We start from the raw sequence: 55589 nt of genomic DNA, 5'->3' as shown, positions 1-55589 counted from the left end.
AGAGACGCGTCGGCTTCGTGCACGCCCTGGTCAACAACACCTCGCTCCTCCTGTTCACCCTCAGCTGGGTGGCACGCCGCCGCGGCAACCAGGCGGCGGGGGTCGGCGCCGCGGTCCTCGGCGCGGGCTTCCTCGGTCTGGGCGCCTGGCTCGGCGGCCACCTGTCCTACGCGCGGGGCGTCGGGGTCGACACGACCGCGTTCGAGGTCCTGCCCGAGGAGTGGACGGACGTCGCCGCCGTCGACGAGGTGACCACCGCTCCCCTGGTCGCGGACGCGGGAGGCGTCGCGGTGATGCTCCTCCGCGAGGGGGACCGGATCCGCGCGCTGCAGGATCGATGCACCCACCGGGGCGGGCCGCTGCACGAGGGCGAGATCGCGGACGGCTGTGTCACCTGCCCCTGGCACGGCAGCCGGTTCCGGCTGTCCGACGGCGCCGTGGTGCGCGGTCCGGCAACGAGGCCGGAGCCGGCACCGCAGGTGCGCACGGTGTCGGGCCGCGTCCAGGTGCGCCGCTTCCCGGACGAGCCCGGGTCGCTGCGCCAGAACCCGGTGATGCCGCCGGAGCGCTGACCGGCCCGCGTCAGGAGGCGGAGGGGCGCCGCTTCGGAACGTGGCGGCGGTACGGCGAGACGGTGGGCTCGTGCGGGAGGAAGAAGCGCCACGGGAAGGTCTCGGTGCCGCCCTCGCCCGACACGCCCGTGCGCGGGCTCACCGCGTAGCCCTCCGCAGGTGCGGACGGCAGCTCGAGCCGGTACGGGGCCGCGAACAGGTCCGAGCCGCCGTCCGAGAGCGGGATGCCCATCGCCACCGCGAGCCGGGCGGGGCCGCGAGCCAGGTCGCGGGAGGGAACGCCCTCCCCGCGGCGCGCACGGGCGAGCTCCTCGCCCTCGACGATCTCCCCCGCCCGCAGCAGCAGTCCCCCGGCGCGGCCCTCGGGCAGGCACACCACGTTCGCGCACACGTGCATGCCGTAGGTGAAGTAGGTGTAGAGGTGGCCGGACGGGCCGAACATCACCTCGTTGCGGCGGCTGCGGCCGCGGTGCGCGTGCGAGCCGGGGTCGCTGCCCTCCCCCGAGTACGCCTCCACCTCGGTGATCCGCAGCGACACCGGTCCGTCCTCCCCGATTCGGGTGAGGACGGCGCCGAGCAGCAGCGGGGCGACGGTCTCCGCGGGCGCGTCGAGCAGACCCCGGCGGTCAGCGCTCAGAGGAACGTCCCGGTGCCGACGGAGACCGCGATGACGGCGACGAGCGCCAGCACCGCGACGAGGACGACGACGCGGAGCACCCACGGCCGACCGCCGGGGCGACTGCCGCCCGCACGGCCCCCGTCCCGCCCGGCGCTCACCGGATGCCGCCCGCGAGCACGCGGACGCGCTCGGTGAGGGTGCTCAGCTGCTCCCGGACCCGCTCGGGGGCGGTGCCGCCGGCGCCGTCCCGGCTCGCGACCGAGCTCTGGACCGTGAGCACCGAGCGCACGTCGGGCGTGAGGAGCGGAGAGACGGCCCGCAGCGCGTCGTCGTCGAGGTCCTCGAGGCCGACGCCCCGCTCCTCCGCCGCGCGGACCATCGAGCCGGTGACCTCGTGCGCCTCCCGGAACGGGATGCCCTGCTTGACGAGCCACTCCGCGACGTCCGTCGCGAGCGAGAAGCCCTGCGGCGCGAGGGACGCCATCCGCTCGGTGTCGAAGTGCAGCGTCGCCACCATGCCGGTGAAGGCGGGCAGCAGCACCTCGAGGGTGGCGATCGAGTCGAAGACCGGCTCCTTGTCCTCCTGCAGGTCGCGGTTGTACGCGAGCGGCAGGCCCTTGAGCGTGGCGAGCAGGCCGGTGGCGTTGCCGATCAGCCGGCCCGCCTTGCCGCGCGCGAGCTCGGCGATGTCCGGGTTCTTCTTCTGCGGCATGATGCTCGAGCCCGTGGAGTAGGCGTCGGACAGCGTCACGAAGCCGAACTCGCGGGTGTTCCAGAGGATGATCTCCTCGGCCAGGCGGGAGACGTCGACGCCGATCTGCGCCGTGATCCAGGCGAACTCGGCGACCACGTCGCGGGACGCGGTGCCGTCGATCGAGTTCTCGACCACGCGGGAGAACCCGAGGTCCGTGGCGACGGCGGTGGCGTCGAGGCCGAGGGTGCTGCCGGCGAGGGCGCCCGACCCGTACGGCGAGGCGTCGGCGCGGCGGCTCCAGTCGCTGATCCGCTCCAGGTCGCGGACGAGCGGCCAGGCGTGCGCGAGCAGGTGATGCGCGAGCAGCACCGGCTGCGCGTGCTGCAGATGCGTCCGGCCGGGCAGGATCGCGCCGAAGTGCCGGTCCGCCTGCGCGGCCAGGGCGTCGACGAGGTCGACCAGCAGGCGCGACAGGGTGCCCGCGCGGTCGCGCAGCAGCATCCGAATGAACGTCGCGATCTGGTCGTTGCGGCTCCGGCCTGCGCGCAGCTTGCCGCCGAGCTCGGGGCCCGCCCGCTCGATCAGGCCGCGCTCGAGCGCCGAGTGCACATCCTCGTCGCCGGGCTCGGGGCCGAACCGGCCCTCCTCCACGTCGCGCTCGAGCTCGTCGAGGCCCTCGAGCATCGCCGTCAGCTCGCTGCCGGTCAGATAGCCGGCCTTCGCGAGGGCGCGGGCGTGCGCCCGCGACCCCGCGATGTCGTAGCCCGCGAGCTGCCAGTCGAAGTGGGTCGAGCGGCTGAGCGCCTCCAGCTCCGGCGAGGGGCCCGAGGTGAATCGCGCACCCCAGAGCGCGCCCTCTCGGGCAGCGCCCTCGTCCGTCCCGTCGATCCCGCTCGCCGCCATGACGTCCTAGCCCTGCAGGTCGCGCTTGGCCGAGATCTTGCTCGGCAGGGACCAGATCTCGATGAAGCCCTTCGACAGCGACTGGTCGAACGTGTCGCCGGTGTCGTAGGTCGCGAGGTTGAAGTCGTAGAGGCTCTGCTCGCTGCGCCGGCCGGTGACGACCGCGCGGCCGCCCTGCAGGGTGAGGCGGATGTCGCCGGACACGACGCGCTGCGTGTCGTCGATGAAGACGTCGAGGCTGCGCTTGAGGGCCGAGAACCAGAGGCCGTCGTAGACGAGCTCCGACCACTTCGACTCGATGCTCCGCTTGAAGCGGGCGAGGTCGCGCTCGATCGTGAGGTTCTCGAGGTGCTCGTGCGCCTCGATCAGCGCGATCGCGCCCGGCGCCTCGTAGACCTCGCGGCTCTTTATGCCGACGAGGCGGTCCTCGACCATGTCGATGCGGCCGACGCCGTGCTTCCCGGCGATCGCGTTGAGCTGCTCGACGGCCTGCAGCGCGGTGACCGGCTTGCCGTCGATCGCGGTGGGCACGCCGGCGGTGAAGGTGATGGTCACCTCGTCGGCGGGCTTCGGCTCGGCCGGGTCCTGCGTGTACTCGTAGAGATCCTCGATGGGCGCGTTCCACGGGTCCTCGAGGAAGCCGGTCTCGACGGCGCGGCCCCACACGTTCTTGTCGATCGAGTAGGGGTTCTTCTTCGACTGCTTGATGGGCAGGCCGTGCTCCTCCGCGTAGACGATCGCCTTGTCGCGGGTGAGGGCGAGGTCGCGGACGGGCGCGATGCTCGTGAGGTCGGGGGCGAGCGCGGCGACGGCCGCCTCGAAGCGGACCTGGTCGTTGCCCTTGCCGGTGCAGCCGTGGGCGACGCTGTCGGCGCCGAGCTCCTTGGCCACGCGCGCCAGGTGGCGGGCGATGAGCGGGCGGCTGAGCGCGGACACCAGCGGGTACTCCTTCTGGTACATCGCGTTCGCCTTGAGCGCGGGCATCAGGAAGTCGTCCGCGAACTCGTCCTTCGCGTCCACCACGACGGACTCGACGGCGCCGCAGTCGAGGGCGCGCTGACGGATGTCCTCCATGTCCTCGCCGCCCTGTCCGACGTCGACCGCGAGGGCCACGACCTCCTTGCCGGTCGCATCCTTCAGCCAGCCGATCCCGACGGACGTGTCGAGCCCACCGGAATACGCGAGCACTACGCGTTCTGCCACTTCTCTCCTTCGTGTTGTCCGATCAACCCTAGATCGCCCGGCTACTGCTGCCGCAGGAGCCAGACGAGCAGGGCCTTCTGGGCGTGCAGCCGGTTCTCGGCCTCGTCCCAGATCACGCTCTGCGGCCCGTCGATGACGGCCGCGTCGACCTCGTAGCCCCGGTCTGCGGGCAGGCAGTGCAGGAAGAGCGCGTCCTCCGCTGCCGCCGCCATCAGCTCGGGGGTGACCTTGTAGCCGCCGAGTGCGGTGATGCGCTCGGCCTTCTCGTCCTCGCGCCCCATCGACACCCACGTGTCGGTGACCACGATGTCCGCCCCGCCCACTGCGGCCAGCGGATCCGCGAGCACGGCGACGGATCCGCCGGTCGTCTCCGCGATCGCGGCGGCGTCGGCGACCACCTGCTCGGCCGGCTCGTAGTCGATCGGTGCGCCGATGCGCACGTTCATGCCGGCGGTCGCCCCGGCGAGCAGGTAGGACTGCGCCATGTTGCTGGCGCCGTCGCCGAGGAAGGCGACGGTGAGGCCGGCCAGCGCTCCGCGGTGCTCCCGGATGGTGAGCAGGTCGGCGAGAAGCTGGCAGGGGTGGAAGTCGTCGGAGAGCGCGTTGACGACCGGCACCGTGGTGCCCTCCGCCATCTCGGCGAGTCCGGACTGGGCGTAGGTGCGCCACACGATCGCCGCGACCTGCCGCTCGAGGACCCGCGCGGTGTCGCTCGGGGACTCCTTGCCGCCGAGCTGGCTGTTCGCGGTCGAGATGATGAGCGGGCTGCCGCCGAGGTCCGCGATGCCTACGGCGAAGGACACCCGCGTGCGCGTCGACGACTTGTCGAAGATGACCGCGACCGTCTGCGGGCCCTCGAGCGGCTTCGCGGCGAACCGGTCGCGCTTCAGCTCGAGCGCGAGATCGAGGATCTCGGCCTGCTCGGCCGGGCTGAGGTCGTCATCGCGGAGGAGGTGGCGGGTCATGGAGCTCCAGGTGGAAGGGCGCTGAGGTCGTGTCGCGGTCGCGACTCAGAGGTCGCCGAGGGCGAGGGTGAAGCGGTCGCGGAACTCCTCGAGCTCCTCGTCGCCGAGGATCAGAGGCGGCACGATGCGCAGGCTGTCGGGGTTCGGCGCGTTGAGGATGAGCCCGTGCGCGAGGGAGCGCTCGGCGACCTCGGCGGCGCGGCCGTCGGCGATCCCGACGCCCACCATGAGGCCGCGGCCGCGGACGGCGGTGACGTGCGGGGACCCGATGCCGAGGATGAGTTCCTGCAGCTGGGCGCCGCGGACCGCGGCGTTCTGCACGAGGCCGGCGCGCTCGATCTCGTCGAGGACCGCACCCGCCACGGTGGTGGAGAACGGCTGCCCGCCGAAGGTGCTGCCGTGGTCGCCGCGCAGGAGCAGGTCGCTGGCGCGGCCGAAGGTGACGAGCGCGCCGATGGGGATGCCGCTCGCGATGCCCTTCGCGATGGTGACGGCGTCGGGCAGGATGCCGTCGTGCTGGTAGGCGAACCATTCGCCGGTGCGGCCGACGCCCGTCTGGATCTCGTCGACGATGAGCAGCGCGCCGTGCCGCTCGGTCAGCTCGCGGGCACGACGGAGGTAGCCGTCCGGCAGCGGCAGCACTCCCGCCTCGCCCTTGATGGGCTCGACGAAGAGGGCGGCGACGCTGTCGTCCATCGCCTCCTCGAGCGCGGCGATCGTCGAGTCGATGTGGTCGACGCCCGGCACCATGGGCCGGAACGCCTCCTGCATCGTCGGCTTGCCGGTCAGCGCGAGGGCGCCCATCGTGCGGCCGTGGAAGGAGTTCTTGAGACTGAGGATGCGCGAGCGTCCGTCGGTCGAGTTGCGCCGGGCGAGCTTGAACGCGGCCTCGATGGCCTCCGCGCCGGAGTTGCCGAAGTAGGCGCGGCCGCCCTCCCCCGCCCCGGTCAGCCGGCGCAGCCGCTCGGCGAGCGCGATCTGGGAGGGCGTCGCGAAGTAGTTGGAGACGTGGATGAGCGTGGCCGCCTGGCGGGCCGCCGCCTCCACGACCACGGGGTGCGCGTGGCCGAGCGAGTCGACCGCGATCCCCGCCAGGAAGTCCAGGTAGCGCCGGCCGTCGACATCCCACACCCAGCAGCCCTCGCCGCGCTCGAGCACGAGCTGCGGGGCGCCGAGCGTGCGCATCAGCGCGGCTCGGTGCCGCTCGGTGTAGGCCTGCGCGGCCTCCGCGAGATGCGTCACCGCACGACCTCCGTTCCGATTCCGCTGCCCGTGAAGATCTCCAGGAGGATCGAGTGCGGCACCCGGCCGTCGATGACCGCCGCCTTCTCCACGCCGTTCTCGACCGCCTCCAGGCACGCGGCCATCTTGGGGATCATCCCGGCGTCGAGGCTCGGCAGCAGGCTGCCGAGCTCCGCGGCGGTGATGTGCGAGACGAGCGAGCTGCGGTCCGGCCAGTCGCTGTAGAGGCCCGGCACGTTGGTGAGGATCACGAGCTTCGCGGCGCGCAGCGCGACGGCGAGGGCCGCGGCCGCGGAGTCCGCGTTGACGTTGAGCGACTGCCCCGGCTCCGCGCCGTCGGGCGCGATCGACGAGACGACGGGGATGTGCCCGGCCTCGAGCAGCGACAGCACCGGCTCCGGGTCGACCGAGTCGACGTCGCCGACGAGCCCGAGGTCCACCTCGACGCCGTCGACCATCGCGCCGCGGCGCTTGCCGGTGAAGAGTCCCGCGTCCTCGCCCGACACACCGGAGGCGAGCGGGCCGTGCTCGTTGATGAGGCTGACGATGTCGCGGTTCACCTGCCCGGTGAGGACCATGCGCACGACCTCCATCACCTCGGGGGTCGTCACGCGGTAGCCGCCGCGGAACTCGGTGGGGATGTCGAGCCGCTCGAGCATCGCGGTGATCTGCGGTCCGCCGCCGTGCACGACGACGGGCCGGATGCCGACGTAGTGCAGGTAGACCATGTCCTCGGCGAAGGCCCGCATCAGCGCGGGGTCCTCCATCGCGTTGCCGCCGAACTTCACGACGATGATCTGCCCCGCGAAGCGCTGCAGCCAGGGCAGCGACTCGATGAGCGTCTCCGCCTTGACGGCGGCGCTGATCGGATCCGTGGTCTGGACGGGGAGCGGGGGGCGAGGGGTGTCGGTCATCAGCTCGAGTACGCGCTGTTCTCGTGGACGTAGTCGTGGGTGAGGTCGTTGGTCAGCACGGTGGCGGTCGCGTCGCCGGCGTGCAGGTCGATGAGCACGTGCACGGCGCGCGCGCTGAGGTCGACCTCGCTGCGCGGCCGGTCCGGCGCACCCGCCGAGCAGACGCGGACGCCGTTCATCGACACGTCGACCGAGTACGGGTCGAACTGCGCCGCGGTGGTGCCGATCGCTGCGAGCACCCGGCCCCAGTTGGGGTCGTTCCCGAAGACGGCGGCCTTGAAGAGGTTGTTGCGCGCGACGGAGCGGGCGACCTCGACCGCCTCGTCCTCGGTCGCCGCGGACACGACCTCGATCGCGATGTCGTGGGAGGCGCCCTCCGCGTCCCGCTGCAGCTGGTGCGCGAGGTCGGCGCACACGGCGGTGAGGGCGGCACGGAAGACGTCGAGGTCGGGGACGACGCCCGAGGCGCCGGAGGCGAGGAGCGTCACCTGGTCGTTCGTCGACATGCAGCCGTCGGAGTCGAGCCGGTCGAAGGTGACCCGGGTCGCGGCGCGGAGCGCCTCGTCGAGCTCGGGCGGCGTCAGCTCGGCGTCCGTCGTGATCACGACGAGCATGGTCGCGAGCCCGGGCGCGAGCATCCCGGCGCCCTTCGCCATCCCGCCGATGCTCCAGCCGTCCTCGCGCACCTCGGCGAGCTTCGGCACGGTGTCGGTCGTCATGATGGCGCGAGCGGCGTCCGCTCCCCCGTCGGCCGAGAGCGCGTCGACGGCGGCGGCGACTCCGGCGAGCACCTTGCCGCGGTCGAGCTGCTCGCCGATGAGGCCCGTCGAGCACACGATGACGTCGCCGGCGGAGAGGCCGAGCGCGTCCGCGGCGGCCTCGGCGGTGGCGTGCGTGGTCTGGAATCCCTCGGTGCCGGTGAAGCAGTTGGCGCCGCCCGAGTTGAGCACGACGGCCGACGCCAGCCCGTCCGCGATCGCCTGCTGCGACCAGAGGATCGGGTTGGCCTTGGCGCGGTTGCTGGTGAACACCGCGGCCGCCGCCTGGCGGGGCCCGCGGTTGACGACGAGCGCGAGGTCGGCTCCGCCGGACGCCTTGAGGCCGGCGACGACTCCCGCCGCCTCGAAGCCGGAAGCCGTGGTGACGCTCACGGGGCCACCCCGTCCGTCGGCAGGCCGAGCGCCTCGGGGAAGCCGAGCGCGACGTTGAGGGACTGCACGGCGGCGCCCGCGGTCCCCTTCATGAGGTTGTCGACGGCCGCGACGACGACGACGCGACCCGCTGCTGCATCGACCGCGAGGCCGAGGAGCGCGGTGTTCGCCCCCAGGACATCCGCGGTGCGCGGGAAGACGCCCTCGGGCAGCAGCTCGACGAACGGCTCGTCGGCGTAGGCGAGCTCCCACGCGGAGCGCACCTCGTCCGCGGTGACGCCGGGCGCGAGCACCGCGGTGGAGGTCGCGAGGATCCCCCGCGACATCGGGACGAGGACGGGCGTGAACGAGATGGTCGAGCTCTCGGCGCCCGCCCAGCGGAGCGCCTGCTGTATCTCGGGGATGTGCCGGTGCCCGCCGCCCACGGCGTACGGGGCGGCGCTGCCGAGCAGCTCGCTCGCCAGCAGGTGCGGCTTGAGCGTCCTGCCGGCTCCGGACGGCCCGACCGCGAGGACGGAGACGATGTCGGCCGGCTGGATGACGCCGGCGGCGATGCCGGGCGCGAGCGACAGGGCGACGGTGCTCGCGTTGCAGCCGGGCGCCGCGATCCGGGTCGCGCCGCGGAGACGGTCGCGCTGCTTGACGCTGCCGGCCTTGGTGCGGACGGGCAGCTCGGGGACGCCGTACGCCCACGGCTCGGCGTGCTCGCCGCCGTAGAACGCGGCCCAGTCGGCGGCCGACTCGAGGCGGTGGTCGGCGCCGCAGTCCACCACGACGCTGTCCGCCGGCAGCTCGGCGGTGATCGCGGCGGATGCGCCGTGCGGCAGCGCCAGGACGACGACGTCATGCCCCGCCAGGGTCTCCGGGGTGGTGTCGACGAGCGGCAGGTGCGCGAGCGAGCGCAGGTGCGGCTGGACCTCGCCGAGCGGCCGTCCGGCGGAGGTGTGCGCGGCGACCGTGCGCACCTCGAACTCCGGGTGGGGCGCGAGCAGCCGCAGGACTTCCCCGCCCGCGTACCCGGAAGCCCCGGCTACGGCGACGGAAAGAGGCATGGATTCCACCTTACCGACGTCGCGGCGCGCCGCCTGCCCCCGGGAGGGTGGGCGGGGGGCTGGGGCGAGCACCATGCTGCCGGGTGCTTCAAGAGGCACGGAGATCGTTCAGCAGGCACGGAGGTCCTTCAGCAGGCACTCGGGGGCAGGTTCTGCCTGCCGGACCGCCTCCGCTCCTGCTGGGACCGACTCTGCTTCCTGCTGAGGCCCTCGGGTACTGCTGCCCCTCTCGGCCGCTGCCAGGCCTGCCGAGCCCACCCTGCTGAACCGATCCCTCCCCTTCTCCTCCTCAGCAGGCACGGAGGCCCTTCAGCAGGCACTGGAGGGCCGGTTTCGCCTGCTGAACCGCCTCCGCTCCTGCTGAGCACCTCGCCCTCGGCTCCCGCGTAGTCCTGGCGGCGTTCCGCAACCGCAACGACAAACCGCAACCGTCTCCGGTTGCGGTTTGTCGTTTCCGTTGCGGTTTGCTGCGCGGCTGCTCGCGCCGCGACTACTCGCGGAGGGCGGCGCCGAACCGGGCTGCGGCCTCGGCGACGCCGGCCAGCTTCGCGTCGCTCGCCTCCGCGGCCGTGAGCGTGCGGTCCTCGGCACGGAATCGGAGCGCGAAGGTCAGCGACTTCGCCCCCTCGGGCACGCCGGCGCCGCGGTAGTCGTCCACGAGCCGGATGTCCTCGAGCAGGTCGCCCGCGCCGCCGGCGACCGCGGCGAGCACCTCCGCGGCGGGCACCTCGACCGGCACCACGAGGGAGAGGTCCTGAGTGGCGGCGGGCAGCGCGCGGATCGGCACGGCGTGCGCATCCGGGTCGGCGAGCACGAGGAGCCGCTCGAGGTCGAGCTCGGCGGCCGCGACCACGCTCGGCAGGTCGGCGGCCTCGGCGACGGCGGGCAGGAGCTCGCCGGCCCAGCCGACGGTCTCCTCACCCGAGGGGCCGTCCACGACGAGACGCGCGGTGCGGCCCGGATGGAACGCCTGGTGCGTGCCCTGGACGGGACGGATCGCGACGCGGAGGGCGGCCCCGACGCGCTGGACGTCGGTGAGGGCGTCGCGCCAGTCCGCGGCCAGCGGCTCTTGGCCGACCTGCTTCGGAACGGAAGCGCCGGTCCGCAGCGTGGCGACGTGACGGGGCTGGGGCGGGATGCCGGCCTCGATCGCCGCGAGGGCCTCGCGCGCGGGCAGGGCCGCGATCGGCGGGATGAAGCCGGTGCCGTACTCGACGCCCGGCTCGGGGCGGAACACGGCGCCCACCTCGTAGAGGTCGAGGTCGACGAAGCCGCGTGAGCGGTTGCGGTGCGCGATCTCGAGCAGCCCCGGCAGCAGCGACGTGCGCAGGAACGGCGCCTCGCCGTCGAGCGGATTCGCGAGCCGCATGGCCGGGACCTCGCCGGCCTCCGGGGAGCCGAAGAGGTCGTTCTGCTCCTTGCGGACGAACGGGAACGCGAGCACCTCGACGCCGCCGTTCGCCGCGAGCAGCTGGGCGACCGAGCGGCGCAGCTTCTGGGATCGGGTCAGACCGCGCCCGGGCGGGGCGACAGGGAGCACCGACGGGATGCGGTCGTAGCCGGCGAGCCGGGCGACCTCCTCGGCGAGCGACGGGGCGTCGACGATGTCGGGCCGCCAGGTGGGCGGCGTCACGGTGAGTCCGCCGTCGGCGTCCTCCACCCGCGCACCGATCTCGGCGAGCGCCGCCCGGATCTCGGCGTCGAGATAGTCGACGCCGATGAGGCGGGCGATGAATCCGTCGGGCAGCGGGATCGGGGCCGGCGCGGCCGACTCGTCCAGGTCGGAGCCGAGGGTGTCGAGGGTGCCGCCCGCCAGGTCGACGAGCAGCTGGGCGACGCGGGCGGCGGCGGCCGCCGCGACGGCCGGGTCGACGCCGCGCTCGAAGCGCTTCGACGCCTCGCTCGGCAGCTTGTGCCGGCGCGCGGTGCGCGCGATCGACACCGGGTCGAAGTTGGCGGCCTCGATGAGCACGTCCCGGGTGGTGTCCGACACCTCCGTGGTGGCGCCGCCCATCACGCCGGCGAGGCCGATCGGGCCGGACTCGTCGGTGATGAGGAGGTCCTCGGGCGACAGCTTCCGCGTCTGCCCGTCGAGGGTCTCGAGCGTCTCCCCCGCCGTCGCCCGGCGGACGGTGATCCCGCCGGACAGCTTCTCGAGGTCGTAGGCGTGGATCGGCTGGCCGAGCTCGAACATCACGTAGTTCGTGATGTCGACCGGCAGCGAGATGGTGCGGACGCCGGCGAGGCGGAGGCGGGACGCGAGCCACGGCGGCGTGGGCCGGGTGGCGTCGATGCCACGGACGACCCGGGTGACGAACACGCTCGCCCCGGTCCGGCCGCGGATGGGCTCGGCGTCGTCGACCGTGACGGGGAAGCCGCCTGCCTCGATCGGCGCCGGGAGGCCGGCCGGGTCGCGGAAGGCGGCGCCCGTCGAGTGCGAGTACTCGCGGGCGATCCCGCGTACCGAGAACGCGTAGCCGCGGTCCGGCGTGACGTTGACCTCGACCGCGGCGTCGTCGAGCCCGAGCAGCGCGAGCGCGTCGGTGCCGACCTCGGGATCGAGGCCGAGGGTCACGAGGCGCAGGATGCCGTCGTGCTCCTCGCCGAGGCCGAGCTCGCGCGCCGAGGCGATCATGCCGTCGGACACGTGCCCGTACGTCTTGCGGGCTGCGATCGGGAACGGGCCGGGCAGCACGGCGCCCGGCAGCGTCACCACCACCTTGTCGCCGACCTCGAAGTTCGCCGCGCCGCAGACGATGCCGCGCACGTCGGCGCCGCCGTCGGCCGCGGGCAGCCCCTCGGGGGCGACCCGGACCGAGCACCAGCGGATCGTCTTGCCGTTCGACTGGGGCTCGGGCGTGAACTCGAGCACCTCGCCCACGACGACGGGGCCGGTCACGCCGAAGCCGTGCTCCGCCTCCTCCTCGAGGCCCACCTTGACGAGGGCGGCGTGGAGATCGGCGACGGTGATGTCCTCCGGCAGGTCGACGTACTCGGCCAGCCAGCTGAGAGGAACGCGCATGTCAGCCCACCATCCCGAACTGGGCGCTGAAGCGGATGTCGCCCTCGGCCATGTCACGCATGTCGTTGAGTCCGTTCCGGAACTGGAGGGTGCGCTCGATCCCCATGCCGAACGCGAAGCCCTGGTACTCGTCGGGGTCGATGCCGGCGGCGCGGAGCACGTTCGGGTTGACCATGCCGCAGCCTCCCCACTCGATCCAGCGCGGACCGCCCTTGGCGCGGGGCTGCCACACGTCCATCTCGGCGGAGGGCTCGGTGAAGGGGAAGTAGTTGGGGCGCAGGCGGATCTTCGCCTCATCGCCGAACATGATGCGCGCGAAGTGCTCGAGCGTGCCCCGCAGGTGCGCCATCGTCAGGCCCTTGTCGATCGCCAGACCCTCGAACTGCGAGAAGACGGGCAGGTGCGTCGCATCGAACTCGTCGGTGCGGTACACGCGGCCCGGGCAGAGCACGTACACGGGAAGGTCCCGCTCGAGAAGCGAGCGGACCTGCACGGGCGAGGTGTGGGTGCGCAGGACAAGGTGCCGATCGGGCGGGTCCACGAAGAACGTGTCCTGCATGGCGCGGGCCGGGTGGTCCTCATCGAAGTTGAGGGCGTCGAAGTTGAACCACTCGTGCTCGAGCTCGGGCCCCTCCGCGATCTCCCAGCCCATGCCGACGAAGATGTCCGCCACCTCCTCCTGGAGCAGGGCGAGCGGATGCCGGGCACCCGGCTGCCACCGGGAGGACGCCGCGGTGACGTCGACGCGCTCGGCGGCGAGCCGAGCCGCGGTCTCCGCCTCGGCGAGCTCGGCCTCGCGCGCCGCGATCGCCGAGTTGACCCGGCCGCGCGCGCCTCCGACGAGCTTCCCGGTCGCGGCCTTCTCGGGGCCGGGCACCTGGCGGAGCAGGGAGTTGAGCTTCGCGAGCGGCGAGCCCTCTCCGGCGTGGGCGCTGCGGGCCGCCTTCAGCTCGGCGGTGCTGGTCGCCGCGGCGATGGCGGTGAGGGCGGCGTCGACGGCGGACTCCACCGCCTCCGGGGAGATCGGGTTGCCGCCGGGGGCGGCAGGAGCGTCAGACACGGTCCCCGAGTCTACCGAGTCGCCTCCGGCAGGATCGCCTGCACCGGGCAGGACCAGGAGGCACGGATGTCCTGCCGAGCGTCGCCGAGAGTCCTGCCGGCGGTGGCGGGCGCCGGGGGCGATGTCGGTGGTCGGCGCGACACTGGATGCGATGACGATCCTCACCAACCCGTCCGAGCGTGGCACCCGGCCGCTGCTCGACATCAGCCGGATCTACTACGAGCGGGCGGCCGCCGAGCTGCCGCGCGGCCAGGAGATCCTCGCGCGCTGGCCGGACGCCGACCTCGTCGAGGTGGAGAGCCACTGGCGCATCCCCGAGCTGCACGGCGACGAGGCCAACGTGCGCCGCTGGGTGCGGATCAAGACCGAGGCGCTCGTGCTCGGCGTCAAGAAGGGCGTCTCCGTGCGGCCGAACGGCCGCAGCGCCGACTTCATCGCCCCGTCCACCGCCAACGGCTGCGCCATGGCGTGCGCCTACTGCTACGTGCCGCGCCGCAAGGGCTTCAGCAACCCGATCACCGTCTTCGCGAACATCGACCAGATCGCCGGCAGCATCCACCGGCACATCGGCCGGCAGGGGGTCAAGGCCGAGCCGAATCAGTGCGATCCGGCGGCGTGGGTCTACGACATCGGGGAGAACAGCGACTGCTCCGCCGACGCGCTCGTCAGCGACAACGTGCGCGACCTCGTCGACCTGTTCCGGCACGAGCCCACCGCGAAGCTCTCGTTCGCCACGAAGTACGTGAACCGCGACCTGCTCGAGTGGGACCCGCAGGGCCGCAGCCGCATCCGCTTCTCGCTCATGCCGCACGGCATGGCGAAGCTGGTCGACATCCGCACCACGCCGATCGCCGAGCGCATCGCCGCGATCAACGACTTCGTCGAGGCCGGCTGGGAGACGCACGTCAACTTCTCCCCCGTGATCGTCGCCGACGGCTGGCTCGAGGAATGGGGCGAGCTGTTCGACCAGCTCGACGCCGCGCTGTCGCCACGCGCGAAGGCGCAGCTGTCGAGCGAGGTCATCTTCCTCACCCACAACGAGCAGCTGCACGAGGTCAACCTGGGCTGGCACCCGAAGGCGGAGGAGGTGCTCTGGCGGCCCGACCTGCAGGAGAACAAGGTCTCCCAGAACGGCGCGCTCAACGTGCGCTACCGGTCGGGCGCCAAGCGGGGCTACCTCGCCCGGTTCCGGGCGCTGGCCGCGGAGAGGCTGCCGTACTGCGACATCCGCTACGCGTTCTGAGTCGGGGCGCCGGCTGAGGCGCCGCGCCTGCCGAGCGCAGCCTCTGCTTCCGCCGCTAGGTCGACGGGCGGTCGCCGCCCGGCCCCGCGGAGGCGGCAGCTGACTCGGCGGGCGCCTGCGCGGAGGCGACCGCCTGCAGCGGGTCGACCCGCTGGCCGCGGCGCCGGGCCAGGAAGCGCGCGAGCGCGGACACCGACAGGTTCACGGCGAGGTACATCGCGACCATCACGACGAACACCGAGAAGCCGTACTGGCTCGCGCCGAAGAACTCGGCCGTCAGACGGCCGCGCCGGATCAGCTCCTGCATGCTGACGATGTAGCCGAGGGACGTGTCCTTCAGCAGCACGACCAGCTGCGCGACGATGATCGGCAGCATGTTGCGGAAGGCCTGAGGGAACTCGATGAGGAGCCGCGACTGCATCCCGGTGAGCCCGATGGCGAGGCCCGACTCGCGCTGGCCGCGGGGCAGCGCGACGAGGCCGGATCGCAGCGCCTCGCCGATGATCGCCCCGTTGTAGAGGGTGAGCGCCAGCACGACGGCGACGAACGGGTCGAGACCGAGCACGCCCCAGAAGAAGACCATCATCAGCAGCACGGGCAGCCCGCGCAGGAACTCGAGCACGACGGTGACGGGCACCCGGATGACCGGGTTCGTCGACATGCGGAGCAGGGAGATGACCATGCCGAGCAGGATCGCGAGCACCGAGGCGTAGAGCGCGGCCTGGAGGGTGACGCCGAGCGCGCGGAGCAGGTCGAGCCAGACCAGCGGGTCGTTGAAGATGTCCCACCGGTCGGCGTCGAAGAGGCCCTGCCCGCTCAGCCGGAACAGCGCGTAGCCGACCGCGGCGACGAGCACGACGCCGATGACCGCCGAGACGATGCGCGAGGTGCGCCGGGTCTTCGGGCCCGGTGCGTCGTAGAGCACGCTGGTCATCGGAGCACCGCCACTCGTCGCTCGAGCCGGTCGGCGATGCGGCCGAGCGGGATCGTGATGAGCAGGTAGCAGGCGGCGATGCCGAGGAACAGCGCCACGAGATCCCCGGGATTGCTGCGGATGAGTCGCGTGAGGACGCTGACGAGGGTGAACACGAAGAACCCGGTCGCGACCGAGGTGTTCTTCGTCAGGGCGATGATCACGTTGATGAGCGGGGGGATCACCGACCGGATCGCCTGCGGCAGCACGACCAGCGCGAGCGTCTGCCCGAAGCCGAGGCCGATGCTGCGGGCCGCCTCCGCCTGCCCGACCGGCACCGAGTTGATGCCGGACCGGATCGCCTCCGCGAAGAACGGCGACGTGTAGAGCGTGAGGGCGACGATCGCCGAGGGGATGAACGGGATGTCGATGCCGAGGCGCGGCGCGACGAACGCCATGAAGAAGAACACGAGCGTGAGCGGCGTGTTCCGCAGCAGCTCCGTGTAGACGGCGGAGGTGACCCGGAGGCTGCCGAACGGGCTGATCCGCATCGCCGCGACGAGTATCCCGAGCGGCAGCGCGAACAGCACTGTCCCGCCGAGCATCAGCAGGGTGTTGCCGAAGCCCAGCAGGAACAGGTCGAGGTTGGCGGCGATCGCGCCCATCCGGGTCCCTCCCGTCGGCAGTGGCGGCGCGCCCGTGGAGGACGCGCCGCGACTGTGCCGGCTGCTAGTAGCGGTCGACCGTCGGCGGGTCCGGGACGGGCAGGACCTGGCCGGCCGTCTGCTCGAACAGGCGCGCCCAGGTGCCGTCGTCGAAGGACTCCTCGAGGACGTCGTTGATGAAGTCGCGGAACGCCTGGTCGTCCTTCTTGAGGCCGATGCCGTACGGCTCCTCGGTGAACGTCTCGCCGTCGCCGGCCAGCTTGAACTCGGGCTCGTTCTGGGCGACGAAGCCGGAGAGGATCACATTGTCCGTCGTCACCGCGACGACGTCGCCGTTGCGCAGCGGGTCGAGGCAGTTGCTGTAGACGTCGGTCGCGAACAGCTCCGCGCCGTACTCGTCGACGATCGTCGCTGCGGGCGTCGAGCCCTCGACGGAGCAGACGGGCTGACCCTCGAGGTCCTCCGGACCGGTGATGTCCTCGTTGTCGGCGAGGACCATGATCGCCTGGCCGGCCACGAAGTACGGGCCGGCGAAGTCGATCAGCTCCTTGCGCTTGTCGTTGATCGTGTAGGTCGCCACGACGATGTCCACGTCGCCGTTCTGGATGGCGGTCTCGCGGATGTTCGACGGCGTCTCGGTCCATTCGATCGAGTCGAACGGGATCCCGAGCTTCGAGGCGACGAGGGCGCCGATGGCGACGTCGAAGCCCTCCGGCACGTCACCCGTGCCGAGCAGGCCGAACAGTGGCTGGTCGAACTTGGTGCCGATCGTCATCGTGCCGGCCTCGGCGAGCGTCGCCATCGTGGTGCCTGCCTCGAACTCGGGGTTCTCCTCGATCTCGAGCGCGTAGGGGCCGTCGCCGGTCTCCGCTCCGGCGCTGGGCGAGGTGGTGCCGCCGCCTCCCCCACCGCCGCCGCCGGCGCTGCCGGGCGCGCCGCAGGCGGCGAGGGCCGTGACGACGAAAGCCGCGGTGATGGCGGCTGCGTATCGCTTGGTTCTCATCGGAGTTCCTCTCTGGTGGTTGGTGGTGCCGACCGCTCCGTCGACCCCTGGCTAGTGGCTGAGGATCTTGGAGAGGAAGTCCTTCGCCCGGTCGCTCTTCGGCCGTTCGAAGAACTCGACGGGGGCGGCGTCCTCGACGAGCTGACCGTCGGCCATGAACAGCACCCGGTCGGCCGCACGACGGGCGAAGCCCATCTCGTGGGTGACGACGATCATCGTCATGCCGTCTCGGGCGAGGCCGGTGATGACGTCGAGGACCTCGTTGATCATCTCCGGGTCGAGCGCCGAGGTGGGCTCGTCGAAGAGCATCAGCTTCGGCTGCATCGCGAGGGCCCGCGCGATGGCGACGCGCTGCTGCTGACCGCCGGAGAGCTGAGCGGGCAGCTTGCTCGCCTGGTTGGCGACGCCCACGCGGTCGAGCAGCTCCATCGCCCGCTTCTCGGCCTCGGCGCGGTCCAGGCCGCGAACGCGCATGGGGCCGAGGGTGACGTTCTGCAGCACGGTCTTGTGGGCGAAGAGGTTGAACGACTGGAACACCATGCCGACGTCGGCCCGCAGACGGGCGAGGGCCGCGCCCTCCTCCGGCAGCGGCACACCGTCGATGGTGATCGTGCCCGAGTCGATCGTCTCGAGGCGGTTGATCGCGCGGCAGAGGGTGGACTTGCCGGAGCCGCTCGGCCCGATGACGACGACGACCTCGCCGGATCGGACGCTGGTGGTGATGTCCTTCAGCACGTGCAGCTTGCCGAAGTGCTTGTTCACGCGGTCGAGGACGACGAGGGGAGCCTCGGCCCCACCCTGGGACGACGCTGTCGCGGGCAGCGGAGACGAGGCCATGGCCTCACCCTAGGAAGAGCGGGGGCGCGGCGGACAGACCCCCGCGGGGACCGTTACCGCCTTGAAACCTCGCGCGCGGCATCCGGCGGCCCTCACCGGAGGTGGGAACGAAGGACGACCGGCCGCGCGATCCGCTCGTCGATCAGCACCGCCAGGATGCCGAGATGCCACTTTCCGCCCTCATTCCGCCCGAATAGGGGCGAAAAGTGGCATCTCGCGCGCCTGTACGACCCGCGGGCGGGCTAGGAGCGCTGGGCGAACGCGCTCTCGTACAGGCAGACGGACGCGGCGGTCGCCAGGTTCATGGACTCGGCCGAGCCGTAGACGGGGACGGCGAGGGCGCGGTCGGCGCGGGCGAGCCGCTCGTCGTCGAGGCCGTGCGCCTCGTTGCCGAACACCCAGGCTGTCGGCGCGGCGAGGGTGCCCTCCTGGCGGGCGGTGAGGAGGTCGTCGCCCTTGATGTCGGCGGCGAGGATCTGCAGCCCGGCCGCGCGCGCCCGGTCGGCGACGGCGGCGAGGTCGGCGCCCACCGCGACGGGCAGGTGGAAGAGCGAGCCGGTGGTGGCCCGCACCACCTTCGGGTTGTAGAGGTCGACGGTTCGGCCGGTCAGGACGACGGCATCCGCCCCCGCCGCGTCGGCGGCGCGGATGATGGTGCCGGCGTTGCCCGGATCCCGGACCTCCTCCAGCACGGCCACGAGGCGCGGCTGCTCCGCGAAGATCGTCCGCACCGAGGTCGGGAACTGCGCGCACACCGCGACGAACCCCTGCGGGGTGACGGTGTCGGCCATCGTCTCGAGCACCTGCTCCGTGACGAACTCCACCTCGAGGCCGGCCGCCGCGGCGGCGTCCCCGATGCCGGGGTGCCGCTCGAGCGCGGTGGGCGTCGCGAAGAGCTCGACGAGCAGCTCCGGGCGCCAGGCCAGCGCCTCACCCACCGCCTGAGGCCCCTCGAGCAGGAACTGCCCCGTCTCCGTGCGCGCCTGCTTCCGGCCGAGCTTGGCGACGGCCCGGACGCGGGGCGACCGGGGGTTGTCGAGCATGGCTCCAGCCTACTTAAACGCCGAACTGCCCGATTCCGCCGCCCATCCCGGAGGGAGCGGTCGAACCGGGCAGTTCGAGAGGTGCTACGCGGCGGGCGTCGCGGGGGCCGACGTGTCGGCCGGGAGGGCGGCGCGAGCCGTCTCGACGAGGGCCGCGAAGGTCGCGGGCTCGTTCACGGCGAGCTCGGCGAGGATGCGGCGGTCCACCTCGACACCGGCGAGGCCGAGGCCCTGGATGAACCGGTTGTAGGTGAGGCCCTGCTCGCGGGCGGCCGCGTTGATGCGCTGGATCCAGAGGCGACGGAAGTCGCCCTTGCGGGCCCGGCGGTCACGGTACGCGTAGACGAGGGAGTGGGTGACCTGCTCCTTCGCCTTGCGGTAGAGGCGCGACCGCTGACCGCGGTAGCCCTCGGCGCGCTCGAGGATGACCCGGCGCTTCTTGTGGGCGTTGACGGCCCTCTTGACTCTTGCCATTTCTCAGTCCTTCGTAAGGGTCGTGCGGCTCAGAGGCCGAGGAGCTTCTTGGCGACCTTGGTGTCCGGCGCGGATAGCACCTGGTCCTGGTTGAGGCGGCGCGTGCGCTTGCTGGCCTTGCCCTCCAGGTTGTGGCGCATCCCGGCCTGCTGCTTGATCAGCTTGCCGCTGCCGGTGATCTTGAAGCGCTTCTTGGACCCGGAGTGGGTCTTCTGCTTAGGCATTGGTCTCCTTGGTGGTGGCGGCGTCGGGGGTCCCGGCGTCGGAGGTCTCACCGGCGGGGGCTCCCGCCGTCTTGTTGCTGGCGCGACGCGCTGCGGCCTCGGCCTTGGCGTCCGCCTTGTTCTTGTGCGGGCCGATGATCATCACCATGTTGCGGCCGTCGATGGTCGGGGTCGACTCGACGGATCCGAACTCGCTGACGTCCTCGGCGAAGCGCTGCAGCAGGCGCACGCCCTGGTCGGGGCGGGACTGCTCGCGGCCGCGGAAGAGGATCATCGCCTTGACCTTGTCCCCCGCCTTCAAGAACCCCTCGGCGCGCTTGCGCTTGGTCTCGTAGTCGTGGGCGTCGATCTTCAGGCGGAACCGGACCTCCTTGAGGATGGTGTTCGCCTGGTTGCGACGGGCCTCCTTGGCCTTCTGCGCCGTCTCGTACTTGAACTTCCCGTAGTCCATGATCTTCGCGACCGGCGGGCGCGAGTTCGGCGCGACCTCGACGAGGTCGAGGTCCGCTTCACGCGCGAGACGGATGGCGACCTCGATCGGCACGATGCCGACCTGCTCGCCGCCCGGTCCGACGAGCCGGACTTCCGGCACTCGGATGCGGTCGTTGGTACGGGGATCGCTGATGCGCTGCTCCTTCACTCTTTCCTCGCGTCCACGCACATCGCGTGGAGCGGCCGAGAAGAGCAGAGCGTTCTCCGGGCGCGCACGTCGGCACGCCCTCTTCAGCACCCGATCTCCCCGCCCGATCGAGCTGCGCGGGGGGAGTGCCTGAACCCGGTAACCTGTTGAGGCGGTCGACGCGGGTGGGAGATCTCTCCACTTTTCTGTCCGGGATCGCTCCCGGGGCCCGCACAAGGATAGCAGAGCGAGCCCGCCGATCGAAGGGGACCCCCATGTCCGACTCCGCAGCGCCCGACGAGACCGCCGGCGAGTACGTCCGCGACATCGCGGAGGTGCCGGCCGTCGAGGTGATCAACACCGTCGCGGTCCACCTGCTGAGCGCCGCGGCCGTGAAGTGCGGCCTCGGCGAGGAGCCGGATGCGGCGGCGGACCTCGACGAGGCGCGCAAGCTCATCGACGCTCTCGCCGGCCTCGTCACCGCGAGCGCTCCTCACCTCGGCGACCACCACGCGCGCGCGCTGCGCGACGGGCTGCGCTCGGTGCAGCTGGCCTTCCGCGAGGCGTCGCCCTACCCGGACGCTCCCGGCGCCGGTCCGGGCGAGAAGTACACCGGCTCCGTCATCTGAGCGCGGCGCGCTCGACGGCGGCGACCGTCTCCGCCACCTCCGCGGCGCCCGTGCGCCAGGAGCTGACCGAGAACCGGATCACCGGCTCGTCCCGCCACACGCTGGCGGACGGCATCACGGTCCCCTCCTCGAGGATGCGCGCGAACACCTCGCGCGTGCGGTCCGGCGTCTCGAACGCCGCGCTGACCTGGGTGTAGACGACGTCGTTGAGGATGCGGACGCCCGGGATGCGAGCGAGCCCCTCGGCGAGGCCCGACGCCGCGGCCACGAGACCCTCCACGAGCTCGCGCACCCCGGCGGCGCCGAGGCTTGCGATCGCCGCCCAGACGGGCACCCCGCGCGCCCGGCGGGACATCTCCGGCACGTGCTCGAACGGGTCGAACGCGGAGGACGTCAGCAGATAGCTCGGGTGCACGCTCATGGCGGCCCTCAGCGCGTCGCCGTCCTGCACCATCGCGATGCCGCAGTCGTAAGGCGTGTTGAGGGTCTTGTGGGCGTCGGTCGCCCACGAGTCGGCCTGCTCCATCCCGGCGACCAGGGCGGAGAGGCGCGGCGTGACGGCCGCCCAGAGGCCGAACGCGCCGTCCACGTGGACCCAGGCCCCCGCCCGGTGCGCCTCGGCGATCGCATCCTCGAACGGGTCGAACGCGCCCGAGTGGATGTTCCCCGCCTGCAGGCAGACGATGACCGGTCCCTGCGAGTCCGCGAGTGCGACCCGCAGCTGGGCCGGATCCAGGCGCCCCTGGGCGTCGACGCCGACCGTCTCGGGCAGTCCGAGCCCCAGGTAGCGGAGGGCGAGGTCGACGGAGCCGTGCCGCTCGGCGCCCACGAGCACGCGCACGCGCGGGCCGGCGGCGAGGCCCTGCGCCGAGTCCCAGCCCGCCCGCGCGAGGACCCGGCCGCGCGCGGCGGCGAGGCTCACGAAGTTCGCCGTCGTCGCGCCGGTGGTGAACCCGACCGCGGGGTCGTCCGGGATGCCGAGCAGCTCGACGAGCCAGCGGGCGGCGACCTCCTCGGCCGCCACGACTCCGGGCGTCGCATCCCGCATCCCGGCGTTCTGGTCCCACGCCGAGACCAGCCAGTCGGCGGCGAGGGCGGCGGGCACGGTCGAACCCATCACCCAGCCGAAGAACCGGCCGGACTGGCTGGCCATGAGGCCGGGCTCCACTGCGGCGACGAGCCGGTCGATCACCTCGGCGGCGGGGGTGCCGAACTCGGGGAGGACGGTGCCCAGCCGGGCGGCCACGTCGCCGATGCGGGCGGCGGCGGGAACGCGGCGCGAGGCGACTTGATCGAGCCAGCGCCGGGCGTGAGCCGACGCGTGGTCGAGGGCCGAGTGCTCGTCCTGCTCCATCGCGCGATCAGCCTGGCCCTGCACGGCAACGCCGTCAAGGGATCAGCCGGCGAGGACCGTCACGGCGAGCGAGTCAACGCGCTCCGCGATGAGCGTGCTCGCCGACCAGCGCTCCCCGAGGCGGGCGAGCAGGGCGTCGAGCGCGTCCCTGTCCAGCCCGAGTTCCAGCCGCAGCTCGACGCGCAGCTCGGGTCCGCGCAGCCGGGAGTCGGGGTCGCCGGGCACGAGCCGGACGTCCACGACAGCGGGGTCGGCGGACGTCGCCGCGAACTCGGCCGCGAGCTCGCGGTCCTCGTGCGGGGGGATCCAGCGGGTGCCGCGCCCGAGCGCCCAGACCGCGGGACGCCGCAGCACGAACTCGGTCTCCGATCCGGCGTCGAGCACCACCAGGTCGGTGTCCTCGGCGGCCGCGGCCAGCGCGACGCGCTCGCTCTCGGCGGGGACCGGACGCGCGGACGGGTTCCAGACGCGCATCGCCTCGACCGAGGTGAAGGCCGGCAGCACGCGGCGCCCATCCGGGCCGGCGACGGTCACGAGGGCGAGCTCCGCGCTCTTGTCCACCTGCTTGCCGGTCGGGCCGATGCCCGTCTCCCCCAGCTGGGCGAGCAGCGGCACGAGCAGCCGGACGCCGCGAGCCGCGTCGACGACGGCGGCCGCGCCCACCCTCCGGGCGCGGAAGCCGCGCAGCGCCTCGAGCAGCACGGGCGGGGCGCTCCCGTCGTCGCCGTCGAAGGCGGTCGGCGTGAAGTGCCGTCCCGCCCACGGCGTGCCGGCGGAGTCGGTGAAACGGTCGGACCCGTTCACGGCCTAGCGGCCGGCGACGTCGAGCGCCTCGGCCAGGGTGAAGGCTCCCGCGTACAGCGCCTTGCCGACGATGGCGCCCTCGAGCCCCTGGGGCACGAGGTCCCGCAGCGCCGCGATGTCGTCGAGGCTCGAGACGCCGCCGGAGGCGACGACGGGGCGCTCGGTGCGGCGCATGATCTCCTCGAGCAGCCCGAGGTTGGGGCCGCGGAGCGTCCCGTCCTTCGTGACGTCGGTGACGATGTAGCGGGCGCAGCCGGCATCCTCGAGCCGGTCGAGGACCTCCCAGAGGTCGCCGCCCTCCTTCGTCCAGCCGCGGGCGGCGAGCGTGGTGCCGCGGACGTCGAGACCGACCGCGATCGCCTCCCCGTACTGCGCGATGACCGCGGCGGCCCACTCGGGGTTCTCGAGCGCGGCGGTGCCGAGGTTCACGCGAGTGGCGCCCGACTCGAGGGCCGCCTCCAGGCTGGCGTCGTCGCGGATGCCGCCCGACAGCTCGATCTTCACCTCGTCGGCGGCGCGGATGACGCGGCGGATCACCGCGGCGTTGCTGCCCCGGCCGAAGGCGGCGTCGAGGTCCACGAGGTGGATCCACTCGGCGCCCTGCTCCATCCAGTCCGACGCGGCGTCGACCGGGTCGCCGTAGTCCGTCTCGGTGCCGGTCTCCCCCTGGGTGAGGCGGACGGCCTTGCCGCCGGCGACGTCGACGGCCGGGAGCAGGGTGAGGACGGGAGTGGACACGAAGTCGGTCATCGGTTCCTTCGGAAGAGGCGGCTCAGGCCGCGAGGCTGTCGATCCAGTTGCCCAGCAGGCGGATGCCCGCGTGGCCCGACTTCTCGGGGTGGAACTGGGTGGCGGAGAGCGGCCCGTTCTCGACGGCGGCGATGAACCGCTCGCCGTGCGTGGCCCAGGTGACGGACGGCGCGCGGAACGGCTTCTGCGCGTCGAAGCTCCACTCGCGCGCGCCGTAGGAGTGCACGAAGTAGAAGCGCTCGTCACGGAGCCCGTCGAAGAGCACGCTGTCCTCGGGCGCCTCCACGGTGTTCCAGCCGATGTGCGGAAGCACGGGAGCGTGCAGCTCGTCGACCGTGCCGGGCCACTCGCCGAGCCCCTCGGTGTCGACGCCCCGCTCGACGCCGCGCTCGAACATCACCTGCATGCCGACGCAGATGCCGAGCACCGGGCGGCCGCCCGCGAGGCGGCGGTCGATGATCTCGTCGCCGCGCGCGCCGCGGAGGGCCGACATCACGGCGCCGAAGGCGCCGACGCCCGGGACGAGCAGCCCGTCCGCCTCCATCGCGGCCGCGCGGTCGCCGGTCAGCTCGACGTCGGCGCCGGCGGCCTGCAGCGCCTTCACGGCCGAGTGGACGTTGCCGCTGCCGTAGTCGTAGACGACGACCGAGGGCCGCGTCACAGCGCGCCCTTCGTCGACGGGATTCCCGACACGCGGGGGTCGAGCTCCTTCGCCTGCCGGAACGCACGTGCGAACGCCTTGAACTGCGCCTCGGCGATGTGGTGCGGGTCGCGGCCCGCGATCAGCTCGAGGTGCACCGTGAGGCCTGCGGCGAAGGTCAGCGCCTCGAAGAAGTGGCGCACCATGGACCCGGTGAAGTGACCGCCGATCAGGTGGTACTCGAACCCGGCCGGCTCCCCGGAGTGCACGAGGTACGGGCGGCCCGAGATGTCGACGACCGCGCGCGCGAGCGCCTCGTCGAGCGGCACCGTGGCGTCGCCGAAGCGGGCGATGCCGGCCTTGTCGCCGAGCGCCTGACGGATGGCCGTGCCGAGCACGATCCCCGTGTCCTCGACCGTGTGGTGGACGTCGATCTCGACGTCCCCGTTCGCGGTCACGGTCAGGTCGGTGAGGGAGTGCTTCGCGAACGCGGTCAGCATGTGGTCGAAGAACGGGACGGTCGTCGCGATGCGCGACCGTCCGGTGCCGTCGAGGTCGACCCTCAGGTCGACGGATGACTCGCTCGTCTCGCGCTGGAGGTGCGCGGTGCGCTGTCCGGAATCCATGATCCCCCGATTCTAGGCGGGCTGGGCCCCGCGCCCCGATCAGGCGGCGGCGCCGCCCACCTCCGCGAGGGCGCCGAGGAACTCGGACGTCTCGGCCTTGGTGCCGGCGCTCACGCGGAGCGTGTTCGGGATGCTGAGGTTGCGGACGAGCACGTCCCGCTCGAGAAGCTGGGCCCAGGTGCGGTCGGGATCCGCGACGCCGCCGAACAGCACGAAGTTGGCCTCGCTCGGCCACGGCGAGAAGCCGAGCTGCGGCAGCTCGCGCTCGATCCGGTCGCGCTGCGCCTTGATCTCGTCGACCATGGCGAGCATCTCGTCGGCGTGGGCCAGCGCGGCGATGGCGGCCGCCTGGGTGAGCGCCGACAGGTGGTACGGGAGGCGGACGAGCCGGAGCGCGTCGACGACCGCGGGATCCGCGGCCATGTAGCCGACGCGGGCCCCGGCGAAGGCGAACGCCTTGCTCATGGTGCGCGAGACGATCAGCCGCTCCCGGCCGGGCAGCAGCGTGAGCGCGTTCTCCTCGTCGGTCGGCATGAACTCGGCGTAGGCGGCGTCGACGAAGACCATGCCGTCGGTCGCGTCGTACGCCGCGCGGATGGTGTCGAGCGACAGGCCGGTGCCGGTGGGGTTGTTGGGTCCGCAGAGGAAGACCAGGTCCGGGCGGGTCCGCTCGATGTCTCGCACGACGGTCTCGGGCGAGATCTCGAATCCCTCGTCCCGGCGGCCCTCGACCCAGCGGGTGCCCGTCGCCCCCGCGAGGATCGAGTGCATTGAGTAGGTGGGCGGGAAGCCGAGCACGGAGCGGCCCGGGCCGCCGAAGGCCTGCAGCACCTGCTGGATGACCTCGTTGGAGCCGTTGCCGGCCCAGACCTGTCCGGCCTCCACGCCGTGACCCAGATAGCCGGCGAGCCGTTCCCGGAGGACCGTGAACTCGCGGTCGGGGTAGCGGTGCAGGGTGGTGACCGCCTCCGCCAGAGCGGCGACGATGTCCTCCGCCACATCCTCCGGCACCCCGTGGGTGTTCTCGTTGACGTTGAGGGCGACGCGCACGCTCTTCTGCGGAGCGCCGTAGGGCGAACGGCCGCGGAGGTCGTCGCGGAGCGGGAGGTCGGCGAGCGAAGTCACCGTGCGAGTTTAGGGCGGTTCCCGGGAGCACCCTCTCCGGCGCCGGTCAGGACGCGTACTGGGCGGGGATCGCGAGCGTCTGACCCGGCATCACGGCCGAGTCCTCGAGGCTGTTGAGCCGCTCGATCTCGCCGATGACCTCACGCGGGTCGGACGCGGGGGCGATCCGCTCGGCGATGGCCCAGAGGGACTCGCCGGCGCCGACGGTGACGGTCTCGAAGGAGGCGGATCCCTCCTCGGTCCCGGCGGAGACGGGCCCGGCGGAGGCCGGCGCGAGAACGGAGGCGAGGACGAGGCCGACGACCACAGGGGCGGTGGCCAGGGCGCCGAAGACCACGCGTCCGCGGGCGGTCAGACGCAGGGGGCGGCGGGCGGGAGTGCCGGCGGGGCGGCCGATGCGGGGGGCGGGAACCGCGCTGCGGGCGGGGGCGATGCTGATGGTGCTCACGGGATCCTCCTCGAGAGATCCCGCGGGCGGCCGCTCGGCCGGGAGAGGCCGCCCGCGGAGATGTGTTCCGAACATATCTTCGAATGTCGAACACCGCAAGCGATCCTCCTCGGCGCGTCCCTCCGCGACCGGTTCGAAGAAACACTCGAACGAATCGTTGTCGGACCGCACCCCACCGGATACAGTTTCGATGTTCGCCGCAAGGCAACCAGCAGCCTCCGACATCGGCTCATCAGGAGCCCGGAGCCTAGGAACGAGGGGGACGCGATGACCGCGGAGCGAAGCGGCACGAGGCGACGCACGAGCCTCAGTGACAAGCAGCAGGCGATCCTCGAGGTCATCCAGCGCTCCGTCGCCACCCGGGGGTACCCGCCGAGCATGCGCGAGATCGGCGACGCCGTCGGCCTCTCCTCACTCTCGAGCGTCACGCACCAGCTCGGCCAGCTCGAGCTTGCCGGCTACATCCGCCGCGACCCGAACCGCCCCCGCGCGCTCGAGGTCCTCATCGACGTGCCCGCGTCCGAGGCCCCGTCCGACACCAGCAGCCCCGTCGGCGACGCGGCCATGGTGCCGCTCGTCGGCCGGATCGCGGCCGGCATCCCGATCACCGCCGACCAGCAGGTCGAGGAGGTCGTGCCGCTCCCCCGCTCCCTGGTGGGCAAGGGCGAGCTCTTCATGCTCAAGGTGGTCGGCGAGTCGATGATCGACGCGGCGATCTGCGACGGCGACTGGGTCGTCGTCCGCACGCAGCGGAGCGCCGAGAACGGCGAGATCGTCGCCGCGATGCTCGACGGCGAAGCGACCGTGAAGGTCTTCCGCCAGCGCGACGGCCACACGTGGCTGCTCCCCCGCAACAGCGCGTTCGAGCCGATCCTCGGCGACGAGGCCGAGGTCCTCGGCAAGGTCGTGGCGGTCCTCCGCTCCGTCTGAGCGGCGTCCGGCGGCGTCTGCCCGCCGGAGCTGCCCCAACTGCTGAGCTATCCGGGCCGGATCGGCATCTCCGGGCCACCTAGGCGGCCCGGAAGTGCCGGATCGGCCCGTCAACGCCGAAACGGCCCCCGCGTCCGTTGGACCGGCGGCCGTTTCGTGTCACGTCAGGAGGCGGAGGCGTCCTCGACCAGGTAGGGCTCGAGGGCCGCGCGGTCCTCGGCGCCGACGCGGGCGTGCACGCGCGTGCCGGCCTCCTCGTAGGCGAGCCCGAGCACCTTGCCGCGCTCGTGCACCATGGCGACGAGGTCGCCCCGGTCGTAGGGGATCACGGCGTCGACCTCGAGCTCCGGCGTCGGCAGCAGGCCGGCCACGCGGGACAGCAGCTCCTCGATGCCCTCGCCGGTGCGGGCGGACACGAACACCGAGTTCGGCTCCAGGCCGCGGAGGACGAGGCGGTCGTCGTCGCCCACGAGGTCCGACTTGTTGAACACGACGAGCTCCGGGACGTCCCGCGCACCGACCTCGCCGATCACGTTGCGGACGGTCGCGAGCTGCGCGGCCGGGTCCGGGTGCGATCCGTCGACGACGTGGATGAGCACGTCGGCGTCGGCCGTCTCCTCGAGGGTGGAGCGGAACGCCTCCACCAGCTGGTGCGGCAGGTTGCGCACGAAGCCGACGGTGTCGGCGAGCGTGAACACCCGGCCGTCCGGGGTCTCGTAGCGGCGCACGGTGGCGTCGAGGGTCGCGAACAGCGCGTTCTCGACGAGCACGCCCGCCCGGGTGATCCGGTTGAGCAGCGACGACTTGCCGGCGTTCGTGTAGCCGACGATCGCGACCGACGGCACGGCGTTGCGGCGCCGGTTGGCGCGCTTCGCCTCACGGGCCGGCTTCATCTCCTTGATCTGGCGGCGCAGGCGCGCCATGCGGGAGTGGATGCGGCGGCGGTCGAGCTCGATCTTCGTCTCACCGGGACCACGGGAGCCCATGCCGGCGCCCGCGCCACCCACCTGGCCACCGGCCTGGCGGGACATCGACTCACCCCAGCCGCGGAGGCGCGGAAGGAGGTACTCGAGCTGGGCGAGCTCGACCTGCGCCTTGCCCTCCCGGCTCTTCGCGTGCTGGCTGAAGATGTCGAGGATGACCGCGGTGCGGTCGATCACCTTCACCCGGACGATGTCCTCGAGGGCACGCCGCTGGCTCGGGGCGAGCTCGGTGTCGGCGATCACGGTGTCCGCTCCGAGAGCGGCGACGCGGTCGCGCAGCTCGGCGGCCTTGCCGCTGCCGAGGTAGGTGCCGGGGTCCGGGAAGGGGCGGCGCTGCAGGAGACCGTCGAGCACGACGGCGCCAGCGGTCTCCGCCAGCGCGGCGAGCTCGCGCAGCGAGTTCTCCGCGTCCACCGTGCCGCCCTGCTGGTGCACGCCGATGAGGATGACGCGCTCGAGCCGCAGCTGCCGGTACTCGACCTCGGTGACGTCCTCGAGCTCGGTCGAGAGCCCGGTGACACGGCGAAGCGCCTGGCGCTCCTCGAGGTCGAACTGCTCGCCGTCCGTGCTCGGCTCGGCCTGCACCTGCTCGACGGGCGCGATCGGAGCCGTCGGTCCGAAGACGGCGCGGCCCGCGGCCCGGCGCTCGGCGGTCGCGAGCACTCGCGCCACCACGTCGTCGTCCGCTGCCCGCCGCTCGACCTCGGTGTCGGTGTCGGGAAGAGTCGGTTCCATTGTCGTCAAGACTAGATGTTCCATCCGTTAGGTTTCCTTGGTGCCAAGCCCCAGCGAGCGCCCGAGCCCGGACGCCCACTACTTCTCCTCCTCGCCGGAGGGACCGCTCCGCCCGCGGCGGATCCCGGTGACCCTCGCCGGCAGGAGCGCCGAGGTGACGACGGGTGCCGGGGTGTTCAGTCCGGAGCACGTCGACACGGGCACGCGCGTCCTGCTCGACACGGTCCCGCCGCCGCCCGCCGAGGGCGATCTGCTCGACCTCGGCTGCGGGTGGGGGCCCGTCGCGCTCACGCTCGCCCTGTCCTCCCCCGGGGCCACCGTGTGGGCGGTGGACGTCAACGAGAGGGCACTCGAGCTCACCCGCCGGAATGCCGAGGAGTGGGGGCTCACCAGGGTCAACGCCGTGACCCCCGACGCTGTTCCCGACGGCGTCGCGTTCGCGGCGATCTGGTCGAACCCGCCGATCCGCATCGGCAAGGCCGAGCTGCACGCCCTTCTCGAGCGCTGGCTGCCTCGCCTCGCCTCGGACGGCCACGCCTGGCTGGTCGTGCAGAAGAACCTCGGCTCCGACTCGCTGCAGCGCTGGCTGGCCGAGCGCTTCGCCGGCGACTTCGGGGTGACGCGCGCGGCGACCGCGAAGGCGTTCCGCGTCCTCGACGTCCACCGCCTGCCCTAGCGCGCTTCGGCGTCCGAGGGCTCGGCGCGGGTGGAACGTCCTCGCCGCGCCAGGAACGACACCCGCGGGCACGACGTTTCGCCCGCGCCGAGCGGAGGCTAGACCTCGAGCTCCCCCGAGAACACGAGGTCGGCGGGGCCGCTGAGGGCGACGTGCTCGCCATCCTGAGTGGGGAACATCCGGACGCCGAGGACGCCGCCCGGCACCTCCAGACGCCAGACGTTCGGGGCGCCCACGCCCGCCCAGTGGCGGGTCGCGAGGGCGGCGGCAGCCGCCCCCGTGCCGCAGGAGAGGGTCTCGCCGCTGCCGCGCTCGTGCACGCGCATGCGGATGCGACCGACCCCGTCGCGGACGAGCGGCTCGCGGGGCAGGACGAGCTCGACGTTCGCGCCCTCCGCGGGGTTGGGGTCGAGCGTCGGGGCGACCGTCAGGTCGGCGCCCGCGAGCTCTGCCTCGTCGGCGACCGCGATGACGATGTGCGGGTTGGGGAGGGTGATGCCGACGCCGGGGCGCGCGACGGGCAGGTCGCGCACGGAGACGAGCGTCTCCCCCGGCTGCAGGCGCCAGCGGCCGAGGTCGACCGAGAAGCCGATGCCGGCGCGCTGCAGGTCGCGGACGCCGCCCCGGGTGCCGATGGGGAGGGTGCTCCCCTCGTGCAGCACGGCGTGCCCCTCGTCCAGCAGGAAGCGGGTGAAGACGCGGATTCCGTTGCCGCACATCTCGGCGATGCTGCCGTCGGCGTTCCGGTAGTCCATGAACCACTCGGCGCGCGGCTCCTCGGCGAGGGCCGCGGCGCCCGCGCCGATGCTGCGGGAGCGCACGGCGCGGAGGATGCCGTCGGCGCCGACACCGAAGTGGCGGTCGCAGATGGCGGCCACCTGCTCCGGGCTGAGGTCCAGCTCGCCCTCGGGGTCGGCGATCAGCACGAAGTCGTTGCCGGTGCCGTGCCCCTTGGTGAAGGCGATCCTCGTCATGGCCTCAACCCTATTCGCGCGCGACGGCGTCGAGTGCCCGGCCGAGCACGTCCGGGCCGCCCGCCTCGAGCCGCACGGCCTCGCCCCAGCGGGCGAACCAGGACCGCTGACGGCGCACGTAGCGCCAGGTGAGCTGGATCGTCTCCTCGATCGCCTCGGGCAGCTCGCGCCGCCCCTGCAGGACGTCGACGGCCTGGGCGTAGCCGATGGCCCGGCGGGCGGTGGTGCCGCGCTCGAGGCCCACTGTGAGGAGCCCCCGCACCTCGTCGAGGAGGCCCTCGTCGAACATCGTCCGGGCCCGTACGGCCAGCCGCTCCTTGAGCTCGGGACGGCGCTCGTCGGGCACGTCGAGGAGGAGCACCCGGGCGGGCCGCCACTGCAGCGACTCGTCCGGCAGGCTCGCCGAATAGGGCAGCCCGGTGATCTCGATCACCTCGAGCGCCCGCACGACGCGGCGCCCGTTGCCGGGGTCGATGGAGGCCGCGGCGTCCGGGTCGCTCACGCGCAGGCGCTGCCACATCGCGCCGCTCCCCTGCTCGGCGAGCTCCGCCTCGAGCCGCTGCCGCACCGCGGCGTCGGTGCCGGGGAATCGGAAGTCGTGGAGGACCGCGGAGAGGTAGAGCCCCGAGCCGCCGACGAGGATCGGCACTCCGCCCCGCGCCTGGATCTCGTCGACGGCGGCGCGCGCGTCGCGCTGGTAGTCGGCGACCGTCGACGTCTCGGTCACGTCGAGCACGTCGAAGAGGTGGTGCGGGATGCCGCGACGCTCCGTGGGCGGCAGCTTCGCCGTGCCGATGTCCATGCCGCGGTAGAGCTGCATGGCGTCCGCGTTGACGATCTCGGCCCGCCGGCCCGCCGCCCTGAGCGCCTCGGCGATGTCGAGCGAGAGCGCCGTCTTGCCCGTTCCCGTCGGGCCGACGACCGCGACGAGGTCGGCGGTCACCGTCCGATGCGGAGGCTCGGCAGGCCGAGCGAGACCGGACCGCGCGTCGCGGGCGCGTCGGCCGCGGGCATCCCGCAGGACTCGGCCTCCGCGCGATCCCACGCGTCGCCGGCGCGGGTGGCGGTGATCGCGAGCGGCGCGCCCGTCGGGTCGTCGGCCAGCAGGTGGAACGGCGCGGCGTGCGTGATCGTCACGTCGACGAGGTCGCCGGGGCGCGGCACCGGCGATCCGGCGGGCACCTCGAAGTGCACGAGCCGGCTGTCGCGGGCCCGCCCGCTGAGCCGGTGCGTGGTGCCGTCCTTGCGCCCCTCGCCGGTGGAGACGAGCACCTCGACCCGACGCCCGACCTGGCGCAGGTTCTCCTCCCAGGAGATGCGCTCCTGCAGCTCGACGAGGCGCTCGTAGCGCTCCTGCACGACGGCCTTGGGCAGCTGGTCGGGCATGCTCGCGGCCGGGGTGCCGGGGCGGATGGAGTACTGGAACGTGAAGGCGGACGCGAAGCGTGCCTGCTCGACGACCCGCAGGGTGTCCTGGAAGTCCTCCTCGGTCTCCCCCGGGAAGCCGACGATGATGTCGGTGCTGATGGCGGCGTCCGGGATGCGAGCGCGGACCCGGTCGAGGATGCCGAGGAAGCGCTCCGACCGGTAGGAGCGGCGCATCGCCTTGAGGATGCGGTCGGAGCCGGACTGGAGCGGCATGTGCAGCTGCGGCATGACGGACGGCGTCTCCGCCATCGCGTCGATGACGTCGTCGGTGAACGCCGCAGGGTGCGGACTGGTGAAGCGGATGCGCTGCAGGCCCTCGATGGCACCGGCGGCGCGCAGCAGCTTGCCGAACGCCTGGCGGTCGCCGAACTCCACCCCGTAGGAGTTGACGTTCTGGCCGAGCAGCGTGACCTCGATGGCGCCGTCGTCGACGAGCGCCTGCACCTCGGCGAGGATCTCGCCCGGCCGGCGGTCCTTCTCCTTGCCGCGCAGCGTCGGGACGATGCAGAAGGTGCAGGTGTTGTTGCAGCCGACCGAGATGGAGACCCAGCCGCTGTAGGTGGACTCCCGCTTGGTGGGCAGCGTCGACGGGAAGACCTCGAGCGACTCGAGGATCTCGAGCTGGGCCTCGCCGTTGTGCCGGGCGCGCTCGAGGAGGCTCGGCAGCGAGCCCATGTTGTGCGTGCCGAAGACGACGTCGACCCAGGGCGCCTTCTCGAGGATGACGTTCTTGTCCTTCTGCGCGAGGCAGCCGCCGACGGCGATCTGCATGCCCGCGTGCCCCCGCTTGATGGAGGCGAGGTGGCCGAGGTTGCCGTAGAGCTTGTTGTCCGCGTTCTCGCGGACGGCGCAGGTGTTGATGACGACGACGTCCGGCTCGACCCCGTCGGCGCGGACGTAGCCGGCGGCCTCGAGCGATCCGCTCAGCCGCTCGGAGTCGTGCACGTTCATCTGACAGCCGTAGGTGCGGACCTCGTAGGTGCGCGGGCGGACGGCGTCCGCGGTCTCGATCCGTTCGGCGGTCATGCTCACGATCGGCAAGTGTACGTCGCGGCGCGGCGGCCCATCCGTCCGGCGGTCTGCGCGCCCTCGGGATGCCGCGGCCGCGACGGCGAGGCGGGTTCAGCCGGAACTCGCGCTGGGTTCAGCAGGCACTCGAGGCCTTCGGCAGGCACCGAGGTCTTCGGCAGGCACGTCCGGTCAGGTTCCGCCGGCTTCGGAGCGCTTCAGCAGGCAGATTCGCTGGGTTCAGCAGGCATCCGAGGGCTTCAGCAGGCAAAACCGGGCCCCTGGTGCCTGCTGAAGCCGCTTCGTGCCTGCTGAGCCCGGTTGAGTGCCTGCTGAAGCAGGGCCGTGCCGACTTCTGGGCAGGGTATGCGTCCGCCCGGCCCGTGGCAGCTGACCGAGCAGGGACTTCCACCCGTTCAGCAGGCACCCGAGGGGTTCAGCAGGCAAAACCGGGCCTGCGACGCCTGCTGGAGCCACTCCGTGCCTGCTGAACCTGACTCCGTTCCTGGTGGAGCCACCCCGTGCCTGCTGAACCCGGCTCCGTTCCTGCTGAAGCCACGCCGCGCCTGACGAACCTGACTCCGTTCCTGCTGAAAGCTTCCCCGTTCCTGCTGGAGCCACTCCTGCCTGCTGGAGCCCGGTTCAGTCCCTGCTGAGCCTCATCGGCCCGCCGTTCGGGCCAGGTCAGTCCTCGGGGCGGAGGGCGGCGTCCAGCGCGTGCTGCAGCACGGAGCCGGAGAAGCCGCGCCGCTGCAGGAAGCCCGCGAGCCGGCGACGGGCCGTCTGCTCGTCGTAGCTCGTCAGCTGGCGGGCCCGCTTCCGGGCGACGGCGACGGCGAGCTCCCGCTCCTCCTCGTCGTCGATCTCCTCGAGCGCGGCCTCGATGGCCTCGTCCGCCACTTTGCGGCGGCGCAGCTCGGCGACCACGGCGGAGCGGCCCTTGCCTTTGCGCTCGGTCTCAGTGCGCACGACCGACTCGGCGAGCCGGACGTCGTCGAGGTAGCGACTCTCGACGAGGCGCTCGATCTCCGCCTCCGCGTCCTCGGAGTCGATGCCGCGCTGGGCGAGCGTGTCGCGGAGCTCGGCGACAGACATGCCGCGCCGGGCGAGCGCCGAGACGCTGACGTTCTGTGCGCGGCGAGCAGCGCGCTCGGCGGCCCGGTCAGACCGGCCGGCGGCGTGGGTCTCGTCCGCAGTTGCCTCCCGCGGCTCGGCGGACCGGTCAGCCGGGGATCGGTCAGTCTCGGCGGACTCGGCGGCTTCCGACGGGAACATGCCGGCGAAGGTGATCGGAGCGCGCACCGGGGCCGGTGACAAGAACGGAGGCGATGCCTCGCCGGAGTCCTGCTCCTGCTCCTGCTCAGCCTGCTGCTTCGGCGGAGCGTCCGCTGGACGCCCCCGGTCGTCCCGCCCGAAGAGCGGAACGACCGGGGCGACCCATTGGGCGTCGCCCGAAACGGGCGGCACGTCAGGCGCCCTTGCGGGCGGCCATCTTCTGCTGGATCGGCACGGGACCGGCCGTCTCGGCGGCGGTACCGGCCTCGCCCGGCGCCTTGAGAACGCCGAGCTTCACGAGGATCTTCTTCTCGATCTCGTTGGCGATATCCGGATTGTTGAGCAGGAAGTTGCGGGCGTTCTCCTTGCCCTGGCCGAGCTGGTCGCCGTCGTAGGTGTACCAGGCACCCGACTTCTTGACGATGTTGTGCTCCACACCGAAGTCGATGAGGCTGCCCTCGCGGCTGATGCCGACGCCGTAGAGGATGTCGAACTCGGCCTGCTTGAACGGCGGCGCCATCTTGTTCTTGACCACCTTGACGCGGGTGCGGTTGCCGACCGCGTCCGTGCCGTCCTTCAGCGTCTCGATGCGGCGGATGTCGAGGCGGACCGACGCGTAGAACTTGAGCGCCTTGCCGCCCGCGGTGGTCTCGGGGCTTCCGAAGAAGACGCCGACCTTCTCGCGGAGCTGGTTGATGAAGATGGCGGTGGTCTTCGTCTGGTTGAGACCACCGGTCAGCTTGCGCAGCGCCTGCGACATGAGGCGGGCCTGGAGGCCGACGTGCGAGTCGCCCATGTCGCCCTCGAGCTCGGCGCGGGGCACGAGCGCCGCGACGGAGTCGATGACGACCAGGTCGATCGAGCCGGAGCGGACGAGCATGTCCGCGATCTCGAGCGCCTGCTCACCGGTGTCGGGCTGGGAGACGAGGAGGGAGTCGATGTCGACGCCGAGCTTCTTCGCGTACTCCGGGTCGAGCGCGTGCTCCGCGTCGATGAACGCGGCGATGCCGCCCTTGCGCTGCGCGTTCGCGATCGCGTGGAGCGTGAGGGTCGTCTTTCCGGACGACTCCGGGCCGTAGATCTCGACGATGCGGCCGCGCGGAAGACCGCCGATGCCGAGCGCGACGTCGAGCGCGATGGACCCGGTGGGGATGATCTCGATCGGCGCGCGCTCCTCGGTGCCGAGGCGCATGACGGAGCCCTTGCCGAACTGGCGATCGATCTGGGCGAGGGCGGTCTCGAGGGCCTTCTCGCGGTCTGCGGGTGAGGGCATGGGATCTCCTGAATGTCGAAAATGGCGGCCTATAGGCTGTCGCCCGCGTCCGGCGCGGTCCGGTGCGACAAGGCTCTTTCGGTGTTCTCGCCGGCTGTCTCCGACGGTAGACGCGGCCTCCGACATCGCGGTCGGAGGGGCGCTTCCGGTGGAGGATTCCCCTGCTCGGTCACCTGTGAAGGACACTACGACTCTTCGAAGGTATCTTCGAGAGCGCGGCGGCGTGTCGCGGAGGCTATCCGACCGCCGGTCGGCCCCGCCCGTGCCAGCGCTCACGGGGCACTCCGGCGGCCTTGCAGAGAGCCGTCCACACCTCGCCGGGACGGCGCCCGGCGGCGAGGGCCTGCTCAGGGGTGAGCCCGCCGAGCTCGTCGATCACGAGCTCGCGGACGAGCGCGCGTCCGTACGCGTCGCCGAACTCCTCGGCGACCGCGAATTGGAACTCGCTCAGTCGCATCCCGCCACGCTATCAATCACATCGGGGCGCTCGGAGGGCCCCGGAACGTCCCCGAACCGCCCCCGGAAACGGCGAACGCCCCGCCGGAGCGGGGCGTTCGAGTGGACGTGCGCCCGTCAGCGGGCGACGAGGTCCGCGTCGAGGTCCTTCGCGAACGAGTCGTTGCCGAACCGCTCGCTGAGGTCGGCCGGAACGGTGTCCGGGATGACGTCGATGCCTTCGATGACGGCCAGGCGGTCGCCGACCTCGCGCATGATGACCGAGATGGGGGTGTCGAGCGCATCCGCGACCGAAGCGAGGATCTCGGAGGAGGCCTCCTTCTGGCCGCGCTCGACCTCGCTGAGATAACCGAGGGCGACACTCGCCTTGCTGGCCACCTGCCGGAGGGTGCGTCCCTTCTGCAGACGGAAGTCGCGCAGAACGTCGCCAAGCTCCTGACGAACTAGAACCACTGTCCCTCCCTACTGTGCGTTGCCTCGTGATTGCGGGTGGTGGGGGAACCATACCCCGACCGTGCCTCACACCCTACTGAGACGCGTTGTGTGTTGCTTGTGAGCACATAAGACATAACCTTCCCGGAACCTGCGCTATTCCGGCTCAACCGGGAGCGTCGGCGGCCAGGTCGAGCACGGCCTCCACTGCGGCGGCGCGGATGGCGGCCCGGTCTCCGGACAGCGTCAGGGGGACGACGACGGTGCCCGAGTCGGTGGCGGCGGCGACGAACACCTCGCCGGGCGCATGCCCGTCCTGCGGGTCGGGCCCTGCGACGCCCGTGGTGGCGAGGCCGACATCGGCGCCGCACACGCGGCGGACGCCCTCGGCCATCTGCCGCGCCACCTCGGGGTGCACCGCGCCGTGCTCGAGAAGCAGCGTGGCGTCGACGCCGAGGATCGTCGCCTTGAGGTCGGTGGCGTACGAGACGATCCCTCCCCGGAACACCGAGGAGGCGCCGGGCACGCGGACCAGGGCGTCGGCGAGGAGACCACCCGTGAGGGACTCGGCGACGGCCAGGGTGAGGCCCCGCGCGGCGAGGGCGGCGAGCAGGGTCTCGGCGCGGGTCACCGGCGCCGGTTCTGCTGCCGCGCCTGCCAGAGGTAGTCGAGGCCGGTGACGACGGTGAGGATGACGGCGAGGACGATGAGGACGACGCCCGTGCCGACGATCCACGGCACGGCTGCGTCGAACCCGAGCGAGTCGGCGAGGGCCGGCAGCGGCGTGAGCAGGTACGAGATGGCGACCGACTGGATGACGGTCTTCAGCTTCCCGCCACGGGACGCCGGGATGACACGGTCGCGGAGGACGCTGAACCGGAAGACGGTGATGCCGATCTCGCGGACGAGGATGAGGGCGGTCACCCACCAGGGCAGCTCGCCGAGCAGCGACAGCGCGACGAGGGCGCCGCCGATGAGCACCTTGTCGGCGATCGGGTCGAGCATGATGCCGACGTTGGTGACCAGGTTGCGGCGGCGGGCGAGCAGGCCGTCGACGCCGTCGGTGGCGATGCCGACGATGAACAGCGCGGCCGCGATCCAGCGGAGGGTGCCGCCGCGCCCGTCGTCGGCCAGCAGCAGCCACAGGAAGACGGGGGCGAAGAGGATGCGGACGACGGTGATGATGTTGGCGACGTTGCCGTCGCTGGCCTTGCCCTCGCCCTTCTGGACGACGCGGCCGCGGGCCCGCTCGACGACCTTCGCCTGGCCGCGCGCATAGCTGGCGCGAGCGCGGACCGTGGCCCGCCGTGCGCGCTCCCGCGACGTGCTCGAGGCTGCGCCGCCGTGGTTCCGAGCCACTCCCACTCCCCTGCCACCCGGGCCGCCTCGAAGAGGAGCCGTCCGTTGAATGGTACCGCCGAAGCCGGCGATGCCCCCGCCCGCGGTGGTGTCCCGCCCCCGCAACGGTCGAGGTCGCGCTGTCCCACGTCAGCGGCAACCCGCTGCCCGCGGAGCGTCAGTCGCGGCCGGTGAGGCCCCAGGCGTCCTCGGACTCGGACGCGTCGACGACCTCATAGCCGGCGAACTGGTCCTCCACCGGGTCGGATGCGGGACCGCGGCCGGAGGGGCCCGATCCGTCGAGCGGCATCTGGACGGCCGACGGCGCTCCGCCGGGCTCCTCGCCGCGCATCTTCGCCAGCACGCCGGGCAGCTGCTCGACCGTGACGAGGACGTCGCGGGCCTTCGATCCCTCGGAGGGGCCGACGACCTCGCGCGACTCGAGGAGGTCCATGAGCCGGCCGGCCTTCGCGAACCCGACGCGCAGCTTGCGCTGCAGCATCGACGTGGAGCCGAACTGGGTGGTCACGACGAGCTCGGTGGCCTGCAGGAGCAGGTCGAGGTCGTCTCCGATGTCGGCGTCGATCTCCTTGCGCTCGACGACGGCGGCGACGTCCTGCCGGTACTCGGGGCGGCCCTGCATCGTGCAGTGCTCGACGACCTTCGCGATCTCGGCCTCGGTCACCCACGCGCCCTGCGTGCGGATGGCCTTCGAGGCGCCCATCGGCAGGAAGAGGCCGTCACCCTGGCCGATGAGCTTGTCGGCGCCCGGCTGGTCGAGGATGACGCGCGAGTCGGTGACGCTCGTCACCGCGAACGCGAGCCGCGACGGCACGTTGGCCTTGATCAGACCGGTGACGACGTTGACGCTCGGGCGCTGCGTCGCGAGCACCAGGTGAATGCCGGACGCGCGGGCGAGCTGCGTGATGCGAACGATCGAGTCCTCGACGTCGCGCGGCGCGACCATCATGAGGTCGGCGAGCTCGTCGACCACGACGAGCAGGTAGGGGTACGGCTTGAGCACGCGCTCGCTGCCGGCGGGGAGGATGATCTCGCCCGCCACGACGGCGGCGTTGAAGTCGTCGATGTGCTTGAACCCGAACGACGCGAGGTCGTCGTAGCGCATGTCCATCTCCTTCACGACCCACTGCAGCGCCTCGGCCGCCTTCTTGGGGTTCGTGATGATGGGCGTGATGAGGTGCGGGACGCCGGCGTAGGCGGTGAGCTCGACGCGCTTCGGGTCGACGAGGACCATGCGCACCTCGGACGGCGTCGCCCGCATGAGCAGGGACGTGATCATCGAGTTGACGAAGCTCGACTTTCCCGAGCCGGTGGAGCCGGCGACCAGGAGGTGCGGCATCTTCGCGAGGTTCGCGACGACGAAGCCGCCCTCGACGTCCTTGCCGACGCCGATCGTCATCGGGTGCTTGCTCTTCAGCGCGGCCGCGGAGCGCAGCACGTCGGCGAGGGCGACGGTCTCACGGTCCGGGTTCGGGATCTCGACGCCGATGGCGCTCTTGCCCGGGATGGGCGAGAGGATGCGCACCTCGTTGGAGGCCACCGCGTAGGCGATGTTCTTCTCGAGCGCGATGACCTTCTCGACCTTCACGCCGTGCCCGAGCTCGACCTCGTACCGGGTGACTGTCGGACCGCGGGAGAAGCCGGTGACCTTCGCGTCGACCGAGAACTGGGTGAGCACGCCGGTGATGGCGGCGATCATCTGGTCGTTCGCCTCGGACCGCGTCTTCGCGGGCTCGCCCGGGGTGAGGGAGCCCATCGGCGGGAGCCGGTAGGGCCCGGACGGGATCGGCGTCGCGAACTCGGGCTCGGCCTCCGCCTCGGGCTCGGCCTCCGGCGCGATCGGCCCGACCGCGGCCGGAACCGGCTGGATCACCTCGGTTGCATTCGCGTTCGGCGTGATCGGGGTGACGGGCGCCGTGTCGCCCTTCTTCAGCATGTCCTCGAGGAGCTCGATGCCGAAGTCGGCGCTGTCGTCCGGCGGCTGCACCGCTCCGGGCGCGGTGCCCGTCGCGGCCGCCGGGGGCTCCCCGGCGACGCCGAGCACGTCGGTGAACGACTGCTCCACGATCGGGGTGTCGAAGGCGCGGTCGGCCTCCCGCTTGGTCTTGTTGCGGCGCCACCAGGGCAGGCTCTCGGGGTCGACCGGCTCGTCGTCGGGCGAGAAGAGGTCGTCGAGCGTGCTCGTCGCCGCCGTGTCCTTGCTGCCGCGCTTGCCCGTCGCCTTCGCCGGCGGGGCCTCCTCCTCGGTCTCGGCGCCGAACAGGTAGGCGTAGAGCTGGCGGAGGCGGTCGGCGACGTGGGTCGGGGGCGTCTTCGTGATGATGAAGAGGGAGAGCAGCGCGAGGAGCCCGAAGACGAGGGTCGCTCCCACGGGCGTGATGAGCCAGGCGAGCGGAGCGCCGGTCAGCCAGCCGAAGACGCCGCCGCCCAGGGCGATCGCGTCGATGCCGTCACTCGGCGCCGGCGTGCCGGACCAGAGGTAGCAGATGCCCGCGACGGACACGAGGAGGATGGCGAGGCCGATCCCGATCCGGCCGTTGTCCTCCACCGAGCTCGGGTGCCGGAAGAGCCAGATCGCGAAGATGAAGAGGACGACGGGCAGCGCGAAGGCGACCCGGCCGAAGAGCCCGCCGAACGTCCAGGCGTCGAGGGTCATGGCGACGGGCTCTCCGACGAAGAACCACTCGACGACGGCGCCGGTAACCGCGAGCACGAAGAGCAGGAACGGCACGCCGTCGCGCCGCTCCTCCTTCGCGAGCTTCTCGGGACCGAGGGCCCTGAAGGTGGCGCCGGTCGCGTGCGCGAGGCCCATCCACGCCTTGGCGAGAAGCCCCTGCTCCTCCTGGATGACGGGATACTTCTTGGTCCGCTGCGTCGTCGACGTGCGGCTGCGTGGCTTCGCTCCCGCACTGCGGGTCGCCGTCGTGCGGGCACGGCTCGTCGTCCTGGTGCCTCCAGCCATGCCGCCCACCCTACGTCCGGCCCCCGTCACACCCCCGGTGACACGCGCGCGGCGGCTGCGCCCGTTCGGGGAACGGTCGGCGACAATCCCCGGCGGTCAGCAGGACTTTCCGCATTCAGCAGGACTTTCCGAGCCGCTTCCTCCTGCTGGATGCAGGAAGTCCTGCGGAGTGCGGCGCGGCGCCCCCGCTCGGACGCGGACCGCGCGCCAGGAACCGTGTCGCATCCCGACACCTGCGGGCTAGGTCTCGCTGCCCGGGCAGCGGATGCCGCCGACATCGGTGCCGCTGATCGACCGCAACGGCCACTCGAGCGACTCGACACGGACGTCCCACACCACGCCCTCCGCGACGCCGTGGGCGGTGGGGTCGTCCGCCACCTCGAAGACGAGGCGTCCTCGCTCCCCGTCGACGCCGTAGGCGGTGCCCCAGCCGCCGGCTTCGGCGACGGCCGCGGGATACGCCGCCAGCACCTCGCCCCTCGTCGATGCGAGGCCGACTCCCTCGGCCGTGCGGATGGCGGGCGATGCGATTGTCAGGTGCGCGAGGTTCCCCTCGGGGTCGACGGCGACGGCGAACGGGGGTGCCGAGAAACCGCCCCGGATCTCGACCTCGGGATAGCGCGCCTCCCACCGTCCCCACTCCGGGTGGTTCTCGGGATAGAGGTGCTGGTTCTCCGGCGTCCGGCAGCCCTGCGGGTCCCACTCGACAAGGGTGCTGTCGATCGGCTCCCCCATCACCAGCGTGTCGAGTCCGTCCGGTGACAGCACCAGGTCGCGCAGCGGGGGCGGTTCCCCGGGAGTGGCGGACGGAGTCGTGTCAGCGGGGCTCTCGGTCGGGGACGGCTCGGCGGGAGGGGGCGGCTCGGCGGCGGCGGTCGGGGAGGGCTCGGGAGGCGCGGTCGGCGCGACTGACGCGGGCGGCTCGACCGGCACCGATGGCCCGATTATGGGGTCGGGCGGCGACTGAGAGCCCGCCCCGCACCCCGCGAGCAGCAGGGCGGGCAGGAGCGCCCCGAGGGCCAGCACCGATCTCGTCAGCGTCGCCATGCGCGGAGTGTGGCCGCAACTCCGTCGGTGCGCCAGGGCAGAGCGCCCCCCGGACGCGCAGTCAACGGCGATGGGCGTCCGGCAGCGCGTCAGCGCGAGGAGCGCACCATGACGTCCGCGACCCCACGCGTCTCGACCGTGACGAAGCCCTCGCTGGCGTAGAGGCGCTGCGCGAAGTTGCCGCGCTCGACGCTGAGGCCGACACGCGGATATCCGTCCCGCCGCGCGCGGTCGAGGAGCGCCTGCAGCAGGGCGCGTCCCACGCCCTGGGCCCGCCACACCGGGCGGACGCCGAGGGTCAACTCCGGCACCCCCGTCGCGACGTAGCCGAGGCCGGGGCGATCGGCGGCGAACAGCCGGTACCAGCCGGCGCCGATCGGCTCCCCCGTCGCGTCGGTCGCGAGGAAGCCCGCGTCGCCGGGCCGCTGCCAGCCGGCGATGTACCGGCGCCGGACCGGATCGGCGAGTACCTGCACCCGGGGGCGCAGGTCGACGGCGCTCCAGTTGGCGGCCTCGACGAGCGCCTCGGTCAGCGCCAGGGCGTCCGCCGGACCCGCCTCGCGGATGCGGTAGCCCGTCATGCGGGAATTCTAGGACCGGATGGGACCGCTGCGTCCCGTCGGGGGCGCGTCAGTAGCGGAGGGCGTCGATCACCTTCACCCGCACCGCCACGAGGGCGGGCACGAGCCCCGCGAGAGCGCCCACGATCGTCGCCGCGAGGAGCCCCGCGCCCGCCGCCTCCATGGGGAACGGCGGCACGTCGGCGACCCCCTGGCCGATGAGATCGGTGGTGATCGGGTTCTTCACGAGCAGCACCGCCAGCATCACGCCGACGACCCCCGCCGCGACCGTCGCCACGACGCTCTCCATCATCACCGAGAAGAAGATGCGGCCGCCGGTGGCCCCGAAGGTGCGCCGGATGCCGATCTCGCGGATCCGCGTGCGCACCGTGACGAGCGCGATGTTGACGAGGCCGAGGGCGCCGAGCAGGAGAACGACGACGGCGATCCCGCCGACGATGAGCTGCATCTGCTCGATCGAGCTCGCGTTCTGCTCCGCGAAGTCGTTGCGGAACACGTCGACGTGCACCCCCTCGCCGAGCTGCCCGCCGATGTCGGCGCTGAGCCGGCCGATGAGCTGCTCGGCGATGTCCGGCGGCACCCACATCTCGAAGTTGGGCGTGCCGTACATCGCGTCGGCGTCCGGCCCGCGCAGCGCGGCGGCCTGCGAGGCGAGCAGGAACGAGCTCGGCGCCTGGTCCCACGTGGGCGACGGCGTGACGCCGACGACCACCGCGGTCACGTCCCCGGCGGGGGCGGCGATGGTCACCGTGGGGTGGGTCCGCAGGTCCGGGGAGCCGAGCCGCTCCCAGAAGCGCTCGTTGACGACCAGCGCCGGCGCCATCCGCCGCTCGTCGGCGGCGGTGAACCAGCCGCCTTCGATCACGTCGACGCGGTGCATCTCGCCGAAGGGCACGTCGACGAGCTCGGCGGGGACGGCGGTGATGCCGTCGGGGAACCGGACGCGGTTCTCACCCCAGCCGTGCTCCGACGCGTAGTCGATGCCGTACCGGTCGACGGCCGTGCGGAAGGCGGTGCGGAGGTCGTCGGCGGCGACGGGGGTGCCGTCGTCGGTCCAGGAGCTGAGCGACAGCGTCGCGGCGCGTCCGCCGCCCCGCTCGCTGACCTCGCGCAGCGCCTGCTCGGCGATGGCGCCGGCGGCGACGACGGCGGTGAGGGCGCAGACCGCGACCCCGACGCCGATCAGCGACAGCAGCACGCGGCCGCGGTGCACCCGCAGCTCGGCCCACGCCTCGACGACCGCGCCGACGAGGCCGGTGAGGAAGCGGGACAGGGCGCCTGTCACGCGACGACGGCGGGCGCCAGGGCGCCGCCCTCCAGGCGGTAGTGGCGGCTCGCGCGGGCGGCGATGTTCGGGTCGTGCGTGATGGTGACGAGCGCGGCATCCGTCTCGTCGGCGACCTGCTCGAGGAGCTCCATGACGCTGCCGCCCGTCTCGAGGTCGAGGGCGCCGGTCGGCTCGTCGGCGAGGATGAGGCGCGGACGGCGGACGAGTGCTCGGGCGATGGCGACGCGCTGCTGCTCGCCGCCGGACAGCCGCTCCGGCGGGGAGTCGAGCCGGTGGCCGAGGCCGACGCTCTCGAGCATCCGGGTCGCGATGGCGCGGCGCCGCCAGAAGTCGCGGCCGCCGTCGTAGAGCAGCGGCGTCAGCACGTTCTCGAGCGCGCTGCGCCGGGGCAGCAGATTGAACTGCTGGAACACGAAGCCGATCTTGCGGCCACGGAGCCGGTCCCGGCCCGCGCCCGAGAAGGTGCGGGCGGGAACTTCCTCGAAGTGCACCTCGCCCGTCGTGGGCGCGTCGATGAGGCCGAGGATGTTGAGCAGTGTCGACTTGCCCGATCCTGACCGGCCGACGACCGACACCCGGTCCCCGTCGCCGACCTCGAGGTCGACGCCGGAGAGGATCGTCAGCCGGCCGCCGTCCGGCAGGGGCACGGATCGCGACACCTGCTCGAGGCGGAGGATGCTCACGAGGCGAGCCCGCCGTCGCAGACGACCTCGCCGTTGCCGAGGTCGGTGCAGCCCGGGTCGATCGGCGTCTCGGCGCCCGGTGTGAACTGGAGGAGCATCTCCCCCTCCTCCACGCCGCCCGTGACCTCGACCATCGATCCGTCGGTCAGACCGAGCGTCACGTCCCGCGGCTCGGATCCGCCTTCGGGCAGTGCGACGTAGACGACGCCCGTCTGGGAACCGCCCTCCACGGCGGTGGTCGGCACGACGAGGACGTCGTCCGCCTGGCCGGCGGGGATCGTGATGGTGGCCGTCAGGCCGGAGAAGACGGTGACGTCGGCGGGCACGGCGCAGCGGACGGTGGCGCCGGGGGCGGGAGCACCCTCCTCCCCGCCCTCGCCCTGCAGCGGGGCCGTGATGCTGAGGCCCGTGCAGGTGAACGGCGCCGGTCCGCCGGCGATCGTGACGGTTGCCTCGGTGGGCCGGTCGAGGAGCCGGTACTGCTGCTGCGGGCTGAGCGAGCCCGACACGGAGAAGGTGGGCGGAGCGACCTGCCCGGTCGTGTCGCCGATGGCGACGGCCTGGCCGGGCAGCACGGTCAGCGAGCTGAGGACGCCGTTCGAGGGCGCGAGCACCTTCACGAAGGTGACCTTCGGCTTCGGCTGGGTCACCGTCGGGTTGCCCTCGGCGTCGACGCCTTCGACCGGGTCCTGCGGCGTCTCCACCTTGATGTCGTAGATCTTGTCGCCCTGGGAGACGGTCGCGCCCTGCTGGAGGAAGACCTCGTCGACCGTGCCGACGGCGTTCGCGCGCACCGGGAGGGCCGGGTCCGCGGAGACCGTCGCGTCCACGGTGACGTCGTTGACGATCGACCCCCGCGCCACCGCGATCTGCGGGTCCACGATCGACCCGGTCGGCACCGCTCCCGCGTCGGCGTCCCCGCCGTCGGCGAAGAACGCGAGCTTCACGAGCGCCACCGCGATGACCGCGAACACCACGATCCGAAGGATCGGGAACACCCATCTCCGTGCGACGCCCACGCGCCCCCCTCACGCCTGCCGGCGCGCCGGAGGCGCCGCGCGAGCCTCAGGCTAGGGGCGCGGGGGCGCGGGCCGCGTCATCCTCGCGGATGACTCGCCGGGAGCCGCGAGGCGGACCCTGCGCAGTCGCGACGTGCGGCCGAAGGAGGTTCCGCCCGAGGCGTGCCCGGGGTCAGCCCTCGATGACGATCGGCACGATCATCGGCCGCCGGCGGTGCTGCGTGTTGACCCAGCGTCCGACCGTGCGGCGGACGACCTGGGACAGCGCGTGGATGTCCCGAGTGCCGTTCTCGGCGGCCTCGAGCAGCGCCTTCCGGATCTTCGGCACGACGGCGTCGAACACCGCGTCGTCCTCGGCGAAGCCTCGGGCGTGCAGGTGCGGGCCGGCGACGATGCGCCCGGTGAGGGTGTCGACGACCGCGAAGATCGAGATGAAGCCCTCCTCGGCGAGGATGCGGCGGTCCTTGAGGTCGGCGTCGCTGATCTCACCCACGGAGGAGCCGTCCACGTAGACGTAGCCGATGTCGAGCTGCCCGACCACGCGGGCGACTCCGTCGCGCAGATCGACGACCGTGCCGTTCTCGGCGATGATCGCGTTCTCCTCGGGGACGCCCGAGTCGACGGCGAGCTGCGCGTTGGCGACCAGGTGACGGACCTCGCCGTGCACCGGCAGCACGTTCTTCGGCTTGAGGATGTTGTAGCAGTAGAGCAGCTCGCCGGCCGCGGCGTGGCCGGAGACGTGCACCTTCGCGTTGCCCTTGTGCACGACCTTGGCGCCGAGCTTCGTCAGGCCGTTGATGACCCGGTAGACGGCGTTCTCGTTGCCGGGGATGAGGCTCGAGGCGAGGATCACCGTGTCGTCCTCGCCGATCTCGATCGCGTGCTCCAGGTTCGCCATGCGCGCGAGGACGGCCATCGGCTCGCCCTGCGACCCGGTCGACATGTAGACGATCTGGTTGTCCTGCAGGTCGGCGGCCTTCTTCTGGTCGATGAGCACGCCGTCCGGCACCCTGAGGTAGCCGAGCTGCTCGGCGATGCCCATGTTGCGCACCATGCTGCGGCCGATGAGCGCGACCTTGCGGCCGTGCGCGGCCGCGGCGTCGAGCACCTGCTGCACGCGGTGCACGTGGCTGGAGAAGCTCGCGACGATGACGCGGCGCGGCGCGGAGGCGATGACCTGCTCGAGGACGGGGCCGATGGAGCGCTCGAGCGGCGTGAACCCCGGCACATCGGCGTTCGTCGAGTCGGCGAGGAAGAGGTCGACGCCCTTCTCCCCCAGGCGGGCGAACGCGCGCAGGTCGGTGAGGCGGCCGTCGAGCGGCAGCTGGTCCATCTTGAAGTCGCCCGTGTGCAGGACGGTGCCGGCCTTCGTCGTGATCGCGACGGCGAGGGCGTCCGGGATGGAGTGGTTGACGGCGACGAACTCGAGCGAGAACGGCCCGAGTTCCTCCGTCCGCCCCTCCGCGACGGTGAGGCTGTAGGGGCTGATCCGGTGCTCCTTCAGCTTCGCCTCGATGAGGGCGAGCGTGAGCGCGGAGCCGATCAGCGGGATGTCCTGGCGCAGGCGCAGCAGGTAGGGCACCGCGCCGATGTGGTCCTCGTGGCCGTGCGTGAGCACGATGCCGAGCACGTCGTCGAGGCGGTCCCGGATGGGCGCGAAGTCGGGGAGGATCAGGTCCACGCCCGGCTGGTCGACGTCGGGGAACAGCACGCCCGCGTCGACGATTAGCAGCTTGCCGCCGAACTCGAACACCGTCATGTTGCGGCCGACCTCGCCGAGGCCGCCGAGCGGGAGGACCCGGAGGGTTCCGGGGGGAAGGACGGGAGGCTCCGCCACCTGGTCTTGCATGTGCGCTCCTTGAGGCTTCGGGATGGACCGCCTCGTGGCGGCGCGGTCGAGTTCTATCGGGTGGTGCCCGCGACCTTGGGCAGGGCGCCGCCGGCGGCGGCGTTGCGGTCGGGGCGGAAGTTCTTGAAGCTGACGCCGGGGACGTCCTTGACGAGGGAGATCTCGTCCTCGATCTGGGCGGCCTCGAACTCCTCGGGACCGACGAGGGGCAGCCGCACGCGCGGCGAGCCGATGCGGCCGAGGCCGTGCAGGATGTACTTCGTCGCGACGGTGCCCGGCACATGCGTCATGACGGCGCGCACGAGGGGCTCGAGCGCCATGTGCGCGGCGGTCGCCGTGTGCAGGTCGCCGCTGTTCACGGCGTCCACCATCGTCCGGTACGGGGCCGGCGCGATGTTCGCGGTGACGCCGATGAGGCCGCTGCCGCCGATCGCGAGGGTCGGCAGCGCGTTCGCGTCATCGCCCGCGAAGTAGATGAGGTCGGTCTGGTTGAGCACCCGGCTGACTTCGCTGAGGTCGCCCTTCGCGTCCTTCACACCGAGGATGTTCGGGTGCTTCGCCGCGCGGAGGATCGTCTCGTACTTGATCGGCACGCCGGTCCGCCCGGGGATGTCGTAGAGGATCACCGGCAGGTCGGTGGCGTCCGCGATCAGCCGGAAGTGGGTGAGGATGCCCGCCTGGGTCGGCTTGTTGTAGTACGGCGTCACGATCATGACGCCGTCGGCGCCCGCCTTCTCGCTCTTCCGGTAGAGCTCGATCGCGTGCGCGGTCTCGTTCGAGCCGCCGCCGGTGATGATCTTCGCGCGGCCGGCCGCCACATCCTTGCCGACCTCGACGAGGCGGACCTTCTCCGGGTCGGTCAGGGTGCTCGTCTCACCGGTGGTGCCGGTGACGACGATGCCGTCGGCACCCGCCTCGATCACGTCGTTCATGTGCTTCTCGACGCCGGGCCAGTCCACTTCGCCGTCGGTCGTGAACGGGGTGACCAGGGCCACGAGCACCTGGCCGAAGGGATTGTCCTGCACCTGCACGTGCTCAAGGGTATCGGGAGCCCGCCCCCTTCCTCCGACCGGGCCGCCTCGGCGCCTGCCTCAGCGGGCGGAGAGTGACCCCTTCGACGCGAGGGTCGGGGGCACGACGTGCGCGAGCGCCACGAGGAGCTTGTAGCGGAGGCTCGGCACGGTGACCGCCCGGCCGCGGTCGGCGGCGCGCAGCGCCTTCCGCACGACGTAGGGCGGGTCGAGCCAGAGGACCGCCGGGACGCCGCCCTTCGAGACGCGCATCCGATCGTGGAACTCGGTGTGCACGAAGCCCGGCGCAATCGCGGTGACGGTGACGCCGCGGCGCCGGTACGTGAGGTTCGCCCACCGGCTGAACGACAGCACCCACGCCTTCGAGGCGCCGTAGGTGCCGCGGGGCGTGTACGCGGCGACGCTCGACACGTTGAGGATCGTGCCCTCCCGCCGCGGCAGCATGGCGTTCAGTGCCCCGTGGCAGAGCCGCATGGGCGCGGTGACGAGTACGTCGAGGAGCTCCTGCTCCTCCCCCACCGGGTTGTCCTCGAACGACTGCCGCAGCCCGTAGCCGGCGTTGTTGACGAGCATCCCGACCGGTCCCGCGGGGTCCGCGAGCCGCCGCTCGACCGCCTCGACGTCGGCCCGCCGGGACAGGTCGGCGGGCAGAACCTCGACGTCGACGTCGTGCGCGGATCGCAGTTCGGCGGCGAGCGCCTCGAGCCGCTCCCGGTTCCGGGCGACGAGCACGAGGTCATGCCCGCGCCCGGCCAGCTGGCGCGCGAACTCCGCGCCGATGCCCGCCGTCGCGCCGGTGATCAGGGCTCGACCGCGCAGCGTCATCGGATGGGCGCCGTCCCGGTCAGGGGGCGACGCGGCCGTTGGCGTCGAATGCGGCGGCCGTCATCGGCATGAGGGGCTGCCACAGCTCCTCCATCTGCTCGGCCACCATCTCGATCTCGCGCTGCGGGAAGGACGGGAACTTCGCGTCGTCGCGCTTGGTGCGCAGCGACAGGAAGTTCATCAGCGACCGGGCGTTCATCGTGACGTACATGGACGAGTAGAGGTTCAGCGGCAGCACGATGCGGGCGACCTCGCGGGCGACTCCGGCCTGCAGCATCCGCTGGTAGGACTCGTAGGCACGGGTCGACGACCCCCGCGCCTCCCGCTGGACGAGCTCCGTCATCTCCGGGGTGCCGGGCACGTACTCGTAGGAGCCGGGCCGGCCGGTCTGCACCAGGTTGCGCTGGTCGCCGGGCACGTAGAAGACGGGACGCAGCTCGCGGTAGCGGCCCGACTCCTCGTTGTAGGAGGCGATGCGGTGGCGCTGGAACTCGCGGAACACGAACAGCGGCGCCTGCACGTAGAAGGTGAGCGAGTTGTGTTCGAAGGGGGTGCCGTGCCGGTCGCGCATCAGGTAGTTGATGAGCCCCTTGTCGCGCTTCTCGGATGCGTCCTCGCCCGACTGCGCTGCGTCGAGGGTCTTCTCGCCCTGGGTCGAGACCCGGGCTGCGAAGACGACATCGGAGTCCTGTGCACTGTGCCGCACGAGCTCGACGGTCACGTCGCTGCGGAACTGGATGGGAGGCTGTTCGTTCGGCGTCTCGGTCGCGGCCACGGCTTCACCCTACCGACGACAGCGCGAGGGCATGGGGCGCGGCTCGCCACCCCCGACGACCCCGCCATCCTTGCAACGGGCTCACAGACGGGCTCCTCCCATCGGACGGGGGCGCGCACCCTAGGCTTGCCCCATGGCCGCCCCGAAGCGCGTTCCCGTCCCTTCCGCGAAGCCGGCGCGTGCGGCCAAGCCCACCCCCGCGGCGAGGCCGACGGTGGCGCCCGGCGGCCGGCCGACGGCCCCCGACAAGCCCGCCCCCAAGCCGGCGGAGCGCCGCGTGCTGCGGAAGGGCGAGCCGCTCCGGGTGCTGATCTCGGGCGCCAGCGGCATGATCGGCACCGAGGTGCGCCGGCAGCTGGAGGCGCAGGGCCACACCGTGCTCAAGCTGGTGCGCCGCGCACCCTCCGGTCCGAACGAGTTCACGTGGGCGCCGGACGCGAAGATCCTCGACTTCCGCGTGCTCGAGACGGTCGACGCCGTCATCAACCTCTCGGGCGCGTCGCTCAGCCGCGTGCCGTGGACGCCGGGCTGGAAGCGGCAGATCCGCAGCTCCCGCATCAACTCCACCCGCGCCCTGGTCGAGGCCATGTCGATGGCCTCCCGCCCGCCCGCCGTGTTCCTCAGCGCGAGCGCGGTCGGCATCTACGGCAGCAGGCCCGGCGAGGAGCTGACCGAGGAGTCGCCGCGCGGGGAGGGCTTCCTCGCCGACGTGGTGGCCGACTGGGAGGCCGCCGCGCTGCTCGGCCCGGATGTGACGCGCACCGTGCTCCTCCGCACCGGCGTCGTCCTCGGGCCGCACGGGGCGCTGTCGCCGCTGCGGCTGCTCACCCGCGTCGGCGGCGGCGGTCCGATCGGCAGCGGACAGCAGTACTGGCCGTGGATCGGGCTGCACGACGAGGCCGCCGCGATCGTGCACCTGCTCACGTCGACGCTGTCGGGTCCGGTGAACCTGGTCGGCCCGCAGCCCGCGACGATGGAGCAGCTCGGCAGGCGCCTGGCGAAGGACCTGCGCCGTCCGTTCGCAATCCGGGCGCCCGAGCCGATCCTGAAGCTCGCCCTGCAGGATGCGGCGGGTGAGCTGCTGCTCGCCGATCAGAAGGTGCTGGCCGGGAAGCTGCTGGCGGACGGGTTCACCTTCCGCGACGCGACGAGCGACGCCGGCATCGACGCCTACGCCCGCTGACTCCGCTCGAGGCGGATCGCCTCCCGCACCGCGTCCCGGCCGCGCTTCCGGTCCCCGGCGGCGTCGTAGGCGAGGCCGAGGCGGAACCACGCGCGCCAGTCGTCCGGCGCGCGCTCGACGGCCTCCCGGTACGGCGGGAACGCGGCGTCCGCGGCGCTCCGCTGCGGCCGCCCGCTCGGCAGGCGCGGCAGGTCGTCCTTCGGCAGCGCCCCCTCCTCCGCGAGCCGGTCGGCGAGCCGCTGCGCGGTGGCGGCGAACAGCAGCTCGCGGCCGAGCAGCCAGAAGCCGAGGATCGGCAGCACCGCGAGGGCGACCCCGATCGCGACGGCCACCGGCTCGCCGGACAGCATGAACAGCACCGCGCGCTGCCCGGCCACCGCCAGGTAGAGCACGAGGAGGAAGGCCATCAGCCCCGCGCCGACCAGGCCGGGCGGGAGCCGGCGGCGGGGCGGGTCGGCGCTCACGCGGAGGTGGCGGTCGCGGCCTGGCCCGAGATCCCGCCATCCGCGACCGGGCCGGCCGCGGAGCGGGCGGGCGGCACGAGCCGCAGATCGAGGAGGGTGTCGAGTCCGATGCTCACTCCGCGCAGGCGCGGGACCGCGCGCAGCGCGAGCAGCAGGCCGGCCTCGTAGGCGGACGAGTCCACCGTCTGGTGGGTGAGCGTGAGCACCTCGCCCGTGCCGCCGAAGTGCACGTCCTGCTGGGCGACCACACCGGCGAGGCGCAGCGAGTGGACGGGCACGCTGCCGACCTGCTGGCCCCTCGCTCGCTGGTCGGCGTGCGGAGCGGCGACCGGTCCCAGGTCGGCGCGGGCGGCGGCGATCAGCTCGGCGGTGCGCACCGCGGTGCCTGACGGCGAGTCGACCTTCCCGGCGTGGTGGGCCTCCACGATCTCGATCGAGTCGAAGAAGCGGGCCGCCATCGCGGCGAAGGCGGTGGCGAGCACGGAGCCGACCGAGAAGTTGGGGACGATCAGCACCCCCGGTCCGTCGCCGACCCGCCGGCGGAGGCCGTCGATGCGCTCGCTCGACCATCCCGAGGTTCCGACGACGGCCGGAAGCCCGGCGGCGACGGCGTGCTCGACGATGGAAGGCGACACCTGCGGCAGCGTGAAGTCGACGAGGAGGTCGGCGTCGTCCATCGCCTCGAGGCCCGTCCGGGAGTCGAGCCGCGCGGCGAGCTCGAAGCCGTCCGTCGCCTCGACGAGCCGAGCGGCGAGGGAGCCCATCCGTCCCGTCGCCCCGGCGATCGCGACGCGGGTGATGGGCGCTGTCTCCACGTGCCAACCCTAGCAATCGGCCCGTCGCCCTCTTCCTCTCGCGTTCAGCAGGCACGGAGGAGGTCCAGCAGGCAGAAGCGGCGGCTATCCGCCTGCTGGATGGGCCCGGCTCCTGCTGAAGCTCGTCGCCGAGTGCGCCCTGCGGCACCGAATGCGCCCGTTGCCCGGGCCGCATCCGGTGTTCGAGGCAGCACTCGGCGCAGCAGCGGGGCGCCCGGAACTCAAACCGGCTGCTGTTCCGGGAGACCGGTGCGGAGCTCCACCGGAAGGTGGGCGAGGTCGTTGTGGGCGACGAGCACGGGCGGCTTCGCCGAGCGCACGCGGATGATCGTCAGGCCGCAGTTGGCCTGGTTCACGCCGAGCCAGCGCCACTCGGGGGCGTCGAAGACGTGGCGGACGAACCAGGCGATCACGAAGTTGTGGGTGATTAGCAGCTCGTGCCGCTCGCCGCGGCCAGGGGAGAACCACTCGGAGACAGCATCGGCCATCTGGGCGCGGCCCGCCTCGATCTGCGCCTCGGTCACCGAGTGGAACCAGGACTCGAACGCGTGCGGCATGTCGGGGCTCGGCCCGGACGGGACGCAGTCGAACAGGAGGGCGGAGGGCTCCGGCTGGAGCGCCGGCATCAGCTCGGAGAACACCTGGGCGGTCTCCTCCGCGCGCCGCAGCGGGGAGTGCCAGGCGCCGCTGAACGGGACGCCGCTGAGGCGGTGGGCGATCAGCTCGGCCTGCCGGCGGCCGCGACCCGACAGGGGGCCGTCCGGCATGCCGTGCTCGGCGTCCTGCTGCTCGCCGTGCCGGACCAGGTAGAGGTAGTGAGACATCATCGTCCCTTTCGTGGAGCGCGCATCAGGCGGACACCGGCTCGGCCGCGGCGAGGGCGGCGTCCAGCTGCTGCCGGTCGGCGCTGCCGACGGCGGTGACCGAGCGCGGGCGGGCGAGGAGCTCGGCGGCGAGCTCCTGGACGCCGTCCGCGGTGACCGCCTCGTAGCGGCGGACCTGCTCGTCGAGATCGATGAACTCGCCGGTGCCGATCTCGGCGCGCGCCAGCCGCGACATCCGCACGTCCGAGTCCTCGAGCGCGAGCGCGGAGGACCCGGCCAGCTGCCCGACGGCGCGGCGCAGCTCGTCGCCGGCCACGCCGCGCTCGGCGAGTCCGGCGAACTCGCGGAGGAGCAGCTCGGCGACCGTCCCGGTGTGCTGGGGCGCGGTCGCGGCGTAGAGCCCGAACAGTCCCGCGTCGGAGAAGGACGTGGCGAACGAGTAGACCGAGTAGGCGAGGCCGCGCTTCTCGCGCACCTCCTGGAAGAGGCGGGACGACATCCCGCCGCCGAGGATGGCGTTCAGCACCGCGAGGGCCGCGCGCCGGTCGTCGTCCGCGACGAGCGCGGGCACGCCGAGGAGGAGGTGCGTCTGCTCGAGGGGGCGCTCGACGATGGTGCGCGCCGCGCCCCGGACCAGCGGGGCCGGGTCGGCGGGGCGGCGGGCCTCGGGCGCCGCCTCGTCTTCGAGGTTCCAGCCCGCATCGCGAAGGCCCAGCTCGACGCCGCGGATCAGCTCGTCGTGGTCCACTCCCCCGGCCGCCGTCACGACGAGCCGGGACGGACGGTAGGCCTCGCGGTAGTGGACGGCGACGCTGTCGCGGGTGGCCCGCTCGATCGTCGCCGGGCTGCCGCCGATCGGCCGGCCCAGGGGGTGGTGCCCGAGGACCGCTTCGAAGAGCCGCTCGTTCGCCACGTCGGCGGGGTCGTCCTCCGCCATCGCCAGCTCGTCGAGGATGACGCCCCGCTCGAGCTCGAACTCCTCGGCGTCGAGCACGGACGCGGCCACCATGTCGGCGAGGACGTCGACGGCCATGCCCAGGTCCTGACTGCGGACCTTGGCGTAGTAGCAGGTGTACTCCTTGGCGGTCGCCGCGTTGTGCTCGCCGCCGACGGAGTCGAAGGCCACCGCGATGTCGAGCGCGCTGCGCCGCTCGGTGCCCTTGAACAGCAGGTGCTCGAGGAAGTGGGTGGAGCCGAGCGCCTCGGGTCCCTCGTCGCGCGAGCCGACCGGCACCCAGAAGCCGACGGTCGCGCTGCGCGCCCCCGCCACCTGCTCGGAGAGCACCCGGATGCCGGAAGGGAGGATGCTGCGGCGCATCCTGGAGCCGTCGAGGGAGAGGGAGAGTTCGCGCTCGTCGAGGGGAAGAGCGACCGCGCCGGACATCGATTCCACCCTACGTCACCGCTCGAAACCCGGCTCGGCAGGCCACCCGAACTGGGGTGGGTCGAAATGAGGACAAACAGACTGGTCTGTCCCCCTGCTCTGCTACATTCGGACTCACGATCCCCCCGGATCAACCAGGGCTCCCCACCCTGGTTTCGCGCGGATCGCCCGGCTCTCCCCAAGCCGTGCGGTCCCTCGTCGCCCGGTGCTCTGTGCCCGGGCGCGATGGCCACCCCTATGGCCAGGAAGAGAGACGCCGTGGCGGCTGACGCCCCCATCCCAGCCGCCCGGCGCCCCTCTGCGGCGAAGGTCCGCCTGCTCGAAGTGGCCGACGAGCTCTTCTACGCCGAGGGCATCAACATGGTCGGCATCGACCGGATCATCGCCGAGGCGGGCGTCACGAAGGCCACCTTCTACAAGCAGTACGGGTCGAAGGACACGCTCATCCTCGAGTACATCGTGGGACGCGACCGGCAGATCCGCGAGTCGCTCACCGAGCTCGAGCGCACCGCTCCGGACCCGGCCGCGACGCTGCG

General features: G+C 72.4%; 57 protein-coding genes (2 of these 57 running past the window's edge). 7 read left to right on the top strand and 50 right to left on the bottom strand.

Going from position 1 to position 55589, the window contains the following annotated elements; genetic code table 11:
- A protein-coding gene (locus tag J3P36_RS14185) for a Rieske 2Fe-2S domain-containing protein (protein WP_210508872.1) crosses the window boundary here: on the top strand, window positions 1-572 show its 3' portion. Its footprint begins 337 nt before the window's first position; 572 of the gene's 909 nt are visible here — the last part of the coding sequence; its start codon lies off the left edge, out of view; its stop codon occupies window positions 570-572.
- A 10-nt stretch (window positions 573-582) separates the two neighbouring features.
- On the opposite strand, the gene J3P36_RS14180 is transcribed toward J3P36_RS14185, so the two are convergent.
- From J3P36_RS14180 to pheS, 11 genes are all read right to left on the bottom strand, one after another.
- The gene (locus J3P36_RS14180; protein WP_210508903.1) at window positions 583-1209 is read right to left on the bottom strand and encodes a DNA-3-methyladenine glycosylase; all 627 of its coding nucleotides are present in this window, start codon (window positions 1207-1209) and stop codon (window positions 583-585) included.
- Window positions 1206-1349 (bottom strand): hypothetical protein, encoded by a 144-nt coding sequence (locus J3P36_RS14175; RefSeq protein ID WP_210508904.1) that lies wholly within the window; start codon window positions 1347-1349, stop codon window positions 1206-1208. The genes J3P36_RS14180 and J3P36_RS14175 overlap by 4 nt, the downstream gene beginning before the upstream one ends.
- Complete coding sequence (gene argH / locus J3P36_RS14170) at window positions 1346-2788, bottom strand: argininosuccinate lyase (RefSeq protein ID WP_210508871.1); 1443 nt, start codon at window positions 2786-2788, stop codon at window positions 1346-1348. The genes J3P36_RS14175 and argH overlap by 4 nt, the downstream gene beginning before the upstream one ends.
- A gap of 6 nt (window positions 2789-2794) precedes the next feature.
- Window positions 2795-3991 (bottom strand): argininosuccinate synthase, encoded by a 1197-nt coding sequence (locus tag J3P36_RS14165; protein WP_210508870.1) that lies wholly within the window; start codon window positions 3989-3991, stop codon window positions 2795-2797.
- Window positions 3992-4032: 41 nt separating this feature from the next.
- Window positions 4033-4956: an ornithine carbamoyltransferase gene (argF, locus tag J3P36_RS14160; RefSeq protein ID WP_210508869.1), complete on the bottom strand. Its 924-nt coding sequence runs from the start codon at window positions 4954-4956 to the stop codon at window positions 4033-4035.
- Window positions 4957-5001: 45 nt separating this feature from the next.
- Window positions 5002-6198, bottom strand: a complete 1197-nt coding sequence (locus tag J3P36_RS14155) for an acetylornithine transaminase (protein WP_307807110.1) — start codon at window positions 6196-6198, stop codon at window positions 5002-5004.
- A complete protein-coding gene (argB, locus tag J3P36_RS14150) occupies window positions 6195-7112 on the bottom strand; it encodes an acetylglutamate kinase (protein ID WP_210508868.1) in 918 nt (305 codons plus the stop codon). Before argB ends, J3P36_RS14155 begins: the two co-directional genes overlap by 4 nt.
- Window positions 7112-8263, bottom strand: a complete 1152-nt coding sequence (gene argJ, locus J3P36_RS14145; RefSeq protein WP_210508867.1) for a bifunctional glutamate N-acetyltransferase/amino-acid acetyltransferase ArgJ — start codon at window positions 8261-8263, stop codon at window positions 7112-7114. Before argJ ends, argB begins: the two co-directional genes overlap by 1 nt.
- Window positions 8260-9315 (bottom strand): N-acetyl-gamma-glutamyl-phosphate reductase, encoded by a 1056-nt coding sequence (gene argC, locus J3P36_RS14140; RefSeq protein ID WP_210508866.1) that lies wholly within the window; start codon window positions 9313-9315, stop codon window positions 8260-8262. The genes argJ and argC overlap by 4 nt, the downstream gene beginning before the upstream one ends.
- A gap of 490 nt (window positions 9316-9805) precedes the next feature.
- The gene (gene pheT / locus J3P36_RS14135) at window positions 9806-12337 is read right to left on the bottom strand and encodes a phenylalanine--tRNA ligase subunit beta (protein ID WP_210508865.1); all 2532 of its coding nucleotides are present in this window, start codon (window positions 12335-12337) and stop codon (window positions 9806-9808) included.
- Between the two features lies 1 nt (window position 12338).
- Entirely contained in the window at window positions 12339-13397 is a 1059-nt protein-coding gene (gene pheS, locus J3P36_RS14130) for a phenylalanine--tRNA ligase subunit alpha (protein ID WP_307807109.1), read from the bottom strand.
- Between the two features lie 151 nt (window positions 13398-13548).
- Between pheS and J3P36_RS14125 the strand changes: the two genes are divergently transcribed.
- A complete protein-coding gene (locus J3P36_RS14125) occupies window positions 13549-14640 on the top strand; it encodes a spore photoproduct lyase family protein (RefSeq protein WP_210508863.1) in 1092 nt (363 codons plus the stop codon).
- Window positions 14641-14695: 55 nt separating this feature from the next.
- Here the strand turns inward: J3P36_RS14125 and J3P36_RS14120 are convergent, their stop codons facing one another.
- The 8 genes from J3P36_RS14120 to infC all read right to left on the bottom strand — a co-directional run bounded on the left by J3P36_RS14120 (window position 14696) and on the right by infC (window position 20439).
- Window positions 14696-15574: an amino acid ABC transporter permease gene (locus J3P36_RS14120; RefSeq protein WP_210508862.1), complete on the bottom strand. Its 879-nt coding sequence runs from the start codon at window positions 15572-15574 to the stop codon at window positions 14696-14698.
- Entirely contained in the window at window positions 15571-16218 is a 648-nt protein-coding gene (locus J3P36_RS14115; protein WP_210508861.1) for an amino acid ABC transporter permease, read from the bottom strand. Before J3P36_RS14115 ends, J3P36_RS14120 begins: the two co-directional genes overlap by 4 nt.
- A 64-nt stretch (window positions 16219-16282) precedes the next feature.
- The gene (locus J3P36_RS14110; RefSeq protein WP_210508860.1) at window positions 16283-17221 is read right to left on the bottom strand and encodes a glutamate ABC transporter substrate-binding protein; all 939 of its coding nucleotides are present in this window, start codon (window positions 17219-17221) and stop codon (window positions 16283-16285) included.
- A gap of 51 nt (window positions 17222-17272) precedes the next feature.
- A complete protein-coding gene (locus tag J3P36_RS14105; RefSeq protein WP_210508859.1) occupies window positions 17273-18058 on the bottom strand; it encodes an amino acid ABC transporter ATP-binding protein in 786 nt (261 codons plus the stop codon).
- A 242-nt stretch (window positions 18059-18300) separates the two neighbouring features.
- Window positions 18301-19101 (bottom strand): RNA methyltransferase, encoded by an 801-nt coding sequence (locus tag J3P36_RS14100; RefSeq protein WP_210508858.1) that lies wholly within the window; start codon window positions 19099-19101, stop codon window positions 18301-18303.
- A gap of 84 nt (window positions 19102-19185) precedes the next feature.
- Window positions 19186-19575, bottom strand: a complete 390-nt coding sequence (gene rplT / locus J3P36_RS14095; RefSeq protein WP_210508857.1) for a 50S ribosomal protein L20 — start codon at window positions 19573-19575, stop codon at window positions 19186-19188.
- A gap of 29 nt (window positions 19576-19604) precedes the next feature.
- On the bottom strand, window positions 19605-19799 hold the full coding sequence (rpmI, locus tag J3P36_RS14090; protein ID WP_210508856.1) for a 50S ribosomal protein L35: 195 nt from the start codon (window positions 19797-19799) through the stop codon (window positions 19605-19607).
- Window positions 19792-20439, bottom strand: coding sequence for a translation initiation factor IF-3 (infC, locus tag J3P36_RS14085; RefSeq protein ID WP_210508855.1), 648 nt, complete (start codon window positions 20437-20439; stop codon window positions 19792-19794). Before infC ends, rpmI begins: the two co-directional genes overlap by 8 nt.
- A 254-nt stretch (window positions 20440-20693) precedes the next feature.
- Between infC and J3P36_RS14080 the strand changes: the two genes are divergently transcribed.
- On the top strand, window positions 20694-21047 hold the full coding sequence (locus J3P36_RS14080; protein WP_210508854.1) for a DUF1844 domain-containing protein: 354 nt from the start codon (window positions 20694-20696) through the stop codon (window positions 21045-21047).
- Here J3P36_RS14080 and J3P36_RS14075 read toward each other — a convergent pair.
- From J3P36_RS14075 to J3P36_RS16425, 7 genes are read right to left on the bottom strand one after another with little or no spacing between them, the layout of a single operon-like run.
- Window positions 21040-22401, bottom strand: coding sequence for an aminotransferase class V-fold PLP-dependent enzyme (locus J3P36_RS14075; protein WP_210508853.1), 1362 nt, complete (start codon window positions 22399-22401; stop codon window positions 21040-21042). The genes J3P36_RS14080 and J3P36_RS14075 overlap by 8 nt on opposite strands.
- 42 nt (window positions 22402-22443) lie before the next feature.
- The gene (locus tag J3P36_RS14070; RefSeq protein ID WP_210508852.1) at window positions 22444-23205 is read right to left on the bottom strand and encodes an SseB family protein; all 762 of its coding nucleotides are present in this window, start codon (window positions 23203-23205) and stop codon (window positions 22444-22446) included.
- Between the two features lie 3 nt (window positions 23206-23208).
- On the bottom strand, window positions 23209-23955 hold the full coding sequence (priA, locus tag J3P36_RS14065; protein ID WP_210508851.1) for a bifunctional 1-(5-phosphoribosyl)-5-((5-phosphoribosylamino)methylideneamino)imidazole-4-carboxamide isomerase/phosphoribosylanthranilate isomerase PriA: 747 nt from the start codon (window positions 23953-23955) through the stop codon (window positions 23209-23211).
- A gap of 22 nt (window positions 23956-23977) precedes the next feature.
- Window positions 23978-24616, bottom strand: coding sequence for an imidazole glycerol phosphate synthase subunit HisH (gene hisH, locus J3P36_RS14060; protein ID WP_210508850.1), 639 nt, complete (start codon window positions 24614-24616; stop codon window positions 23978-23980).
- Window positions 24613-25221: an imidazoleglycerol-phosphate dehydratase HisB gene (hisB, locus tag J3P36_RS14055; RefSeq protein WP_210508849.1), complete on the bottom strand. Its 609-nt coding sequence runs from the start codon at window positions 25219-25221 to the stop codon at window positions 24613-24615. Before hisB ends, hisH begins: the two co-directional genes overlap by 4 nt.
- Window positions 25222-25260: 39 nt before the next feature.
- Window positions 25261-26346, bottom strand: a complete 1086-nt coding sequence (locus tag J3P36_RS14050; protein WP_210508848.1) for a histidinol-phosphate transaminase — start codon at window positions 26344-26346, stop codon at window positions 25261-25263.
- 46 nt (window positions 26347-26392) lie between these two features.
- Window positions 26393-26794 (bottom strand): LysM peptidoglycan-binding domain-containing protein, encoded by a 402-nt coding sequence (locus J3P36_RS16425; protein WP_307807108.1) that lies wholly within the window; start codon window positions 26792-26794, stop codon window positions 26393-26395.
- Window positions 26795-27061: 267 nt separating this feature from the next.
- Here J3P36_RS16425 and lexA point away from each other — a divergent pair, with 267 nt between their 5' ends.
- Complete coding sequence (gene lexA / locus J3P36_RS14040) at window positions 27062-27724, top strand: transcriptional repressor LexA (protein WP_210508846.1); 663 nt, start codon at window positions 27062-27064, stop codon at window positions 27722-27724.
- A 164-nt stretch (window positions 27725-27888) separates the two neighbouring features.
- Here lexA and hflX read toward each other — a convergent pair whose 3' ends face one another.
- Window positions 27889-29442, bottom strand: coding sequence for a GTPase HflX (gene hflX, locus J3P36_RS14035; RefSeq protein WP_210508845.1), 1554 nt, complete (start codon window positions 29440-29442; stop codon window positions 27889-27891).
- Window positions 29443-29482: 40 nt separating this feature from the next.
- Between hflX and J3P36_RS14030 the strand changes: the two genes are divergently transcribed.
- A complete protein-coding gene (locus tag J3P36_RS14030; protein WP_210508844.1) occupies window positions 29483-30118 on the top strand; it encodes a class I SAM-dependent methyltransferase in 636 nt (211 codons plus the stop codon).
- Between the two features lie 98 nt (window positions 30119-30216).
- On the opposite strand, the gene dapF is transcribed toward J3P36_RS14030, so the two are convergent.
- The 19 genes from dapF to thyX form a co-directional block, all read right to left on the bottom strand.
- Entirely contained in the window at window positions 30217-31092 is an 876-nt protein-coding gene (gene dapF / locus J3P36_RS14025) for a diaminopimelate epimerase (protein WP_210508843.1), read from the bottom strand.
- 10 nt (window positions 31093-31102) lie between these two features.
- Entirely contained in the window at window positions 31103-32035 is a 933-nt protein-coding gene (gene miaA, locus J3P36_RS14020; protein ID WP_210508842.1) for a tRNA (adenosine(37)-N6)-dimethylallyltransferase MiaA, read from the bottom strand.
- The gene (miaB, locus tag J3P36_RS14015; RefSeq protein ID WP_210508841.1) at window positions 32032-33546 is read right to left on the bottom strand and encodes a tRNA (N6-isopentenyl adenosine(37)-C2)-methylthiotransferase MiaB; all 1515 of its coding nucleotides are present in this window, start codon (window positions 33544-33546) and stop codon (window positions 32032-32034) included. Before miaB ends, miaA begins: the two co-directional genes overlap by 4 nt.
- Before the next feature lie 666 nt (window positions 33547-34212).
- The gene (locus tag J3P36_RS14010) at window positions 34213-34803 is read right to left on the bottom strand and encodes a regulatory protein RecX (RefSeq protein WP_374100727.1); all 591 of its coding nucleotides are present in this window, start codon (window positions 34801-34803) and stop codon (window positions 34213-34215) included.
- A 193-nt stretch (window positions 34804-34996) separates the two neighbouring features.
- Window positions 34997-36076 (bottom strand): recombinase RecA, encoded by a 1080-nt coding sequence (recA, locus tag J3P36_RS14005; protein ID WP_210508839.1) that lies wholly within the window; start codon window positions 36074-36076, stop codon window positions 34997-34999.
- Between the two features lie 235 nt (window positions 36077-36311).
- The gene (locus J3P36_RS14000; protein WP_210508838.1) at window positions 36312-36533 is read right to left on the bottom strand and encodes a DUF3046 domain-containing protein; all 222 of its coding nucleotides are present in this window, start codon (window positions 36531-36533) and stop codon (window positions 36312-36314) included.
- A 116-nt stretch (window positions 36534-36649) separates the two neighbouring features.
- A complete protein-coding gene (locus J3P36_RS13995; RefSeq protein ID WP_210508837.1) occupies window positions 36650-36985 on the bottom strand; it encodes a helix-turn-helix domain-containing protein in 336 nt (111 codons plus the stop codon).
- Window positions 36986-37130: 145 nt separating this feature from the next.
- Window positions 37131-37595: a CinA family protein gene (locus tag J3P36_RS13990; protein ID WP_210508836.1), complete on the bottom strand. Its 465-nt coding sequence runs from the start codon at window positions 37593-37595 to the stop codon at window positions 37131-37133.
- A complete protein-coding gene (gene pgsA / locus J3P36_RS13985; protein WP_307807112.1) occupies window positions 37592-38149 on the bottom strand; it encodes a CDP-diacylglycerol--glycerol-3-phosphate 3-phosphatidyltransferase in 558 nt (185 codons plus the stop codon). The genes J3P36_RS13990 and pgsA overlap by 4 nt, the downstream gene beginning before the upstream one ends.
- A gap of 331 nt (window positions 38150-38480) precedes the next feature.
- On the bottom strand, window positions 38481-41285 hold the full coding sequence (locus tag J3P36_RS13980) for a DNA translocase FtsK (RefSeq protein ID WP_210508834.1): 2805 nt from the start codon (window positions 41283-41285) through the stop codon (window positions 38481-38483).
- Window positions 41286-41525: 240 nt separating this feature from the next.
- On the bottom strand, window positions 41526-42332 hold the full coding sequence (locus tag J3P36_RS13975) for a hypothetical protein (protein WP_210508833.1): 807 nt from the start codon (window positions 42330-42332) through the stop codon (window positions 41526-41528).
- A gap of 89 nt (window positions 42333-42421) precedes the next feature.
- The gene (locus tag J3P36_RS13970) at window positions 42422-42913 is read right to left on the bottom strand and encodes a GNAT family N-acetyltransferase (RefSeq protein ID WP_210508832.1); all 492 of its coding nucleotides are present in this window, start codon (window positions 42911-42913) and stop codon (window positions 42422-42424) included.
- Window positions 42914-42962: 49 nt separating this feature from the next.
- Window positions 42963-44198, bottom strand: a complete 1236-nt coding sequence (locus tag J3P36_RS13965; RefSeq protein WP_210508831.1) for an ABC transporter permease — start codon at window positions 44196-44198, stop codon at window positions 42963-42965.
- Entirely contained in the window at window positions 44195-44884 is a 690-nt protein-coding gene (locus J3P36_RS13960) for an ABC transporter ATP-binding protein (protein ID WP_210508830.1), read from the bottom strand. Before J3P36_RS13960 ends, J3P36_RS13965 begins: the two co-directional genes overlap by 4 nt.
- A complete protein-coding gene (locus J3P36_RS13955) occupies window positions 44881-45882 on the bottom strand; it encodes a hypothetical protein (RefSeq protein ID WP_210508829.1) in 1002 nt (333 codons plus the stop codon). Before J3P36_RS13955 ends, J3P36_RS13960 begins: the two co-directional genes overlap by 4 nt.
- A gap of 193 nt (window positions 45883-46075) precedes the next feature.
- Window positions 46076-47752: a ribonuclease J gene (locus J3P36_RS13950; protein ID WP_210508828.1), complete on the bottom strand. Its 1677-nt coding sequence runs from the start codon at window positions 47750-47752 to the stop codon at window positions 46076-46078.
- Window positions 47753-47805: 53 nt separating this feature from the next.
- The gene (gene dapA / locus J3P36_RS13945) at window positions 47806-48783 is read right to left on the bottom strand and encodes a 4-hydroxy-tetrahydrodipicolinate synthase (protein WP_210508827.1); all 978 of its coding nucleotides are present in this window, start codon (window positions 48781-48783) and stop codon (window positions 47806-47808) included.
- A 60-nt stretch (window positions 48784-48843) separates the two neighbouring features.
- Window positions 48844-49608, bottom strand: a complete 765-nt coding sequence (locus J3P36_RS13940) for an SDR family oxidoreductase (protein WP_210508826.1) — start codon at window positions 49606-49608, stop codon at window positions 48844-48846.
- Between the two features lie 19 nt (window positions 49609-49627).
- Window positions 49628-50383, bottom strand: a complete 756-nt coding sequence (gene thyX, locus J3P36_RS13935) for an FAD-dependent thymidylate synthase (protein WP_210508825.1) — start codon at window positions 50381-50383, stop codon at window positions 49628-49630.
- Window positions 50384-50516: 133 nt separating this feature from the next.
- Here thyX and J3P36_RS13930 point away from each other — a divergent pair, with 133 nt between their 5' ends.
- The gene (locus tag J3P36_RS13930) at window positions 50517-51566 is read left to right on the top strand and encodes a TIGR01777 family oxidoreductase (protein WP_246854756.1); all 1050 of its coding nucleotides are present in this window, start codon (window positions 50517-50519) and stop codon (window positions 51564-51566) included.
- Here J3P36_RS13930 and J3P36_RS13925 read toward each other — a convergent pair.
- From J3P36_RS13925 to J3P36_RS13910, 4 genes are all read right to left on the bottom strand, one after another.
- Window positions 51554-51973 (bottom strand): tetratricopeptide repeat protein, encoded by a 420-nt coding sequence (locus J3P36_RS13925; protein ID WP_210508901.1) that lies wholly within the window; start codon window positions 51971-51973, stop codon window positions 51554-51556. The two genes, J3P36_RS13930 and J3P36_RS13925, sit on opposite strands and share 13 nt — an antisense overlap.
- A 53-nt stretch (window positions 51974-52026) precedes the next feature.
- Window positions 52027-52845: a 4-hydroxy-tetrahydrodipicolinate reductase gene (dapB, locus tag J3P36_RS13920; RefSeq protein ID WP_307807107.1), complete on the bottom strand. Its 819-nt coding sequence runs from the start codon at window positions 52843-52845 to the stop codon at window positions 52027-52029.
- Between the two features lie 221 nt (window positions 52846-53066).
- Window positions 53067-53669 (bottom strand): histidine phosphatase family protein, encoded by a 603-nt coding sequence (locus tag J3P36_RS13915; protein ID WP_210508898.1) that lies wholly within the window; start codon window positions 53667-53669, stop codon window positions 53067-53069.
- Window positions 53670-53694: 25 nt separating this feature from the next.
- Window positions 53695-55053, bottom strand: coding sequence for a pitrilysin family protein (locus J3P36_RS13910; protein WP_210508824.1), 1359 nt, complete (start codon window positions 55051-55053; stop codon window positions 53695-53697).
- Between the two features lie 258 nt (window positions 55054-55311).
- Here J3P36_RS13910 and J3P36_RS13905 point away from each other — a divergent pair, with 258 nt between their 5' ends.
- On the top strand, window positions 55312-55589 hold the 5' end (the start) of the coding sequence (locus tag J3P36_RS13905; RefSeq protein ID WP_307807106.1) for a TetR/AcrR family transcriptional regulator. Its footprint extends 316 nt past the window's final position; 278 of the gene's 594 nt are visible here — the first part of the coding sequence; it begins with the start codon at window positions 55312-55314; its stop codon lies beyond the right edge, outside the window.

The sequence above is a fragment of the Naasia sp. SYSU D00057 genome (genome assembly GCF_017916505.1).
Classification (GTDB): domain Bacteria; phylum Actinomycetota; class Actinomycetes; order Actinomycetales; family Microbacteriaceae; genus Naasia.
The sequence above is the reverse complement of the archived record's forward strand: the minus strand, read 5'-3'. Positions and strand labels throughout refer to the sequence as shown.

Excerpts from the sequence above, each read along its gene's own strand:
- J3P36_RS14105 (WP_210508859.1), bottom strand. The coding sequence starts at position 18,058 with ATGGCCTCGTCTCCGCTGCCCGCGACAGCGTCGTCCCAGGGTGGGGCC.
- argF (WP_210508869.1), bottom strand. The coding sequence starts at position 4,956 with ATGACCCGCCACCTCCTCCGCGATGACGACCTCAGCCCGGCCGAGCAG.
- recA (WP_210508839.1), bottom strand. The coding sequence starts at position 36,076 with ATGCCCTCACCCGCAGACCGCGAGAAGGCCCTCGAGACCGCCCTCGCC.
- J3P36_RS14120 (WP_210508862.1), bottom strand. The coding sequence starts at position 15,574 with ATGACCAGCGTGCTCTACGACGCACCGGGCCCGAAGACCCGGCGCACC.
- priA (WP_210508851.1), bottom strand. The coding sequence starts at position 23,955 with ATGACCGACTTCGTGTCCACTCCCGTCCTCACCCTGCTCCCGGCCGTC.
- J3P36_RS14125 (WP_210508863.1), top strand. The coding sequence starts at position 13,549 with ATGACGATCCTCACCAACCCGTCCGAGCGTGGCACCCGGCCGCTGCTC.
- J3P36_RS13980 (WP_210508834.1), bottom strand. The coding sequence starts at position 41,285 with ATGGCTGGAGGCACCAGGACGACGAGCCGTGCCCGCACGACGGCGACC.
- J3P36_RS14010 (WP_374100727.1), bottom strand. The coding sequence starts at position 34,803 with ATGTTCCCGTCGGAAGCCGCCGAGTCCGCCGAGACTGACCGATCCCCG.
- J3P36_RS14080 (WP_210508854.1), top strand. The coding sequence starts at position 20,694 with ATGTCCGACTCCGCAGCGCCCGACGAGACCGCCGGCGAGTACGTCCGC.
- J3P36_RS14075 (WP_210508853.1), bottom strand. The coding sequence starts at position 22,401 with ATGGAGCAGGACGAGCACTCGGCCCTCGACCACGCGTCGGCTCACGCC.
- J3P36_RS14110 (WP_210508860.1), bottom strand. The coding sequence starts at position 17,221 with ATGAGAACCAAGCGATACGCAGCCGCCATCACCGCGGCTTTCGTCGTC.
- rplT (WP_210508857.1), bottom strand. The coding sequence starts at position 19,575 with ATGGCAAGAGTCAAGAGGGCCGTCAACGCCCACAAGAAGCGCCGGGTC.
- J3P36_RS13925 (WP_210508901.1), bottom strand. The coding sequence starts at position 51,973 with ATGGCCTTCCTCCTCGTGCTCTACCTGGCGGTGGCCGGGCAGCGCGCG.
- J3P36_RS13975 (WP_210508833.1), bottom strand. The coding sequence starts at position 42,332 with ATGGCGACGCTGACGAGATCGGTGCTGGCCCTCGGGGCGCTCCTGCCC.
- J3P36_RS13910 (WP_210508824.1), bottom strand. The coding sequence starts at position 55,053 with ATGTCCGGCGCGGTCGCTCTTCCCCTCGACGAGCGCGAACTCTCCCTC.
- J3P36_RS14000 (WP_210508838.1), bottom strand. The coding sequence starts at position 36,533 with ATGCGACTGAGCGAGTTCCAATTCGCGGTCGCCGAGGAGTTCGGCGAC.
- hisB (WP_210508849.1), bottom strand. The coding sequence starts at position 25,221 with ATGGATTCCGGACAGCGCACCGCGCACCTCCAGCGCGAGACGAGCGAG.
- J3P36_RS13970 (WP_210508832.1), bottom strand. The coding sequence starts at position 42,913 with ATGACGGGCTACCGCATCCGCGAGGCGGGTCCGGCGGACGCCCTGGCG.
- J3P36_RS13930 (WP_246854756.1), top strand. The coding sequence starts at position 50,517 with ATGGCCGCCCCGAAGCGCGTTCCCGTCCCTTCCGCGAAGCCGGCGCGT.
- J3P36_RS13940 (WP_210508826.1), bottom strand. The coding sequence starts at position 49,608 with ATGACGCTGCGCGGTCGAGCCCTGATCACCGGCGCGACGGCGGGCATC.
- argC (WP_210508866.1), bottom strand. The coding sequence starts at position 9,315 with ATGCCTCTTTCCGTCGCCGTAGCCGGGGCTTCCGGGTACGCGGGCGGG.
- lexA (WP_210508846.1), top strand. The coding sequence starts at position 27,062 with ATGACCGCGGAGCGAAGCGGCACGAGGCGACGCACGAGCCTCAGTGAC.
- rpmI (WP_210508856.1), bottom strand. The coding sequence starts at position 19,799 with ATGCCTAAGCAGAAGACCCACTCCGGGTCCAAGAAGCGCTTCAAGATC.
- J3P36_RS14100 (WP_210508858.1), bottom strand. The coding sequence starts at position 19,101 with ATGCTCGACAACCCCCGGTCGCCCCGCGTCCGGGCCGTCGCCAAGCTC.
- J3P36_RS13950 (WP_210508828.1), bottom strand. The coding sequence starts at position 47,752 with ATGCAAGACCAGGTGGCGGAGCCTCCCGTCCTTCCCCCCGGAACCCTC.
- dapF (WP_210508843.1), bottom strand. The coding sequence starts at position 31,092 with ATGACGAGGATCGCCTTCACCAAGGGGCACGGCACCGGCAACGACTTC.
- miaB (WP_210508841.1), bottom strand. The coding sequence starts at position 33,546 with ATGACCGCCGAACGGATCGAGACCGCGGACGCCGTCCGCCCGCGCACC.
- pheT (WP_210508865.1), bottom strand. The coding sequence starts at position 12,337 with ATGCGCGTTCCTCTCAGCTGGCTGGCCGAGTACGTCGACCTGCCGGAG.
- argB (WP_210508868.1), bottom strand. The coding sequence starts at position 7,112 with ATGACCGACACCCCTCGCCCCCCGCTCCCCGTCCAGACCACGGATCCG.
- argH (WP_210508871.1), bottom strand. The coding sequence starts at position 2,788 with ATGGCGGCGAGCGGGATCGACGGGACGGACGAGGGCGCTGCCCGAGAG.
- J3P36_RS13915 (WP_210508898.1), bottom strand. The coding sequence starts at position 53,669 with ATGTCTCACTACCTCTACCTGGTCCGGCACGGCGAGCAGCAGGACGCC.
- hflX (WP_210508845.1), bottom strand. The coding sequence starts at position 29,442 with ATGGAACCGACTCTTCCCGACACCGACACCGAGGTCGAGCGGCGGGCA.
- J3P36_RS14115 (WP_210508861.1), bottom strand. The coding sequence starts at position 16,218 with ATGGGCGCGATCGCCGCCAACCTCGACCTGTTCCTGCTGGGCTTCGGC.